Below are 40,508 nucleotides of genomic sequence, written 5' to 3'. Positions count from 1 at the left end.
GGGGTGCTCATCGAAAATATTGATGCCCGTGAAATCATTCACAGCGATAGTGGGAGAACAGGCAGGCTGAAGAAATAGCGATGAAAAAAAAGCGGAATCTGTCGTGAAATTTTTCTATCCAGGATTATTCTCTATTAAAAGAACAACCATAATGCTCTGCTCTCAAAATGCAACTTCCTTTTTTATTACTCTCTCCAGGGTGATAGCCGTAAATCTGATGACAAATTTATTAATAAATAATATAAATAATTGCTGTATAGATAGACCATCTTTAAGCATAAGGTTTGAAATGAAGATAAGTGAACTTCTTGCATTCGTGACAGTCGTGGAGACAGGGAACATAACCCAGGCAGCAGAGCGCCTTAATCGAGTGCAGTCAAGTATTTCCCACCGGATCAGGAGCCTGGAAGATAATCTGGACGTAACCTTACTGGATCGAAAAGCCGATGGCTGCACCCTGACACCACAGGGTCAGATACTTTATGACTATGCGCTTAAAATACTGAACCTGGCAGAAGATTGTAAAAACAACATCACCTGTTCGAAAAACAGCCAGTTAAATATAAGAATTGGTATAATAGAGTGTCTGCCGCCCTATATCGTGAGTTCATTAATTGACCTGGGCCATGACCTCGGATGGAATATCGATATCTCGATCGGAAATACTATAAGTCTGCTCAATGCGTTCAACCATAATGAGTTTGACGCCGTCATCGTAGGCGCGGGATTTTCAAACACTCAACATCCCTGCTCTACGCTCCTTTCGAGTGAGCTTGTTATTATTACTGAGAAGAGCTATCCGGATGTTAACGATCTTTCGATTCTGCATGGAGAGGTTTTTTTACTGAGCAGTAAAAAATGTGCGACCACGACGCGGAACTATAATTACCTGTTTAAAGAAGGGCACATTACACCTAAACGTATTGTTGAATGCGGATCTTATCCCGTTTTGTTTTCCAGCATAGCAGCGGGTAAAGGTGTGTCACTTGTATTACGTTGTTCGATCAGTAGCGAAGTAAAAAATAAAATAAAAATTCATGAACTTAACGGTCAGTTCAAGGACTTCAAAATAGAACTGGTTTATCGTACAGAATCTATGCAAATGGATGGCGCTAAATTCAGAGGGATAATCGGCTCCGTTTTTCAGGATCCGCGGCTAAAGACTCCCGGCTACTGAATTTTTATCAGCTTTTCTGTAACCCCTATTTCGCTGAAAAGCCTGTTTCGGCAATACATAAAAACTGGCAGGATAGCAGTTATTTACCAGTGCATTGCCGTTCAGGAAATAACCATCCAGCACAAAAATCAGATTAGGACTATTCGTTAATTACAATTCGATATCCCGCCCCATGCTTCTCGATATAACCAAAACCCTGTTCGCCAAAATGCATGCCGCCGATAAGAATCTTATCGGAACTCACTGCACTCAGTATTCGGGATCGTGTTTCAGCAGCCATATGAGGATCGTAATCAAAGGCTATCGCCACCTCCGGCCTGGCGAGTTGAATATAAGGGAAATGAACAATGTCTCCCCAAATCATTAGACTCTCTCGTTCTCCTTCTATCCGATAGCCCGTATGACCAGGCGTATGCCCCTTCAACGGTATTGCAAAAATGCCAGGAAACGCCTCGCCCTTATCGATCAGACGAAGTTTTTTCTGATACTTTTTAAATATACTTCGGGCCAGAAGAAAATTACCTTTTATACGGTCACTGACTGATGCGAAATTTTCATCGCTTTCAAGATAATTAAATTCGTCACTGCTTAAAATCAACTCAGCATTTTCAAAGACAGCCTCGCCTTCAGAGTTTAACAATCCGCCAATATGATCAGGATGAGCGTGAGTAAGAAGAACCGCATCAATGTCTGCTGGCTGGATATCAAGCCGGCTAAGATTCGCAACCAGCCTGCCGCCCCAGCCCTTTACTCCACCTGCACCGCTATCAATAAGGATATTCTTACCATCACAGCGCACTAAAAAAGCATTAATATGAACAGCATTCAGTTCATTAATTTTTGCGTCGCGTTGAATTCTTTCACACTCTTTGTCATCAACATTCGACAGCATGTTAAAGCCGACTTCAAGGTATCCATCGCTGAGGGCTATCACCTGGATATTACCCAACTCTTTTGCAGGAAAAATGTCATTCATAAAATGCTCCTTAGTTTTTTCCATAAATATTACTTGCGTCAAAAGAAAAACAGCGAATCCTCGCCGAAACGCCTGTCCTTTCCTTAATTAACAAATCAACCTGATGTGTAAATTCTTCCATCAGGGATGCCGTTCTGAAGATCTCCTGTCTTAACCTTGCTTCGAAATAGATTGGCGTGCCAAAACTTATTTCCGCGGTGACATAGCTGATGTGAATATTGTTCTCTTTCGCTTTAAGTATCTCTCGGGCAAGACCAGCTAAAGCGGTTGAGAATGTTGCAAAGGATTCTGCCTCAAAGCGATGGTTTTCAGACGCATAAAGAGTAATGCTGGGCATCCTGTATCGTTTCTCCGTATGATTAGCAGGTGCTTAAGATGGCTTTAAACTGCACTGGCTTACGCTAATATTAAGCGCTTTATTTTTTCTGGATTAGCTACCGCCCCCGTTTCGTGCTCACCATAGCGAAGTTGCTCCACGAACTGCATGCCATCTGCGACTTTCCCAAAAACTGTATATTTCTGATCTAAATATTTCGCTCTTGAAGTCGTGATAAAAAACTGGTGAGTGGCACTATTGGGATGCTTTGAACGCGCCATGCCAACCGTACCCCGTTCAAACGGCAGACTGCTGAATTCTGCATCCAGTACAGGCAAGCGCCAGTGGCCGGCTCGGGAAACTTTTACCGGGTCACCCGTCTGTACCATAAAATCCTTCATGACTCGCGCAAAAGGCATACCTTCGTAAAAACCCGCCTGTACCAGTGCCTTAATACGCTCAACATGCCGTGGTGCTAAATCGGAAAACAGTTGAATAGTCACTGTTCCGCTTTCAAGTTCCATTTTCAGAACATCGCTATGATTCATTACTCCTCTCAGCATACCGGGGAGTAAAAACGAGCCTGCGCACAGGCCCAATCCGCCGCTAATAAACGTTCGTCTATTCATTTTTTCCCATCTCTGATTAAGACTTTTTATCGCCTGCCATGCCGATGGCATTTATCAACACAGTGCAGATAAATTTTTTCACAAACCGATCAGGCTGGATAATTCAGAGTCATTTGTTGGCCTCTATGAATGAAATAATCTCACTGGTTAGCGCGTCAGGCTTTTCAAAATTAGGCAGATGGGCTGCACCGGGTATGGTATGCAACTGTGCATTTCGCTTTTTGGCCAGACGTTGTGCAAAGTCCGGAGGCGTCAGCTGATCCTCGCTTCCCCTGATTACAACAGCCCTCACTCCGGGAATGCTCATATTGGTTAAATCAGTATTGGCAATTGCATATGAACAACCTGCGAATGCTTCGACTGACGTCCGACGCAGCATTTGTTTCATACCATCCGCATAGGGAGAATCAATAAATTCAGGTGTCACCCATTTACTTAAGATTCCCATTTCGAGATGTTCAATACCGTGCTGAAAAACATCTTCAGCACGAGCTCTCCAGAGTGCTGGCGGTGCAGCGTTTACCAGAGCCGTATCCACGATAATCATTCCCTGAACGCGTTCGGGTATCCTGAAACCAATCCACTGCGCAATCGTTCCACCAATTGACACTCCGGCAACATAAAACCTGTCAATGTTAAGGTGATCCAGAACGGCTATGACATCATCTGCTAAATCTGACATTGAAAATTCCGCAGAATCGACGGCGCTCAATCCATGGCCCCGGATATCAAGACGAATAACGCGATAATGTTCGCTCAGGCGTGGCATTTGCAAATCCCAAAGATGCAAATCTGTACCCAGCGAGTGAAGAAGTACCAGCGTTGTCGCATTGGCTGGCCCCTGCACATCGACGTGCTGGGTTAATTTGAGTGGCCGAATAAACATTGGCTATGCCTTATCCCTGTTCTTTATTTATTACGTCGGCTTGCCCAGACAGAGCCCATCAACCGACGACCTGACTCGATGTAAACGTTCAATCCTTCGCTACTAAACATTGCGTTGTCCGCTTAATCCTCTCCTGAGACAGCCTGAAATCAAAGACTCTTAGCTTTAATATTCAACCCTCTGGCGACACCATTAATATAATGATTCGGCCCTGCTCTCTAGCGAATAATTTCGATGCCGCTATCGAATTTATTAATACTGTAATAAATTAAAGGTTTAAATCCTGCTTTAATATATCTGTATTGTGTCAAGCCGCTATGCCTGTCATTGCGAAAAATTGATGCTTCACAATGAAAAAAAATCTTTCTCGCTCATAACTATTCACAGAAAAAAATGCAGGGACTTTGCTGAGCGGGCAGAAGCCCGCAATGCGATAACCGATTTTTCAGGCTTACAGATGTTTCGGACCAGGGTTGACCTTCCATATTCCAGCGCGCCGATCCCATGACATCAAAAACATGCTGGTCACTAAACTCTGGAAATCTGGCGTTTTTAGCCGCCTCTTTAAGCGCATTACAGTACGCCTTGTCTCCGCCCTTGATGATAAAATGCTCCAGCGTGCCATCTTTCCTGAAATCAAGATGAGCATTACAGCGTTTTCCATTCCAGGCGTGCGGTTGTGATAACGCGGCACCCAGTGCTTTTTTGATGCCAGATGCCTGCTTACCATAAATGTCATTGTCTCCCACCTTACCTGAACGATTATAACGGCAGGAATCAAGAGCACTGCTTTTATCACACTCATGTGGTTTAAGAGGCGTACAGCTCACAATAGCGGCAGAAAGCAATATCAGAATAATCTTTTTCATATAAGTCCTTTTGGAATGATATCCGGCTGAATTATTTGAAAGCGGCGCGCGGTTAAATCAGGTTGCAGGTAACTGAATTAACTCGCATGACTATCGAGAGTGGCTATTTCTTACGCCAGAAAATAAAGGTTACGACTGCTGTTAAAATACCAATAAGCGGCATCGCACCAGCACCTGCCAGAAAGTTATGTCGATCAATATTATTTTTCTTTGTGATATCAGCAAAGCGTTCAGTGGCCTGGCGTTCACTGGCTGCATGTACTTCCTCAAACTCTTTGCAATAACCCTTAGCTAAAAGATCACAGGCTCGTTTTACCTCTGATTTTCTCAGAGCAACGCTCTTTTTCCCCAGGGGGTAGATACAGTAATCAGGCATGGCCTTGCTCCTCGTCAGAATCCAGCTTGTACTCTATAAGATCCTGCCCAGAGTGGATAACATTTATTACATAGCACTTTTATACGTAACGTCACTTACCCTCCGACAACATTATGATTAAGCCTGTACAACGTCATGGAGAGTGTAAGAATGCTGTCTAACAAGCCACTCTTTCTTCTTCGTCTTTATCATCAGAGACAGCCGGGACCGCAGACACATAAAATTATTTTAGCACCCATTCGCTAACACTATAATTTTTCTGGACATTTCAGCGTTTCAAAATCATTAACCTGAACAACTGTTTGCCGTCTGTTGTCAGGTCAGCATTGGCCTTCGTTAATCTGGCCAGATAAATTTATTAATTTGATTAAGATCAATAATTATTATCATAATCGCCTCCGGCACAGCAAAAACAGCCATTTATAGCGGATTACTCACTGAAAGTTAGGCCTCATATAGTTATTGAAATAATCATATCTGTTCGATTAGTTAGCTATATATCGAATCATAAATACTATTAAAGCTTCACCCCACCCTGACGATAAGAAGAAGATGACAGAGATTATTTAATCGCCTCTCTCCCGCTTCAGAAACCTCATTAAAGGTGAAACTTATGGGCCTTGCTCAACACATCTCCGGTATTAAAATTGGGAAAAAACTGGGTGCCGGTTTTATCATCGTCATCGCCGCCTCTCTGGCTATTACCTGGCTCGCTTTCGATTGCTTCAGCCGTATCAAAGATAACTCGGCACGACGCACCATCACCGTTCAGATGGTAAACACCTTAAGTAATGCACGCCTTAACCGCACGCTCTACCAGTACACCAAAGACCCGGAATTTGCCGCCCGTAACGTGCAGGCGCTGAAGGAGTTAGATACGCTGTATCAACGCCTCAGTGGCTTTCAGTGGGACGAACTCGGTCAGCAGAAAGTCGCGCTGATGGGGCAGTTGCTTAACGATTATCAGAAGCAGCGACAGAAATTTGTCACCGCCGCACAGACCACATCCCACGCCTTTGATGCCATTAAACCGGACGCCCTGATTGCCCTTGCGCATCAGTCGGAGTCGCTGGATCTGGCACTGACCCCTGATGCCGGATTACCGGTCATGCGTCTGGCCGCCGCGCTGTTTGATGCCGCAAACATTGAACAGGTATTTCTGGATAAACCTTCCCAGGCCAGCAGAGCGTCGGTTGTTGAGGAGTTCACGGCGATCACCACGCTGAGTGAGCAGCTGGACAGCTTTGCACAGCCTGCAATTAACGAGGTGTCCCGCACGGTTCTCAGCACCCTTGCGCAGCAGCGCGAGGCGTTAACGCGCTATGTCGATGCTGCAGAAAAAGAGAAAAGTGAGTCGGCGGGTCTGACCACCAGCGCCGAGCGTCTTAATGCGGCGGTTTCCGATACATTCGCTTTCCAGTCACAGCTCTCTGCGGAATTTATCAAACAGGCAGAGTGGCGCATTGCTTTTGCCGCACTGATTTGCGTGGTACTGAGTCTGCTGATCGCCTGGCGGATCACCCGCAGCATTACCCAGCCTCTGAAAGAGACGCTGAGCGCCGCGCAGCGTATTGCCGGGGGAGATTTAACCACCTCGCTGACCACAACACGTGGCGATGAATTCGGCCAACTGATGCTGGCGGTCGATGCCATGAACAGCAGCCTGCAGAACATCATCACCAACGTGCGTGACGGCGTCAGCAGCGTGGCACGTGCCTCAGCGGAAATCGCAGCAGGCAATACCGATCTCTCCTCCCGTACAGAACAGCAGTCTGCGGCCGTGGTCCAGACCGCAGCCAGTATGGAAGAGCTGTCGTCGACGGTTAAACAGAATGCGGAAAATGCGCATCATGCGAGTCAGCTGGCGACAGAGGCGTCAGTGAATGCCGGTCGCGGTGGCGAGATCATCCGTGATGTGACGGTGACAATGAACAGCATCAGCCAGAGTTCGGGCAAAATTGGTGAAATCATTCACGTCATCAACAGCATCTCCTTCCAGACCAATATCCTGGCGCTCAACGCCGCGGTCGAAGCCGCACGTGCCGGTGAACAGGGACGCGGGTTTGCGGTGGTCGCGGGTGAAGTGAGAAATCTGGCACAGCGCAGCGCGCTGGCGGCCAAAGAGATTGAGACGCTGATCCGTGAGTCACTGGACCGGGTCAGTGAAGGGTCCGGATTTGTCGAACGCGCAGGGTCCACCATGGATGATATCGTCCGCTCCGTCAGTCAGGTGAAAGATATCATGGGCGAAATCGCTGCGGCCTCGGACGAGCAGAACCGGGGGATCTCCCAGATTGCCGTGGCGATGGCCGAGATGGACACGACGACCCAGCAGAACGCCGCACTGGTTGAGGAGTCCTCTGCCGCAGCGAGTTCACTGGAAGCACAGGCAGAGGAGCTGGAAAAAACGGTAGCGGTGTTCCGCCTCTCTGGTGCTCAGCACGCCGTCAGCCGCCCCGCGCCGGCTTCAGCGCCTCGCCTTGTTCCGGCCGTGCCGCTTAAGGCTTCTGCAGAGAGCAGCTGGGAAAGTTTTTAACAGGGTATCGTCTGGCCAGTCCTGATCATCAGGGCTGGCTGCGCGAGGATCGTTCAGGCTGTGGGGAGATAAAGAGGAGCTGGCGAGAGGAGTGTCGTCCATGACAGTTTCTCCGGCCGGTATACGCTTTCGCGCAACCTGTGAGGTTATTCGCTTCGTCGTTTTCCGGCCGGAGCCGGACTACGTCCACTGGTGTCAGTTCAGTTACAGCTAGTTCAGTTCGTCGTTCAGGCCTGTAAGTGTCTGCAGATACGGCACCTGTTGCTGGGCAATCGCCGGAGACGTAAAACTGCTCAGCCAGCTTCTGGCCTCGGAGATTTGCGTCAGCCGGTCGGGGTTGCTCTCGGATTTCGCCATGTATCCCAGTTGAGTAAAGAGTGATGCGATACTGATTTCTTTCTCACCCAGGGCAAGGCTCAGTGCCGCTTCGCCAATAATTACGTGGCCTTTCTCGTCGTTTTGAATTAACACAGAAAATCCTCCATTGGTACGAATTGAAAACAACCTCACCAGAGACTGTAGTCGTAAAAGGGAGAACTGCCCGAATTTTTCACTAAAAATTGCGCAAGCTGCTGAACAAAATACTAAATGTTTTTTTGGTATCCCTTCAGTTTATCTCTGCCCTGCCAGGCCGGGAGTCGTCACTCAACACGCAATCGGTTATGATCCTCTGCCCTTCATCGTCCGGTTTCACTATGTCTGCCATTGTCGATACGTTTATTGCTCCGCCCTGCCATGACGTGATAACCCTTCTGTTTCAGGATGATCATCTGCTGGTGGTGAATAAACCCAGCGGGCTGCTCAGCCTTTCCGGTAAGAATCCGCAAAACCTCGATTCAGTGCATCACCGGCTGGTCAGACTGTTTCCGGGCTGTACGCTGGTGCACCGGCTCGATTTTGGCACTTCGGGACTGATGGTCGTCGCGCTGAATAAAGCGATCAACGCGGCGCTCAGTCGGCAGTTCAGCCAGCGCAGCGTGAGCAAAACGTATCAGGCGCTGCTGTGCGGCCATCTGGCTGAGGATGAAGGTGTGATTGATGCCGCCATCGCGAAAGATCCGGCGCAGTTTCCCCGCATGACAATCTGCCCGCTTCAGGGCAAACCTGCGCGATCGCGCTTCCGGGTTATCGCGCGCGGCCACTGGCAGGGACGAGAAGGAATGGAGGTGGCGGCTACACGGGTTGAGCTGACGCCGGAAACGGGGCGTACCCATCAGCTGCGCATTCACTGTCAGCAGCTGGGGCACCCGATTCTGGGCTGTGATCTCTATGGCGGGCAGGTGCTGCCGGGCGCTGAGCAGGCGGAGAGGCTGATGCTGCACGCCAGTGGATTAGCGTTTACACATCCGGTCAGCGGTGAGCCTCTACACTTCTCAGCCGCCAGCCCCTTCTGACTGCCTCAGTCCGCGGTTACCACATTAAGTCGTCCGGCACTTTGAAATCGGCATAGGGATCATCTTCGTCCTGCACGTCTTCGCTCAGTGCGCTGTTCAGGACGATAGCACTGGCATCACGCTGGGCAATTTTATCCGCCACGCTGGCCGGGATAATGGCGTACTGGCTTTCGCCATTTTTGTCAGCAGTCAGGCGGGCAATGGCGAGACGGCCATTAATCAGCTGGGTCTGCGTCAGTTTATCCACCACGATTTTTTTAATCAGGTTGTTGTCGGTAAAGTTAAAGCTGATTTCGCCTTTTGCCACCTCGATTTTGTTCATTTCGATCAGCTGTTTGACCTGTGCTTTGTACTCTTTCGACAGGGCGGCCAGTTTCTGCTGCTCGTTAAGTTGCTTATCACGCTCAAGCTGCGCTTTTTTGTTGTCTTCGACCGCTGCTCTGGCTTCACGCGCCTGAACCCGGGATTTCTTCGCTGTGCGCTGAACCTTATCCATTTTTTTGCTGGATACCAGGCCTGCTTTCAGCATCTGTTCTTGTAAGGTGAGTTTTGTCATTGTCGTCTCTGAATCTGTTAAATATTGTTCAGGATTATACCTGTAATCTTTCGGGCTATGCCAGGCGGACGCCGCGATTGCAGGCTACGCCTCAACACTGTGCTACCATTCCCCGGTCAGAATCACCTTATTGAGCACCATGTCCGAAATTACGAAACGCAAAAATGACCCGGAAGGGCTGAAAAAACGCATCATCGCAGGCGCACTGAAAACCTTCGCAGAGTTTGGTATGCAGGGTGCCAGACTGGAGCAGATCGCCGAACACGCTCAGACCACCAAACGTATGGTGGTCTATCACTTCGGCAGCAAGGAGCAGCTCTACATCGAAGTGCTGGAGCAGGTCTATCAGCAGATACGCGCGCATGAAACCGACCTGAACCTGGCCGCACTGACGCCGGAGCTGGCCATGACCCGCCTGGTGGAAGCGAGCTTCGATTACCACGTTGCCCATCCCGACTTTATGCGGCTGGTCTGCAGTGAGAACCTGCTGCGCGGTCGCTACATCACGCAGTCACCGCAGATTAAAGCGCTTAACCGCAGCGCGCTGGATCTGCTGGACGACATCCTGGCCCGCGGTCAGCAGGAGGGCGTGTTTATCGCCGATGTGCAGACCATCGACGTTCATCGTCTGATCAGCAGTATCTGTGTTCATCACGTCTCAAACCGCTACACCTTCAATGCCCTCTTCAGTCCGGATAACAGCGAAGAAGAGAGTATCCGGCGCAATCGTCAGCTCGCTGTCACCGCCACACTGCGCTATATCCGCAAATAATTGCTCACCGCTCTGGCTCCGCTTACTCATGGTCTACGCTTAGTAAACATTCGTCATTAAATTGCCATAAAAGGAACGCTGTTGTGAGCAGAGACGCACGCCTCTATCCGCTTCGCCAGACTCATGTTGAACCCGATGATGATGCGCTCTGGAACTGGGCGCAGAACGCTAAAATCGGCAGCCGTCATCAGGTTCAGCGCCCTGCCAGCGAAGCGGAATTACAGACGCTTATCCGGGAGTCACGCGGCCAGATTCGGGTCATCGGCAGCAAGCTCTCCCCCGGACGGATGCTGCACGTCAGTCAAGATGATTTACTGCTCGACCTCAGCGCGCTCAGCGGTCAGCTCGCCAGCGATGAGGATAGCGTGACCTTCGGGGGTGCCACCCCGCTGGAACAGGTTTATCGCACCCTGACCCGCATGAACCGCATGCTGGCGTCGTCGCCGGGTGTGATTGCCATTCAGACCCTGGCAGGGGCGATGGCCACCGGCACGCACGGCCAGGGATTGCAGCAGAGTTCGATTGCCGATGAAGCACTGGCCATCCGCATGGTGCTGGCCGACGGCAGCGTGCGCGAGTTTGTCCGGGGCGACGCGGATTTCCCGGCAGCTCAGGTCTCTCTGGGGGCGCTGGGTATTGTCACCGCCGTGACGCTGCGTACCGGGCCATACCGCATCTTCACCTGCCATAAGAACGCGGTCTCTGCTGATACGCTGGAAGAGGATCTGCTGCGCTGGAACAACGACTACCCTCTCAGCAAAGCCTGGTGGTTCGTTGACGACAATCTGATGCATGTCTGGAACGCCCATGAAGCCAGCGAGGAGGAGCGCCAGCGCTATGAGCAGCAGGGGCGCAAAGTGGTCGAGCATGAGGGCGAAGCGGATGACAGTCTGAACGAGACTATCGATCAGACCCTGGCGCACATGCACCGCGATACCCAGATTCAGGGGAAAGGCGGCAAGCAGTTTCGCACCGTGACCCGTTTTCGCGACTTCACGGATGTTACCGGTGACATCTATCAGCTCTTCTGCCGGGGCATTGCGGTGCCACAGATCAACGTGGAGATCGGCGTCCCGCTGGCAAAAACGCCAGCCATCATCCGCCGGATAAAGCAGTGGTATGCAGAGAACCGGCCGCATATGCACTACCCGATTATCCTGCGCTGCACCGGCGCCTCCTCGGCCTGGCTCAGTCCGGCCGCCGATCAGCCCACCTGCTTTTTCGGCTTTGTCGTCTATTACGCCGACGATGGTTCGCTGTCGCAGGAGGGACTGCACTTCCTGACGGAAGTGGAGAAACTGCTGGCCGAAGAGGGAGGACGCCCGCACTGGGGCAAATATTACGATGAAGAACGCTACAACTGGCGTGAGATCTATCCGCAATGGGACGCCTTCCGCGCCCTGCGCAGCCAGCTCGATCCACAGGGACGACTGGGTAACGACTACATCACGCCACTTTTTGACTGAGGAAAGCCATGTTTGCCTGGGTAACGCTGTTAACACAACCCGATTATCTGGTGGGCGTACAAGCGCTGCACCGTTCGCTGCAACAGAGCCACAGCCAGTGGCCACTGGTGGTGATGACGACTCCCGCCATTTCTGAAGCGGACTGTCAGCGTCTGCAGGATGCAGGCTGCGTGATTGAGCCGGTTGAGCCACTCTATCCGCGTGAAGATCTGGATCAGCACTACGCCTCGGCGCAGTTCGGCGAGGTCTGGACCAAGCTGCGCGCCTGGCAACTGACGGACTATGAGCGCGTCGTTTTTCTGGATGCGGACATGCTCGTGCTGCAGAACATGGATGAGCTGTTTACCCTGGATCTGGGTGATAATCTGCTGGCGGCCTGCCACGCCTGCCGCTGCAATCCCAACCAGATCGCCTCCTATCCGCCGGAATGGCAGCCGGAGCAGTGCCACTACACCTGGCAGGCACGCGGTGAGACAGCACCACAGAGTGTGGATCTCTACCTCAACGGCGGTTTTCTGGTGCTGAAGCCCGATAATGCGGTGTTTGAGGCGATGGAAAAACGTATCGCCGCCATTGATGACCTGAGCGCCTATCCTTTCTCGGAGCAGGACCTGCTGAATGAAATCTTTGCCGACCGCTGGAAGCCGCTCTCTTATATCTACAATGCGCTGAAAACGCTGCCGTTTCAGCACCGCGGGCTCTGGCAGGACGATGAGGTGAAAAACCTGCACTACATATTGGCCAAGCCGTGGAAGCGCGATCTTAACCAGCCTGAGAGCCAGCGCGATCGCTTCTATGCGCTGGATAAGCTGTGGTGGGAGAAAAGCGGCCTGATCTGATTTTAAAGGGCGGGAAGCTCTCTTCCCGCCCTGTCCCCTTCTTATCTGACACCCTTCCTGATCTGCCGTTACACTTCCACCCAGCGTCGCTGCTCAGCAGAGTGCGCTATCGCTTCCAGCACCTTCTGCACCTGTAACCCCTCGGCAAAATCGGGCCACATGCGGTCGTCCGCCGCGATACCGTTAATCAGATCGCGGACCTCTACCGTTTTCTGGTCGTTAAAGCCGATGCCATGTCCGGCTGAAACACAGAAGTTCGCATAGTCAGGATGGGCGGGTCCTGTCAGGATCGTTTTAAATCCCTGTCGCCCGGCGGGCTCGTCATGCAGATAAAGCTCAAGTTCAGCCATGCGCTCCTGGGTGTAACGCAGCGTGCCTTTGGTTCCGGTCACAACATAGGTCAGGCCCATTTTCGCGCCGCAGGCGATACGCGAGGTTTCAATGACGCCGTGCGCGCCATTGCGGAAGCGAAGCAGCGCACTGGCCTGATCTTCGTTTTCCACCGGTAACTGACGTCCGGGCGCTTTCGGGTCGGGTCGTGCGGTGATGACCGTCATCATGTCACCGCTGACTTCGGCAATATCACCGACCAGATAGTGCGCCATGTTGACGATATGCGCCGCCAGATCGCCCAGCGCACCCAGCCCTGCCAGCGCTTTCTGACAGTGCCAGTCGAGCGGTGTCTCCGGTCTGGCAAGATAATCCTCGTTATGCGTGCCGTAAAAATGGATCACCTCACCAATTTCTCCGCGGGCAATGATCTCTTTCGCCAGCTGGCTGGTCGGGTTCTTCATGTAGTTAAAGCCGACCAGCGTTTTCACCCCTGCCGCCTGCGCAGCGCTTACCATCTCCTGCGCATCCGCCACGCTTAAGGACAACGGTTTTTCTGAGTAGACATGCTTGCCGTGGCGTATCGCCGCCAGCGCCATCTCTTTGTGCAGAAAGTTGGGCGCGCAGATATCCACCACATCAATGGCGGGATCGCTGACCAGCTCGCGCCAGTCTCCCGTGGAACGCGCAAAGCCAAAGGTGGCTGCCTGACGGGCCGCCAGCTCTGGATTTACCTCGGCCAGCATCTCCCGCACGATCTCACCTTTCAGCGCAAACACGGTCGGGGCCTGAGCATAAGCAATCGCATGGCAGCGCCCGATATAACCACTGCCGATCATGCCGATTCGGACTTGTTTCATTTCAGCTCCGGATATTCATTTCAGGGTTGAAATGAAATCTACGTTTCGTTTTATCTGCTGACAAAGGCGTAATGAAAACTTTGTGACGGCAGTAAAAAACTATCCGGGCAAACCACGCCTCGTGCCGCCTGGCAAGGGAGGCAGAACGGTAAAACACCTCATAAATACCTCAGTCTGCCGCACGGGCTGTTACACCCCTTTTCAGCGTCTGACGGACTTCTTCTGGTGTATTAAACGCCGTACTGGCGACTATTTCAGCAGTCGCGCAGATTTATGAAAAAGAGCTTTGACATGGCTCAGCGTGGCCGTTACTATGCGCCCCGTTCAAACGATTCCTCTGTAGTTCAGTCGGTAGAACGGCGGACTGTTAATCCGTATGTCACTGGTTCGAGTCCAGTCAGAGGAGCCAGATTAGAAAAAGCAGATATCTTCGGATATCTGCTTTTTTGCTTTATAACGATCGCACCCACCTTCCTCTCAAAGTCACCGCTGTTAAACCATGCCAGGCTACCTCTTTAACGGATAAAAGTGATCCTGACCTGACCCGGCTTACCTGTTCTCATCAGCTGCCTGACAAAAAACGTTGTCGGAATTGCTGACAGGACGGACTTCAGTAATCATAATGCTGACGATGCGCCGACCATTCCGCGATGCCATAAAGCCGACGCACAGTCGCTTACAAAATCTGATGCCACAGGCTGCATATGACGTTCGTCAGAAACACCTGTAGCAGGACTTCTGCCGGGTCAGACTCAGAGTAAGGTTTTATGGTTACGTCAGGTTTTTAATAATTGAGACAATACGATCTTCCCCACGCAAACCCATAGATTTTATTAAGGCTTTATTTATTCTCTCACTAACAAGGAAGTAGAGCATTTCCATATTATTATAGAGAACCGTATAAAGTGCTGGGGATATTATTTTTAAATTCCTTGCTGCCAATGCAGCCACCTGAACCTTTCCATAAAGAGACGCCACAGTAACGATGAGCAATGCATAGTTATTTAACTGAGTCATTACTTCAGCCTTGAAATTAAAGGAATTGACTATGACTATTGATAGTGAATTTGCAATTGCAATTTTAGTTGCTTTTCCACCATAATAGTCAGCTATCTTTTTTGTCAGCACCATATCAAGAGACTGTATCTGGCTATTACTTATATTTTTTAGCTCCTCGTTAAAATACATTTTCATCATGTCACGAATGATGTCTTGTCTTTTGTATATTTCAAATATATTTTTCAGAAACCGTTTGTCTTCTTCTTTAAGAATAGCGCACTCGCCCGCGTACTTATCAAAAAGGCATGAGCTGTACCACGACGCTCTCTCAACCCCTGATTTAACATCCTGCAACACGCTTTTATTATTCTGCGCTACCCCATACATGGCCCGCTCGAGCGCTTCGGCTGCACTCCTGTCATTATTCATTCTGAACTTCACTATTGATGATACAGACATTGTAGGCTTTCCTTTCCTGTGGTAAAAAGTACATGATAGTTTGCATACTATATCATGAGGATTTTACTTTGAAGAAATGGACTTTTACTGCTCTTACTTTTATTTTTTCTTTTATTATTTTAGTTGTGCTGCTCTTTGAATTTGTATTCCGCTTATTGACTGCTGACTTTGTTATCAGTTTAATGGATAAGTTAAGCTTCCTGAGTCTTAATGCCTCTCTGGAAACCCTTGTTGCGCTGTTGGTTTTATTTTCAGCTTTGGTTGCTCTTATTATTTCTGGCTTGATTTATTCAAAATTTAGAAGGTGAAATGATGAGGTTTTTTTCAGCATTCATCAGGGGCCAGCTTGGCTACATCAGTGCGCATGTCATCGCTATATGCCTTTTCCTGTTCTACTATTTTGTCATTCCTGATTACTGGTTTTTATGTACGTTGCTTACAATAGTGACAGGTGGAGCGATTAGTATCTACAGGGCCACTAAAAATAAAAAAAAGCACTGAAGTGGATTTCTGCGTCCAGAGTTCTGTAAATTAAAAATTAATTTGAGTAAAGCCGGATTGTACAGTTTCTGAAATTCCACTCAAGCCCCCGCACCGGGATCCAACGCCACCGGCGGGAATTTTCCACTCTCCTTTTACCGGAACATCCTGACCAGCCTGAGATGAGAGGCAAAAAAAACTGCACCCTACTGAGTCGGGTCTCCGACCTTTGAGGTGCAGTTACGTTTCAGCTTTTAGAGCTATCAGAGTTCAAAGCGATCCAGATTCATCACTTTGGTCCAGGCGGCCACAAAGTCTTTGACGAATTTTTCACGGGCGTCGCTGCTGGCGTAAACTTCCGCCGAGGCGCGTAACACCGCGTTGGAGCCGAACACCAGATCGGCGCGGGTCGCGGTGTAGCGGGTTTCACCGCTGACGCGATCGCGTCCGATGAAGGACTCGTTGCTCGCATCGGCAGCCTTCCACTCGGTGCGCATATCCAGCAGATTGACAAAGAAGTCCGTGTTCAGCGAACCCACTTTGTCCGTGAAGATGCCGTGCTGGCTGCCATCGAAGTTAGCGCCCAGAGCACGCATCCCGCCCACCAGTACCGTTAACTCCGGCACGGTCAGGGTCAGCTGCTGCGCCTTGTCGATCAGCAGGTTTTCGGTGGTGGTTTTGCCGAAGCCGGTGCCATAGTTACGGAAACCATCGGCACGCGGTTTCAGCAGGTTGAACGACTCAATGTCGGTCTGATCCTGACGCGCATCGACACGTCCTGGCGTAAAGGGCACATCGACGGTCACGCCTGCCGCTTTCGCCGCCTGCTCAACCCCGACCACACCAGCCAGCACAATCACATCCGCCAGCGAAGCCTTGTTCACTTCACGCTGAACCGCTTCCAGTGTTGGCAGCACGCGCGCGGCAACGGCGTTCACGTCCCACTCACGCTGCGGCAGCAGTGCCAGTCGGGCACCGTTGGCACCACCCCGTTTGTCGCCACCGCGGAAGGTTGACGCAGAGGCCCAAGCAACGGAAACCAGCTCGCTGACGCTGAGGCCGGATGCGGCAATCTTCTCTTTCAGCTGCGCGATATCCGCGACGGTCGGATGATAAACCGGTGCAGGCAGCGGATCCTGCCAGATCAGATCTTCCTGTGGTACTTCAGGTCCGATGTAGCGCGCTTTCGGCCCCATATCACGGTGCGTCAGCTTAAACCATGCACGGGCAAACGCTTCGTTGAACGCCTGCGGGTCGTTGAGGAAGCGACGCGAAATTTTTTCAAATTCCGGATCAAAACGCAGCGTCAGGTCGGTCACCAGCATGGTCGGCTTGTGTTTTTTCGCCGTGTCAAAGGCATCCGGGATAATTTCCGGCGCATTGACCGCTTCAAACTGGATAGCGCCTGCCGGGCTGCGCGTCTGCACCCACTCATATTTGAACAGGTTCTCGAAGAAATAGTTGCTCCACTGGGTAGGCGTCTGCGACCAGATCACTTCCAGGCCAGAGGTAATCGCATCGGCACCTACGCCGCTGCCGTGGCTGTTGACCCAGCCCAGACCCTGCGCTTCAATCGGGGCGGTTTCCGGATCGACACCGACATGGCTGGCCGGAGCGGCACCATGAGTTTTACCCAGCGTATGGCCACCCGCAATCAGTGCCACGATCTCTTCGTCGTTCATGCCCATGTTGCCAAAGGTGGCACGAATAGCCGGGGCGGCAGAGGCGGGATCGCCACTGTGTTCCGGGCCTTCCGGGTTGACGTAGATCAGACCCATCTCGGTCGCGCCAAGCGGTGACTGCGCCAGCGATTCCGGATGACGATGTTCCAGCCAGGTCGCTTCTTCGCCCCAGTTCACATCCATATCCGGTTCCCAGACATCTTCACGTCCGGCACCAAAGCCGAAGGTGCGGAAGCCGGAATTTTCCAGCGCGACGTTACCCGCCAGGATGTAGAGGTCGGCCCAGGAGATCTTCTGACCATACTTCTGTTTTACCGGCCACAGCAGGCGGCGGGCTTTATCCAGGCTGACGTTGTCCGGCCAGGAGTTTAACGGAGCGAAACGTTGCTGACCACGACCTGAACCACCACGTCCGTCTACGGAGCGATAGGTTCCGGCGCTGTGCCAGGCCATACGAATAAAGAGACCGATATAGCTGCCCCAGTCAGCGGGCCACCAGGCCTGTGACTCCGTGAGCAACCCTTTGATGTCCGCTTTCAGCGCTGAGTAGTCTAGTTTTGCAAATTCTTTGCGGTAATCGAAGGATTCATCAAGGGGGTTTGAACGGGATGAGTGCTGATTCAGCAGGTCAACGCGCAGCTGATTAGGCCACCAGTCACGGTTCGTTGTTCCGCCGCCCGGCGCCTGATTTGGCTGCGCTGACTTCCCTGCATGAAAGGGACATTTGCCCGCTGGTGCTTCGCGGTCAGCTTCACGGTCGGCTTCGACGATTGGCTTTGCATCTTTTGCATCTTCATCAATGGAATTGCTCATGGTCACACCTCTTTTTGTATTTTCATCGCTACTCTATAGAGGATTTTCAGGCAGGCACACCTGTCTTATCCTATATGATTGATAGCTTATCCCTTTGAATAAGTCCTTGTTTAACAGCTCCCAACGATGGCAAACGGCTGTTATCCGCGTCACCTTCAGCGAAACGACACCGTTCTTCATCAGACTATTCTGACAAACCGCGTTTAACAACCGGCTGGTGAAAGAGTTGCTGACCGGTAACGCAATCCGGTTCATAAAGCGTGCGTGATCTGTTGCCAGAACAGCCTGGAAAAGGCGTGGGGATACAGAGAAAAAAGAACAGGCAGAGCGGAAGAGAAAAGAGGTGGGGCTGACGAGGGGATCGGATCAGGAATAAAACCGCAGCGCCCTCCGCAGGAGAGCGCTGCCGGTCATTAACGCCAGCCCAGCTCCGGGGCGACGTACTTCAGAATCGCTTCAATCACATGGGCGTTATAAGCCACACCCAGCTGATTTGGCACGGTAAGCAGCAGCGTATCGGCTTCAGCAATCGCCTCATCCTGCGCCAGTTGCTTAATCAATACCTCTGGCTCAGCGGCATAGCTGCGGCCAAAGATGGCGCGGGTTTTCTCATCTAGAAAACCGACAGAGTCACGGTCGTTGCCGCTACGGCCAAAGTAAGCGCGGTCCATGTCGTTGACCAGCGCAAAGATGCTGCGGCTGACAGAGACACGAGGGGTATGCTGATGCCCCGCCGCTTTCCAGGCTTCACGGTAGGCGCGGATCTGCTTCGCCTGCTGAATGTGGAACGGCTCGCCCGTTTCATCATCTTTCAGCGTCGAACTCTGCAGGTTCATGCCCATTTTCGCCGCCCACTCCGCCGTTGCGTTGGAGCCGGAGCCCCACCAGATACGGTCGCGTAACCCTTCAGACAGCGGCTCCGGGCGCAGCAGACCTGGCGGGTTCGGGAACATTGGCTGAGGGTTCGGCTTAGCAAAGCCTTCTCCGCGCAGCACCTCCAGAAACTCCTCGGTGTGACGACGGCCCATATCGGCATCGCTTTCCCCTGGTTTAGGTTCAAAACCAAAGTAGCGCCAGCCATCAATCACCTGCTCCGGTGAGCCGCGGCTCAGACCGAGCTGCAGACGACCGTTGGAGATCAGATCGGCCGCGCTGGCATCTTCCACCATATAGAGCGGGTTTTCGTAACGCATGTCGATTACGCCAGTGCCGATCTCAATCCGGCTGGTGCGTGCCGCGACCGCCGCCAGCAGCGGAAACGGTGAGCTGAGCTGACGGGCAAAGTGGTGGACACGGAAGTAAGCGCCATCGGCACCCAGCTCTTCCGCGGCAACCGCTAAGTCGATCGACTGCAGTAATACATCCTGCGCCGTGCGGGTGGCAGACTGTGAAGAGGGGGTCCAGTGACCAAAAGATAAGAAGCCGATATTTTTCATCTGTCATTCTCCTGACGGGGTAAACGCCCGTGGATGTAAGGCAATTTCTGATAGGCAAAGGTTACGCCCTCCGCGCTGCAACTGATAGTCAATATCTTTCAGCGCTATATTCAGGAATTTCGACATAGCCCGGCTGATTATCTGCTTTGCTTATTTATCCCCTGATGCAGCCCGATCTTCGCGCGGGGGGACTACCCTATCCTGACCGGGAGAAACCTGATGACTAACCGGCTCGCGCTGCCCATGTATGCGATTCACCCGCCCACCACCCGGGCGCTGATGCAGGCCATTAAGACGCTGCTGGCGCGGCGTGGCATAGAAGCGCAGCCGGTCTGGCCTGACGACCTGCAGGCACACTGGCAGGATGCGCATCTGCTGCTGAGTCAGACCTGTGGCTATCCACTGGTCACCCGGCTTACCGCGGTCCAGCCTGTCGGCACCTTTCACTATCGGGCGCCCGGCTGCAGCGGTCGCGACTATCGCAGCTGGCTGGTGGCGCGGGATAAACAGGCGACGCTGGCCGATTTCACTGACCAGCGGGCGGTGGCGAACAGCCTGGACTCTCACTCCGGCTATAACGCACTGCGGTTTGTCGCGGCGCGTCAGGGCGTCACCTTTTCTCAGCTCATCCTGAGCGGGGGGCATCGCCGGTCGCTGGCTGCGTTGCAGCAAGGCGATGCCGATATTGCTGCAATCGACTGCGTCAGCTGGGCGCTGCTGGCGCGTTATGAACCGGAAGCACTGGAGGGCCTGCATATTATCGGTGAAACACCCCTGGCACCCGGACTGCCGCTGATCACGGCAGCGTCAACCTCCTCCACCCGGCTGGCACATCTCCGGCTGGCGCTGCACCAGCTGGTGCAGGAGACGGCCTGGCGTGGCGTCTGCGACGACAATCTGATCGGCGGATTCAGCCCGGCAGAGCGGGACGATTATCAGATTGTGCTGGACTGGGAGCATGACGCGGCTGCGAAGGGCCTCCCCCGGCTTTAACGTTTTATACCCTTCCGGCCCGCCGCTCCGTCAGCGGAAGCCCTGCTCTGCCCGTTGGTGACGACCCGCATCGATCCTTTTCTGCTGACGTCAGCACTGGTAAGCCCGCTCACACCGCTTTAAGGTAGAGGTTTTCAGCAACGGGAGATGCAGATGCGCATTCTGATGGCAGGAGCCGGCGCGACCGGCGGATATTTTGGTGCCCGACTGGCTCAGGCGGGTCAGGACGTCACGTTTCTGGTGCGCGAACGCCGTTTTCAGCAGCTACAGATGAATGGACTGGTGTTACAGACGCCGCAGGGAACGGAAAAGCTGGAGCCGCAGCTGATCCAGGCCCGCTCGCTGAGCGGCCACTATGACCTGATCATAATTACCGTAAAGAGTTTTGCGCTTGAACAGCTCATGGAGGATATCGCGCCTGCGGTCGGCCCTGACACGCTGATCATGCCGATTCTCAACGGGATGCGACACATCGCGACACTGCAGCAGCGTTTCGGTGACAATAAGGTGATAGGCGGCCTGTGCAAAATCAACGCCACGCTGGGTGAGAGCGGTGAAGTGATCCAGATGACACCGCTGCATCAGCTTTACTACGGTGCGCTGGATGGCAATAACGATGCGCGCCTGCAGCGGGTTGACGCCGCCCTGCGCACCAGTCAGGTCGATAACCGCTTCAGCGATAACATTATGGATGAGCTGTGGGAGAAGTGGCTGCTGCTGAGTACGCTCGGGGCGGTCTGCTGCCTGGCGCGTGGCGATACGCAGCAGATACTGACCACCCGCGGGGGCGAAGCGCTGCTGCAGGGGATCTTCAGCGAGATTCTGGCGGTGATTTCCGCCGAAGGGTATCAGCCGCGTCCGGCCGTCACCGCCCGCATTTTTGAACTGCTGAATAACCCGGAGACCCCGATGACCTCCTCGATGTATCGTGACCTGACTCAGGGATTTGATATCGAAGCCGATCAGGTGATCGGTGACCTGCTGCTACGGGCAAAACGAAAAGGTCTGATGACTCCGCTGCTTAACGCGGTCGATGTGAATCTGCAGGTCTATCTGCAGCAGCGCTAAGCCGGATAGCGATAATCCGTTCTGACCGGGGCCGCATGGGTCCCGGCTGGCAAAAGAGTGAATGTGTAATGAGCAGCAGCAGTGTGGCAGGAAATTTTGTTACACTCGGCGCTTCATCTTTTGGAGAGTGCAATGACTTCCCGCTCCGTGACCCTTGATGATGTCGCGCAACTGGCCGGCGTCTCATACCAAACCGTTTCACGTGTTTTAAACCGTTCTGAACAGGTGTCAGCCCGCACGCGGGAAAGGGTTGAGGCGGCGATGCAGCAGCTCAATTATGTGCCTAATCGCGTGGCACAGCAGCTGGCAGGCAAGGCGACGCGCACGCTGGGTCTGGCTACCAGCGACCTGGCGCTGATGGCACCGGCTCAGATCGCCTCGGCGATCCAGCAACGGGCCGCCGCCGCGGGGTATCATCTGGTGATTGCGATGGAGAGCGGTCATGATGCGGCCGCTACCGTGAATGAACTGCTGGCGCAGCGGGTCGACGGACTGCTGATCAACCTGCCACTGGCGGCGGATGAGGCGCAGCAGATTCAGCTGTTGTGTGGCAGTAAGCCGGTGCTGTTTCTGGATGTCGAACCGCGTGCCGCGGTGGCGCAGTGTCAGTATCCGAACACCTCCGGCGCGCGTGCCGCGGTTGAACATCTGGTGGCGCTGGGTCATCGCCGGATTGGCCTGCTCAACGGGCCGCTGCGGTCGGTCTCGGCGCGTCAGCGTGAAGCGGCCTGGCTTCAGGCGCTGGCAGACCATCAGCTCACCCCGCACTGCTCTCTGCGCGGCGACTGGAGCGCGCAGTCGGGCTATCAGGCGCTGATGTCGCAGCTGCCGGACGCCCTGCCCCAGGCACTGCTGGTGGCGAACGATCAGATGGCGCTGGGTGCCATGCGGGCGTTGCATCAGTATGGCGTGGCGATTCCGGGCGAGATCTCGGTGATTGGTTATGATGATACCGCGGAAAGTGCCTGGTATCAGCCGCCGCTGACCACGGTGCGCCAGGATTTGCATTATCTGGGCGCGCAGAGCGTTGAGCGGATGCTGGCCCGGCTGCGCGGCGAAGAGGTTTCTGACGCTGCGCTGGAAACCACGCTGGTTATCCGGGAAACCACCGCCCCGCCGGCCGATAACTCGCTCGATTTAGCTGCGCTGTCCCAGCAGCTTCAGGCGATCGCCCGTCGGCTGTCCGGCCAGTAGCACCAGGCTTTCCCGCTGCCATAAAAAAACCCGCGCCACCGGGGTGGATGCGGGTCATCTTCAGTAACCGGAGCCGCTGCGCTCCGTTATCGGCTATCAGGCTTTAGGATGTTCACCCACGCCCATAGCTTTGATCTTTTTCGACAGCTCGCGACGCTCTTTCGAGAGGTCGGCGTTTTTGATGATGTACTCATCCACGCGATCTTCATAATCCACGCGCATGCTGGCAATGATCTCCTGAATAGCCTCAACGCTCATGCCCGGCTTGATGTATTCGCTCAGGTTGTCGAGCAGCAGAACGCGCTTCTGGTTGTCACGAATTTTCTTCTCGTTGTCGACAATTTCACGCTGCAGTTTGTTTTTGCGGCGGAACATACGCACGAACTCCAGTACGTCCTGAAATGACTGCTTGGCATTTTCCATGATGGCACCTTTCTTTAAGCCTGCTGACGCAGGGAGAGAGTCAAAACGATCAGCTTAGCGGCTAGCCCGCCAGGTAAGCAATTTTCACAGCTAAATTCAGACTGGCTCTTATCTTAGCGCAAAGAAACCCCGTTTCACATTAAGTCATTGTCTGAGGTGATTATTTGCGCAGCGCCATCCGCATCAGATCGGTCATCCGCTCCAGCTGTTTCGCCAGTTCCAGCGTCAGCCAGACGTAGCCGTAGATCGGCGTCTCCTCCAGCGCGTCGCTGCCCGCCTCCGCAATCAGACGCCGCAGTTCATCACTGATTTCGGTGAGTTCATGACTGTTGGCGACCACCTCTTCCGTTTCCCCCTCGATTGCCATGACGGAAAGCGCCCGCAGGGTGTTCTCGGTCATCTGCTGGGTGCGGCGTAAGGCGGGTGCGTTGAGCATAATCAGGTGGCTTTCACGCGACGCCCACCAGGCATTAATCTGCATCTCAATGGTGTAAACCATATTACGGTTAATGGTCTGAATGGCTTCAAGCACCGACTTCGGGATGCGCGTCTCTTTGCTGGACGGCTCCAGCAGCGACCGCATTTTGATGACGCTGCTCAGCAATTTGCCCAGCGGCTTGTTAAGGCGCGGCTTTTCGACCAGATTGGGTGAGAAACCGGCGTGGTAAATTTTTGCCATCTCCGCCAGCGTGTCAGAGAGCTGGATGCGCCAGTGGGTATAGGCGCGCTGCGCCCAGATAGCGGTGAACAGCAGCGCCATCAGCGACCCCAGAATCACATCCCCGCCGCGCCACAGCGCCATCGTGAAGTCACCGGTCGGTGCACCGACGACGACGCTGAGCGTAATCCCGATCAGCAACGCCATATAAGGGTGCTTGCCCAGCGTCAGGAAGCCACTGATGAACATGATCATGCCGCACCAGGCCAGCATCATCGGCATGGAGATCAGCTCCAGCTTCAGCGCAATCAGACCGGAAATCGAGCCGGCTACGGTGCCGCTGATGCGCTGCAGGGCGCGTGGAAAGACGTTTCCCCAGGTAGAGATGGGCCCCATCACCACCACCAGCGTAATCAGGGGCCAGGTGCCTTCAGGGATATGAGTGGCCCGGACAAAGATAAAGCAGAGCAAAAAGGCGATGGCAATGCGCACGCCATGGACGGCGCGATAGTGACGGTAAAACCAGAATTCCAGTTTTGAGATGGGTTTATCAGAACGCAAAGTGACTTTCCGGTTGCGGGATTATATTGTCGCTATCTTAACCCCGAACGGGGTTCAGGCTTAGCCTGCGCCCGCTATTTCCAGACCATTTTGACGTTATCTTACAAATATCAACATCCAGCTCACATTGCCGTCCGTAAATTAAAAACAATTTATTACTGCTCGTTAACCTTAACCGGCGCCGGATCAGACGGGAAGCGGCCCCCTTGTAAAAACGGGCAGCTCAGAGGCTGCCCGTTTCAGTGGTGAACCATTGACCGATCAGAACTTCTGTTTGAGATAGTCGGTCAGGCGGGTAATGACACCGGCGGGTTCAACCGCACTCAGCGCCACCAGCGGATAGTGGGCGATCTCCTGATCTTTATCCATCACCTGAATTTCACCAATCACCTCATTGGCTTTCAGCGGCGCCTCCAGATCTTTGCGGTCGATGACATATTTCGCTTTCACGTTCTGCACTTCACTGCGCGGCAGCGACAGATAGATATCCTCTGCAGTGCCGACCTCGACCTGATGTGGATTGCCGTACCAGACGTTTTCGCTGCCAATCTTCTTACCGGCGTGGAACAGCTGAACGGTATCGAAGGTGTTCTGGCCCCAGACCAGCAGTTTACGCGCCTGCTCTTCACGCCCTTTCGCGCTTTTCCCGCCCATCACGACAGCAATCAGGCGATGCTTACCCACCACGTTGGAGGCGATGATGTTAAACCCGGCCGTTTCCGTGTGGCCGGTTTTCAGCCCGTCGACATGGAGGTTATTGTCCCACAACAGACCATTACGGTTGTTCTGGGTGATGCCATTCCAGGTCAGGGTCTTCTCACTGTACATCGCGTAGAAGTCAGGCTCACCGTCAATAATCGCGCGGGAGAGTTTCGCCATATCCAGTGCGCTGGAGTACTGACCCGGCGCATCCAGACCGTGAACCGTTTCAAAATGGGTATTCTGCAGGCCGAGTTTCTCAACGTAGTGGTTCATCATGCCGACGAAATTCGCTTCGCTGCCTGCGACATAATCGGCCAGGGCCACACAGGCGTCATTCCCGGAATCAATGATGACCCCGCGGCTTAAATCCCGGACGCTCAGCTTATCGCCGGGCTTCAGGAACATCAGCGAGGAGCCTTTGAACACCGGATTTCCGGCCGCCCACGCATCTTTTCCCACCGTAACCATGTCGTCACGGCTGATTTTCTTCTGGTCAATGGCGCGGTCGACCACATAGCCGGTCATCAGTTTGGTCAGGCTGGCGGGATTGCGGCGCTCATCGGGATTACCGGCAGTCAGAACCTGCCCGGTCATGGCATCCATCAGCACCCAGGAAGCGGCATCAATCGCCGGCGGCGTCACAGGAAACGGGATCGCATCGGCCTGTGCCAGCGAGGCCCAAAAAACAGTAGCGGTAACGGTGAACAGCAGACGCCTTTTCAACACTTCATCCTTAATTACACGGGAGAGAAAATTTCTAAAACGAAACGGAAACAGCCGCACGTTTTACGGCAAAAGCGTTGTGAAGGTTTGAATAAATTGAAAAAAAGTATGAACCGGCGTGCCTCTGCGTTCTTGAGAAGAGCCCTTAACTTCAGGCGCGTAAGAATATGGTTTACCATAGAGACAGGCCCGGAACCGCTATAGCGGTTCGGTCACGCTGAATCATTAAGGCGTGTAACAGACAACCATCTTCACTCACCCTGCTGCGTGCAGAGGCGCAGAGAGCAGGTTTATCGCTTTCTGTTTTTTCACCCAGTGAACGCAATGAACGGATATGAAATTTGAAAAACGACCCCGGACAACCTACCTTCCTCTTTCACGATTACGAGACCTTCGGCACCAGCCCGTCGCGCGACCGGCCTGCTCAGTTTGCCGGGCTGCGCACTGACAGTGACTTTAATCCGGTGGGTGAACCCGAAGTCTTCTACTGCCGTCTGCCTGATGACTATCTGCCGCAGCCCGAAGCGGTGATGATTACCGGTATCACGCCTCAGGTGGCGATGACGCGCGGCGTGAATGAAGCGGAGTTTGCTGAACGTATCCATTCCCTGTTTACCACGGAACAAACCTGTGTGGTGGGCTACAACAACGTGCGCTTCGACGACGAAGTCACGCGCAATATCTTCTATCGCAACTTTTACGATCCCTATGGCTGGAGCTGGCAGAATGGCAATTCCCGCTGGGACCTGCTCGACGTGATGCGTGCCTGCTATGCGCTGCGGCCGGATGGCATCAACTGGCCAGAGAATGAGGAAGGCTTTCCCAGCTTCCGGCTGGAGCATCTGACCAAAGCCAACGGTGTGGCGCATGAAAATGCGCATGATGCGATGTCCGATGTGTACGCCACGCTGGCGATGGCGAAGCTGGTGAAAGAGAAACAGCCAAAGCTGTTTGAATTTTTGTTCACCCATCGTAACAAGAACAAGCTGATGACGCTGATCGATATCCCGCAGATGAAGCCGCTGGTGCATGTCTCAGGTATGTTCGGTGCCGCGCGAGGGAATACCAGCTGGATTGTGCCGCTGGCCTGGCATCCCGATAACCGGAATGCGCTGATCGTGGTGGATCTGGCGGGTGATATGTCACCGCTGCTGGAACTGGATGCCGCTGTACTGCGTGAGCGTCTCTATACGCCGAAAAACGATCTCGGCGATCTGCCCGCCGTGCCGGTTAAACTGGTGCATATCAATAAGTGTCCGGTTCTGGCCCCGGCCAGCACGCTGCGCCCGGAAGATGCTGCCCGGCTGGGCATCGATCGTCAGCACTGTCTGGCGAATCTGGCCCTGCTGCGCCAGCAGCCCGACGTGCGGGAGAAACTGGTGACGCTGTTTGCCGAAGCCGAGCCGTTTACGCCATCAGACGACGTGGACACGCAACTCTATGATGGCTTCTTCAGTGATGCGGATCGCGCGGGGATGAACATCATCCGCCAGACCGCCCCGGCGAATCTGCCTGCGCTGGACCTGACCTTCGAGAGTGCGCGGGTGACGAAACTGCTGTTCCGCTACCGGGCGCGTAACTTCCCCGGCACGCTGGATGATGCCGAGCAGCAGCGCTGGCTGCAGCATCGGCGTGAAGTGCTCAACAGCGATCGGGTGCAGGCGTTTATGCAGGAGCTGGAGTCGCTCGCCAGTCTGCATGAAGCCGATCCGGAAAAACTCGGACAGCTGAAAGCGCTCTATCTCTACGCGCAGGATCTGGTCTCCTGAATCCTGAATGCCGCCCGGCATCCTCAGCCGGGTCCGGCACCGGGCTGTGTCGTGGATTACAGCAGTGTCCACGCCAGCCAGGTCAGGGCAAAGCCGCTCAGCCCCATTAAGGTGGTCAGTACCGTCCAGGTGCGCAGACCGTCAGCCACTGACAGCCCAAGATAGCGCGTCACCACCCAGAAACCTGCGTCATTGACATGTGACAGTCCCAGCCCGCCAAAGCAGGCCGCCAGCGTCACCAGTACCCGCTGCATGTCCGATACGCCGGTCACCGCCTGCGTCAGCAATCCGCTGGTCGTCAGGATCGCCACGGTGGCGGAGCCCTGTGACGCACGCAGCGCCAGCGACAGGATAAACGCCGCAGGCACCAGCGGCAGATGCAGCGTCTCAAGCGTGACCGCCAGCGCTTTGCCGACGCCCGACTCCACCAGCACTTTGCCGAAAGCGCCACCGGCACCCGCCACCAGTATCACACTGGCGGAGGTGGGGATCGCCCGGCCGGTCAGGTCTTCCAGCTTATCTTTGCTCCAGCCACGGCGTACCCCCAGCAGCCAGGCCGCCAGCCCCAGAGCAATCAGCAGAGCAATGGGCGGGGTACCGATGACGGTCATCACGCTCCGCAGCAGATTGCCCTCATCCATCAGGGTGTGGGACAGCGTGCCCAGCACGATCAGGACAATCGGCACCACAATCAGCCCGCTGATGGTCAGCGCGCCAGGCGGTGCGGGTTCATTCTTCTTTTCCTGGCCCTCGGGTTTTGCCATCTGCAGCTGTTCGAGCACGTCCACTGACAGATGATAGTGGCGACGGTTCATCACCTTCGCCACGTAGTAGCCGATGATCCCGACCGGAATCGAAATGGCGATACCCAGCATCATCAGCCAGCCCATGTCGGTGTGCAGGATCCCCGCGGCGGCGGCGGCACCGGGATGGGTCGGCAGCGCCACGTGCACCGTCAGCATCACGCCCGCCATCGGCAGGCCAAACTTCAGGGGTGAGACCCGCGCCACTTTGGTAAATCCATAGATCAGCGGGATAACAATGATGAAGCCCACTTCAAAAAAGACCGGGATTCCGAGGATAAAAGCCGCCATGGTCAGGGCCGCCACGGTCCGTTTTAACCCCAGCGTTTTACTGAAACGCTGCGCCAGCGACTCGGCGCCCCCAGAGGCTTCGATGATCGCGCCGAGCATGGCACCGAGAACGATAATAATGGTGATGTGACCGAGCAGCCCGCCCATACCGGTAACAATCGTCTCCATGATTTTTTCGGCCGGGATGCCCGTGGCGATCGCCACCAGCAGACTGACAATTAACAGGGCGACAAACGGATGGACTTTAGCTTTGATCACCAGCAGCAGCAGGATCACAATGCTGGCGGTCGCTATCGCTAACAGCAGTGCGGTGGACATAGTAAGCCTCAGAAATGTTTATATTTTTTAGGTTATCGGGGTACAGGGAGAGCAGGTGCAGGGCCGGAAAAAGGGCAAGCCGCTCCCTGCCGGTGCCGGAACACCGGTTTTTTACAGCGCGTTAAATCAGGCTTTTATCTTCCAGGGCGCAAACCAGCCCAGCCCCTCGGTAGTGCGACCGCGCGGGATATACTCGCAGCCCACCCAGCCGCTATAGCCGACTTTATCCAGCAGCGAGAAGAGATACGGATAATAGATTTCACCCTCATCCGGCTCATGACGGTCCGGTGCTGAGGCAATCTGCACGTGGGCATAGCGCCCGGCATAGTGACGAATCAGGTGCGTGAGATTGCCATCCACACGTTGTGCGTGGAAAAGGTCGAGCTGAGTAAAGACATTAGGGCGATCGATCTGTTCTGCCATCTCCAGCGTCTGATACTGGCTGGCGTAGAGATAACCCGGTTTGGTGGTCGGATTCAGGGCTTCAATCAGCAGATTGATGCCGTGCGGCGCGAAGCGCTCCGCGGCATAACGCATGTTGTGAATGAAGGTGTCGGCATAGCGCTGACGGTCAGCACCCGGCGGCACGGTGGCCGCCATGACATGCACCTGCGGGCAGTTCAGCGCCAGCGCATAGCTCAGGGCGCGATCGATGTCTGCCCTGGCATCCGCTTCCCGGCCAGGAATGGCGGTGACGCCCCACTCACCCGCTGCGACGTTGCCGGGGGCGGTATTAAAGAGCACGAGCTGTAGCTGATGCTCATCCAGCCACGTTTTGATCTGGCTGGCGGGATAGTCATAGGGAAACATAAACTCTACGGCGCGGAAGCCCGCATCAGCCGCCGCCGCGAAGCGCTCCGCGAACGGCAGTTCCGTAAACAGGGTGGTCAGGTTAGCAGCAAACTTTGGCATTATCGGCTCCTTAATTCCGCCACTTCGGCAGCATTGAGATAACGAATGGGCCGGTCACCCAGCGTAAAGATTAACCGGGCCGTTTCTTCCAGTTCTTCTGTGTTATCGGCGGCTTCCTGCAGTGATTTTCCCACCACTACCGGGCCATGATTCGCCAGCAAAAAGGCGCGATAGCGGGGGGCCAGCCGCGCCAGATCCTCCGCCAGTCGCCCATCGCCGGGCTTATAGTAGGGCACGACCGGCACATCCCCGACACGCATCACCACATAGGGGGTGAACGGCCGGATACAGTTGTCCGTGTCCAGCCCCTGCAGACAGGAGAGCGCCGTCAGGTAGTGGCTGTGCAGATGCACCACCGCCCGGCAGTCGGAATTATTCAGGTAGAGCGCGCGGTGGAAAGCGATCTCTTTGGAGGGTTTGTCGCCAGAGAGCCACTCCCCCTCCGGCGTCACTTTTGCCAGCCGATCAGCCTGTAACTCGCCGAGGCACGAGCCGGTCGGCGTCGCCAGCAGATTACCGTCTTCAAGCAGCAGGGAGAGGTTGCCCGCCGAACCGGTGGCATAGCCGCGCTGAAAAAATGAGGCCCCCAGCCGCACCATCTCATCACGCGCCTGCTGCTCAGTTAAAGAGAAAGATTCAGTCATAGGTAAACTCCGTTTGCGCGCGGCGGAAAAAGTCTTCGTCGCCAAAATTCCCCGACTTCAGTGCCAGAGAGAGCGGCTGGTGGATATCACGCACCCAGGGCACGCCCGGCGAAATTGTCGGGCCGATGTGAAAGGCGGTCACGCCCAGGCTCTGCGCGACCACACCGGAGGTTTCTCCCCCGGCCACAATAAAGCGCTGCCAGCCGCGCCGTTTCAGCTCCCGCGTCACGGCGGCAAACAGCTGCTCAACGGCCTCACTGCTGCGCTGCGCACCATAGCGCTGCTGGATCGCCTGCAGCTGCTGTGCGTCGGTGGTGGCATAAAGCAGCGGAGCCAGAGAGTGCTGGCTGTTGGCTTCTGTCCAGTCACAGAGCTGGCGGGCATACTCATCCACACTCTGCAGGCAGGCTTCGACCTGCACTTCGCAGGCCGGTGCCTGCTGGCGATAGAGGCTGACCTGCCGGCAGGTCATCTGCGAACAGGAGCCGGACAGCACCACGGCGCGCCCACCCTGCGGACGCCCTGCCTGCTCTGCCTGAGCATCCGCCCCGGCTCTCGCCCACTGCCGCGCCAGACCGATAGCCAGCCCGGAACCGCCGGTCACCAGCCGCAGATCGCTGAGGGCCGCGCCCAGCGTCAGCAGATGCTGGTGATGCAGCGTGTCGATCACCACGTAGCTGACGCCCTGCTCTGCCAGCTGATGCATCGCCTGCCGGACGGAGTCGGCGCCCTGGTCGACCTGTGCGGCCGCGATCAGTCCGGCTTTGCCCGTCGCCTGTGACGTCATCAGACGCAGCAGGTTGCTCTCGCGCATGGGCGTAACCGGATGATGGCGCATCCCCGACTCCGACAGCAGCTGGTCACCAACAAACAGATGGCCCTGATAGACCGTGCGGCCATTGACCGGCAGAGCCGGACAGATAACGGTCTGCGTCTCACCCAGCGCCTTCATCAGGGCTTCGGTCACCGGACCAATATTGCCCTGGGCGGTGCTGTCGAAGGTGGAGCAATATTTAAAATAGAAGCGCTGGCAGCCCTGCTGCTGTAACCATGCCAGCGCAGCCAGCGACTGAGCAACCGCCTGCTCTGCCGGACAGGAGCGACTCTTCAGGCTGATCACCATCGCCTGGGCATCGGTGGCGATTTCACCGCCGGGAATGCCGTTGAACTGAATGGTGCTCAGCCCGTTCTGCACCAGAAAGCTGGCGATGTCGGTGGCACCGGTAAAATCATCTGCGATTACACCAAGACGCATCATCCCTCCTCCTTCGCCTGCGGCAGCGTTATGCCGCTGAAGATCTTGATCACGGCGCTGTCATCCTCACGACCATAACCGGCGTTGCTGGCTTCGGTGAACATAGTAAGCGCGGTGGAGGCCAGCGGCAGCGGAAAATGCAGTGCTTTGGCGGTGTCGGCCACCAGGTTAAGATCTTTCACAAAGATATCGACAGCCGATTTCGGGCTGTAGTCACCGTCTACCACATGCTTCATACGGTTCTCGAACATCCATGAATTACCCGCAGCGTTGGTGACCACTTCATACATCGTTTCCAGCGGAATGCCTGCCCGTGCCGCCAGCGCCATCGCTTCTGCCCCCACCGCGATGTGAACGCCCGCCAGCAGCTGATGGATGATTTTGACGGTGGAGCCCGCCCCGATCTCACTGCCCACGCGATAGACTTTGGCCGCGACCGCATCCAGTACCGGTTGCAGCTGGCTAAACGCCGCCTCACTGCCGGACGCCATGACCGTCATCTCACCGCTGGCCGCTTTGGCAGCCCCGCCGGAGACCGGTGCATCGAGCATCAGCAGCTGATATTGCGCCAGCTGCTGCTCAATCTGCTGCGCGTCGCTGGCTGACAGCGTGGATGAGACCATCACCACGGTCCCCGGACGCAGCTTTGCCGCCAGGCCATTTTCACCAAACAGAACCGCGTTCACCTGCTGTGCATTGACCACCAGCAGCAAAACAGCATCGAGCTGGTCAGCAAAGGCAGATGCCGAGGGCTGCGCATCGCGCGCACCTGCCCGTCGCAACGTCTCAAGTGCGGCCGGATTTAAATCGACGCCCCAGGTGTTGAGACCGGCGCGCAGGCAGGATTGTGCAGCCCCCATGCCCATGGATCCTAACCCGATAACACAGATGTTCTTCGCTGGCACGTTACGCCCCCTGTTAAATTAAGTGATTATTTGTTTGTTACTGTTAATCGTGCCAGCATCCGGCGGCTGAAAATGTGTCACGTCTCACAAAAAACATCACAGCTTCGTCAGAGAACAATTTTTAACACGGTCGGGCTTCCGTGTTCTGTCTGGGAATCTGAACATACTCTCAGCCCTGACCCTGTGATTATCTGTTCTGATAAACCATGAAATACTCTACAATGTGAAAAAATGGTAAATAGCAGGAGCAGGTATGATTCCGGTTGAACGTCATCAACAGATCCTTGCCTTGGTGGCCGATCGTGGTGTGGTGAGCATCGCCGAGCTGACGGAGCGGCTGGGGGTCTCACACATGACGATACGTCGTGATGTGCAGAAACTGGAGGAACAGGGTGCGGTGCTGTCAGTCTCCGGCGGCGTACGCACTGCCGATCGGCTGGCGGCTGAGCCTTCACATCTCACCAAAAGTACCCTCTTTAACGATGAGAAATATGCGATTGGCCGCGCCGCCGCCCGGCACATTCCCCGCAATAGCTGCATCTATCTGGATGCCGGCACCACCATGCTGGCCCTGGCGAGAGAGGTAGTGGATCGTGATGATTTACTGGTGGTGACCAACGATTTCATGGTCGCGAATCTGTTAATGGAGGGCAGTCAGTGCAGAGTGATCCACACCGGCGGAACGGTCTGCCGGGAAAACCGCTCCTGCGTCGGCGAATCGGCAGCAAGAAGCCTGCGTCATCTGGCGATTGATATCGCGTTTATCTCCGCCTCCTGCTGGGGACCGCGAGGCCTGTTTACGCCCGATGAAGATAAGGTCACCGTGAAGCAGGCGGTCAGCGAGGTGAGCAGTAAGCGCGTGCTGCTCAGTGACAGTTCGAAGTACAGCCGGATAGCGACGTTTCTGGCGTTGCCGCTGGAGAGGTTTGATCAGATCATTACCGACAAAAAGTTGAGTGAAGCGGCGCTGGAACAGTTAAATGCGGGGAGCTGGGAGCTGGTACTGGCAGGTTAGGTTATTGCCGCCTTCCCGGAAGAGCCGGAAAGGCGGCAACGCCGTCGCGATTAAATCTCTTCGCTGAACTGCGGCACCGGATTACGGAAGCTGCGGGTCACGAAGGCCAGGTAGATAATCCCGATGGCGGCCCAGATCAGGCCCAGCACCATAGAACTCTCTTCCAGGTTCACCCACAGCGCACCGACCGTCAGCGCACCGAGCAGCGGCAGCAGCAGATACTGAACGTGATCTTTCAGCGTGCGGTTACGCTTCTCACGGATCCAGAACTGCGCGATCACCGACAGGTTCACAAAGGTAAACGCCACCAGCGCACCGAAGTTGATCAGCGCCGTCGCCGTGACCAGGTCGAAGTTAATCGCCATCAGCGCAATCGCGCCCACCAGCAGCACGTTGAGCGACGGGGTACGCCATTTTGGATGGATGTAACCGAAGAAACGCTCCGGGAACACGCCATCACGACCCATGACATACATCAGGCGCGAAACGCCCGCATGCGCCGCCATACCGGATGCCAGCACCGTGACCACCGAGAAGATCAGGATGCCGACCTGCAGCGCTTTACCCGCGACGAACAGCATGATTTCAGGCTGTGACGAGTCCGGGTCCTGGAAACGGCTGATGTCCGGGAAGTAGAGCTGCAGGAAATAGGATGCCGCGATAAAGATCACACCACCGATCAGCGCCGTCAGGAAAATCGCGCGCGGGATGGTGCGTTCTGCATCTTTGGTCTCTTCCGACAGCGAACTGATGCCGTCAAAGCCGAGGAATGAGAAGCAGAGGATCGTCGCACCGGTAATCATCGGCACCACATGCGCATTCTCAGACCAGAACGGTCTGCTGCTCACCAGCGTGCCTGAACCCACGCCGCTTGCCACACCGTAGATCACCATACCGGTGATACCGAGCATAACAACAACCTGCAGCACCACAATGACGCTGTTGAAGTTGGCGACCGTTTTGATGCCCTTGAGGTTAGAGAGCGTCATGAAACCGACCAGCAGTACCACAAAAATCCACGACGGGATGCCGGGCACCAGCGACTCAAAGTAGTTTTTTGCCAGCAGGATGTTGATCATCGGCATGAACAGGTAGTCCAGCAGGGATGACCAGCCAACCATAAAGCCGACGTGCGGACTGATTGCCTTCTGAGCGTAGGTATAAGCGGAGCCCGCAGAGGGGAAGCGGCGTACCAGCTTACCGTAGCTCACGGCAGTGAACAGAATCGCAATCAGCGCGAAAGCATAAGCAGTGGCAACGTGACCATCGGTCAGACCAGAAACAATACCAAAGGTATCGAACAGGGTCATAGGCTGCATGTAGGCTAAGCCCATCATGACGACCGGGAGTAACGTTAGCGTTTTTTTGAGTTGCGCACGCTGCGGTGCGGCGGAGGTATTAAGCGACATGCTTCAGTCCCCCATGTGCGACAACCTGGCTGGGCTGGGTCACAGGGCAACTGCGCATTAAGCGACAGGGAGTAGGGTTAGCGGTTAACGCGGCGCCGTAATCATCACGAAAACGCGTGCCAGCATTGACTGGCAGTGTGGTAAACATCCCCATCTTTGTAATCCTCAATCTCACGCGTGTGCGTGTTTTCAGTGTTTATCTATCCGGGTGCGTGCCCGGCCTCGGTTAAGTCAGCAAAAATGCTCTGTTAAAACTGAATGCAAAAAAATAACCGGCGCTTAAAGCGTCGGTTATCGTCTGATTTTGCAGGCCGCGTATTCTGCCCAACCACGGGCAGAAATTCAAGCCGTCGGGGCATCATAAGCAAAAAAAGCAATTCAGATTAGCGATTAACGCCCCGGTCAGGCATTTTTCAGCATCCAGTCAATTTCCGTGGCGGTGATCAGCCGTTCAAACTGCATCAGCTCATGGTGTTTGCAGCTGTGCCAGACGCTGGCAAAGCGTTCGCCGAGTAACTTCTGCAGCGGATAGCTGCTGTCAAATTCATACAGGGCATCGCTCTGCCGGATCGGCAGGGCCAGGCCTTCCGCATGATGCCCGTTGCCGGTCACCGGCTGCGGCAGCGGCAGTTGCGTATCCAGTCCGTGCAGCATACCGGCAAGAATAGCAGAAACCACCAGATAGGGGTTGGCATCCGCCCCCGCCACCCGATACTCAATGCGATGGTTATCGATATCTCCGCACGGCACACGCAGCGCGACGGTGCGATTGTTATGGCCCCAAGAGGCCTGTAACGGCACATACGCATCCGGCACAAAGCGGCGATAGGCATTCACGTTGGGCGCCAGCAGTGCCATCGACGCCGGCATCAGGTCGATCATGCCAGCCAGCGCCCGCTTCATCAGCGGCGAATCACTGCCGTCGTCACAGGCGAAGGCGTTATGATCGGCGGCATCCAGCATGCTGATGTGCACATGCATCCCGCTGCCCGCGTACTCTTCATAGGGCTTAGCCATAAAGGTGGCGGTCATACCGTGGTTCTCCGCCACCTGCCGGATCAGCCGCTTAAGCTGCACCGCATGGTCGCAGGCGCGCAGCACGTCGCGGGTATGATGCAGGTTGATTTCAAACTGTCCGGGCGAGGCTTCCGCCAGTGCGCCATCGGCCGGTATCCCCTGCTGACGCGCCAGATCGTCAATATCACGCAGCACATCCGCAAAGTGGTCGAGATTATCGACCGAATAAACCTGGCTCTGCATGTTGCGTTCATCACTGCCCGGCGCACAGGGCGGCTGGATGAACCCTTCAGCATCGCGCTTTTTGTCAACCAGATAGAACTCCAGCTCTACCGCTACCACCGGAAAAAGGCCTCGGTTGCGCAGCTGTTGCCACAGCCGGTTGAGGACATTTCGGGGTTCAACGTCAAAGGGAGTACCATCTTGGTTGCACATGGTTAACAGCAGCTGCGCAATGTGTTGAGGATCGGAGGCGGAGGGAACTAAGGTGCCGCTGACCGGCAGGCAGAGATTGTCGGGTTCGCCCAGTGACTGGCCAAGTCCCGCTTCTTCCACCGTATTGCCGAGGATATCCATGGCGAATACCGAGGCGGGGAAATAACACCCTTTTTCCAGCTTGGGCAGCGCGGAGACCGGAATGCGCTTGCCGCGAAACACACCATTTAAATCATTTAACAGGATGTCGACATACTGCGTTTCAGGATGGCGCTCCAGCCAGGTTTTCACCTCAAGCTGGAACGCGCTGGTTCGTTTCTCTTCACTGTGAAGCGTGAAGTCTTCCACTTCTACCAGGTTAGTCATGATCTCACCCGCCCCTATAAGGTTTGCGTAATGCTCAAAATAACGGCCACACCACTAACATAGCGCCAACATAAAAAGTGTGCAAATGTAACAAATCTGTTTGAAGAACAAACAGCAGATTGCTAGATTGAAAAAATATTGAACACTTAACCGCCAGACGTGCCCTTTCGGTAGATATTTCGAACAGCGAAGCGAGGACGTGAGATGGGCATTATTTTTGACAAGCCGTTGATTGGCGTAGTGATGTGCCAGAAGGATACCGGCGGTCATCCGACTCAGACGGTGCATAACAAATATTGCGATGCACTCGTTCAGGCAGGAGGCGTACCGCTCGCCCTGCCCCACAGTCTGATTAACGCCCCTCATCTATTAGAAAACGCTATGGCTGTGCTGGATGGTCTGCTGCTGACCGGCAGTCCCAGCAATATCGAACCCTGGCACTATGGCGAGGCCGGTGAGGAGCCGCACGCCGATCCGGTTCGTGACCGCCTCGCCTTTCAGCTGATCACCTGGGCCACCAGCAACAAAATGCCGATGTTTGGCATCTGCCGGGGAATGCAGGAGCTGGTGGTGGCGAATGGCGGCAGCCTGTGGCGGGATCTCAGCGCCCGGCCTGACGTTCAGCGTCATCATGAAGATGAGACGCGCCCCCTGGCTGAGCAGTATGCGCCGGTGCATCAGGTGACCGTCGAACCGGACGGCGTGCTGGCGACGCTGTTTGCCGACAGCACCCTGGAGGTCAATTCTCTGCATCATCAGGGCATCCGCGAGCCGGGACCGCAGCTGCGCATCGAAGCACGCGCAGCCGATGGTCTGGTCGAAGCCGTGAGCCTGCGTCATCACCCTTTCGCCCTGGCGGTGCAGTGGCATCCCGAGTGGCAGCCGGAAACGACGCCGGGATCGCACGCGCTGTTCAGCGGATTTATTCAGGCTGCCATTGATTATCACAGGGGAAAAGACGATGAGTGATGCCACGCTGGCACCGGGACGGCGGCTGGCGGAGATCCGGCAGACGCTGGGGCTGTCGCAGCGCCGCGTGGCTGAGCTGGCCGGATTGACCCACAGCGCAATCAGCACCATCGAACAGGATAAGGTCAGCCCGGCGGTCAGCACCCTGCAGAAACTGCTGAAGGTCTATGGTCTCTCCCTGTCGGAGTTTTTCTCCGATCCCAGGCCGGATGCAGAGCCGAAAATTATCGTCCGGCCCGGCGAACTGCTGGAGATTGGCAGTCAGGGGGTCTCGCTGAAACTGATCGACAACGGTAAAGCCCAGCGATCGCTCGGGATGCTGCTGGAAACTTACCAGCCCGGTGCCAGTACCGGTGAGAAGCTGCGTCATCCTGGTGAAGAGACCGGTACGCTGCTGGAGGGGGAAATTATCCTGATGATCAACGGGCAGCGCTTTCATCTCTCCGCCGGAGAGAGTTATGTGATTGATACCGGCTTACCGCACAGCTTTACCAACAGTGCCGATATCCCCTGTCGCATCGTCAGTGCCCACACGCCCGCTAACTTTTAGGCGCATTCAGGAGGTTGTTATGAATTATGTGGAGAGTTATTACGCGGCAACTGCCAATGCCCATGAACCCTGGCCGACGTTACAGGAGAGCATCCAGTGCGACGTCTGCATTATTGGCGGCGGCTTTACCGGCCTCTCTGCGGCGCTGCATCTGACCGAAGTTGGCTATGACGTGGTCGTGCTAGAAGCCGCACGCATCGGCTTTGGTGCCAGCGGACGTAACGGCGGCCAGGTGGTCAACTCCTACAGCCGCGACGTGGATGTGATTGAGCAGCGCTACGGCAAAGAGAGCGCCCGCATGCTGGGCAGCATGATGTTTGAAGGCGCAGCGATCATCCGCGATCGCATTGATCGTTACGCGATTGACTGCGATTACCGGCCCGGCGGCATCTTTGCCGCCCTGAACGCACGCCAGATGGCACATCTGCAGAAACAGAAAACCCTGTGGCAGCAGTATGGCAATCACGATCTGGAGCTGCTCGATGAACGGGGGATCCGCCGCGAAGTGGCGACCGAACGTTATGTCGGCGGGCTGCTGGACCGGCGCGGCGGCCATCTGCATCCCCTGAACCTGGCGCTGGGCGAAGCGGAAGCGATACGGCGACATGGCGGACGTATCTACGAACAGTCTGCGGCCCTGAAGGTGATTTATGGCTCACCGAATCGGGTAAAAACCGCCCAGGGTGAGGTCAGCGCCACCTTTGTCATCTTCGCCGGTAATGCCTATCTCTCGCCGCAGCTTGAGCCGCGACTGAGCAGGAAAAGCATGCCGTGTGGTTCACAGATTGTGGTTACCGAGCCGCTTTCACCCGATCAGGCGTTGTCGCTGCTGCCTAACAACTACTGCGTGGAAGATTGTAACTACCTGCTGGATTATTTTCGTCTGACCGCGGATAACCGGCTGCTCTATGGCGGCGGCGTGGTCTATGGGGCACGGGAACCGGCAGATATTGAAGCGTTGATCCGCCCCAAACTGCGCCGCACCTTCCCCCAGTTGCAGAACGTCAGGCTGGACTTTAGCTGGAGCGGCAATTTCCTGCTGACGCTCTCGCGCATGCCGCAGTTTGGCCGGCTGGAGAACAATGTTTATTTCATGCAGGGTGACAGCGGTCATGGCGTGACCTGCACCCATCTCTCCGGCAAGCTGATCAGTGAAGTTTTACGCGGCGATGCTGAGCGTTTTGACGCCTTTGCCCGCCTGCCGCATCTGCCCTTTCCCGGCGGCAGACGCTTTAAGGTGCCGCTGACGGCGATGGGCGCGGTGTGGTATGCGCTGCGGGATCGGCTGGGGGTATAAGGTAATTTGTTGCCCCACCCTCACTAAGACCTAATCATGCGGTGTTGCTATTGATACCTGGATATTTAAACGCCCGGAGAGGCAGGAAATGTGTAACGCAGAGTAGATTGCCCCACTGAATCAAATACGCTTTGCGCGCAGTTTCACTTACGGCCAGGCGTGACTGAGTCGCCAGGCGTTAATTTTTCACATGAACGTGCCTGGATGTTTTTCAACCGGTAGCAGGCTCATCTTTTTTTCTGCTTAAGCGGAATACCTATTGCATGCCTGAAAAGCGCAGTCTTCGCACATCCAAATCCTGCTCCAGATGCACATAACCCCTCTCTGCATGAACTGGGAAAATGGCCTTAACAATTTCTTGATCCTGGCGCTGCCAGGTG

The 40,508-nt window shown here is 55.0% G+C and carries 36 protein-coding genes, 1 tRNA gene and 1 pseudogene; 16 read left to right on the top strand and 22 right to left on the bottom strand.

Going from position 1 to position 40,508, the window contains the following annotated elements; all coding sequences use genetic code 11:
* Positions 1 to 289 precede the first annotated feature (289 nt).
* The gene (locus CKF42_RS15955) at positions 290 to 1,177 is read left to right on the top strand and encodes a LysR family transcriptional regulator (protein WP_111208619.1); all 888 of its coding nucleotides are present in this window, start codon (positions 290 to 292) and stop codon (positions 1,175 to 1,177) included.
* 139 nt (positions 1,178 to 1,316) lie between these two features.
* Here the strand turns inward: CKF42_RS15955 and CKF42_RS15950 are convergent, their stop codons facing one another.
* The 6 genes and pseudogenes from CKF42_RS15950 to CKF42_RS15925 all read right to left on the bottom strand — a co-directional run bounded on the left by CKF42_RS15950 (position 1,317) and on the right by CKF42_RS15925 (position 5,229).
* A complete protein-coding gene (locus tag CKF42_RS15950) occupies positions 1,317 to 2,153 on the bottom strand; it encodes an MBL fold metallo-hydrolase (RefSeq protein ID WP_111208618.1) in 837 nt (278 codons plus the stop codon).
* A gap of 10 nt (positions 2,154 to 2,163) precedes the next feature.
* Positions 2,164 to 2,490 (bottom strand): hypothetical protein, encoded by a 327-nt coding sequence (locus CKF42_RS15945; RefSeq protein WP_111208617.1) that lies wholly within the window; start codon positions 2,488 to 2,490, stop codon positions 2,164 to 2,166.
* A gap of 59 nt (positions 2,491 to 2,549) precedes the next feature.
* Positions 2,550 to 3,017, bottom strand: coding sequence for a peptidylprolyl isomerase (locus CKF42_RS15940; protein WP_233501049.1), 468 nt, complete (start codon positions 3,015 to 3,017; stop codon positions 2,550 to 2,552).
* Between the two features lie 190 nt (positions 3,018 to 3,207).
* Positions 3,208 to 3,984: an alpha/beta fold hydrolase gene (locus tag CKF42_RS15935; RefSeq protein ID WP_111208615.1), complete on the bottom strand. Its 777-nt coding sequence runs from the start codon at positions 3,982 to 3,984 to the stop codon at positions 3,208 to 3,210.
* A 470-nt stretch (positions 3,985 to 4,454) separates the two neighbouring features.
* Positions 4,455 to 4,853, bottom strand: a pseudogene (locus tag CKF42_RS15930) (cell envelope integrity TolA C-terminal domain-containing protein); the annotation flags it as partial.
* Positions 4,854 to 4,956: 103 nt separating this feature from the next.
* Entirely contained in the window at positions 4,957 to 5,229 is a 273-nt protein-coding gene (locus CKF42_RS15925) for a hypothetical protein (protein WP_111208613.1), read from the bottom strand.
* Positions 5,230 to 5,842: 613 nt separating this feature from the next.
* Between CKF42_RS15925 and CKF42_RS15920 the strand changes: the two genes are divergently transcribed.
* Positions 5,843 to 7,765 (top strand): methyl-accepting chemotaxis protein, encoded by a 1,923-nt coding sequence (locus tag CKF42_RS15920; protein WP_111208612.1) that lies wholly within the window; start codon positions 5,843 to 5,845, stop codon positions 7,763 to 7,765.
* 210 nt (positions 7,766 to 7,975) lie between these two features.
* Here CKF42_RS15920 and CKF42_RS15915 read toward each other — a convergent pair whose 3' ends face one another.
* A complete protein-coding gene (locus CKF42_RS15915) occupies positions 7,976 to 8,236 on the bottom strand; it encodes a hypothetical protein (RefSeq protein ID WP_009089378.1) in 261 nt (86 codons plus the stop codon).
* Between the two features lie 224 nt (positions 8,237 to 8,460).
* Here CKF42_RS15915 and CKF42_RS15910 point away from each other — a divergent pair, with 224 nt between their 5' ends.
* Complete coding sequence (locus CKF42_RS15910; RefSeq protein WP_111208611.1) at positions 8,461 to 9,159, top strand: RluA family pseudouridine synthase; 699 nt, start codon at positions 8,461 to 8,463, stop codon at positions 9,157 to 9,159.
* A gap of 16 nt (positions 9,160 to 9,175) precedes the next feature.
* On the opposite strand, the gene CKF42_RS15905 is transcribed toward CKF42_RS15910, so the two are convergent.
* On the bottom strand, positions 9,176 to 9,715 hold the full coding sequence (locus CKF42_RS15905; RefSeq protein ID WP_111208610.1) for a DUF2058 domain-containing protein: 540 nt from the start codon (positions 9,713 to 9,715) through the stop codon (positions 9,176 to 9,178).
* A gap of 139 nt (positions 9,716 to 9,854) precedes the next feature.
* Between CKF42_RS15905 and CKF42_RS15900 the strand changes: the two genes are divergently transcribed.
* From CKF42_RS15900 to CKF42_RS15890, 3 genes are all read left to right on the top strand, one after another.
* The gene (locus CKF42_RS15900) at positions 9,855 to 10,487 is read left to right on the top strand and encodes a TetR family transcriptional regulator (protein ID WP_046102260.1); all 633 of its coding nucleotides are present in this window, start codon (positions 9,855 to 9,857) and stop codon (positions 10,485 to 10,487) included.
* Between the two features lie 83 nt (positions 10,488 to 10,570).
* Complete coding sequence (locus CKF42_RS15895) at positions 10,571 to 11,953, top strand: D-arabinono-1,4-lactone oxidase (protein WP_111208609.1); 1,383 nt, start codon at positions 10,571 to 10,573, stop codon at positions 11,951 to 11,953.
* 8 nt (positions 11,954 to 11,961) lie between these two features.
* Entirely contained in the window at positions 11,962 to 12,792 is an 831-nt protein-coding gene (locus CKF42_RS15890) for a glycosyltransferase family 8 protein (RefSeq protein WP_009089371.1), read from the top strand.
* Between the two features lie 68 nt (positions 12,793 to 12,860).
* On the opposite strand, the gene CKF42_RS15885 is transcribed toward CKF42_RS15890, so the two are convergent.
* A complete protein-coding gene (locus tag CKF42_RS15885) occupies positions 12,861 to 13,982 on the bottom strand; it encodes a Gfo/Idh/MocA family protein (protein WP_111208608.1) in 1,122 nt (373 codons plus the stop codon).
* A 333-nt stretch (positions 13,983 to 14,315) separates the two neighbouring features.
* Here CKF42_RS15885 and CKF42_RS15880 point away from each other — a divergent pair.
* Positions 14,316 to 14,391, top strand: a tRNA-Asn gene (locus tag CKF42_RS15880).
* 362 nt (positions 14,392 to 14,753) lie between these two features.
* Here CKF42_RS15880 and CKF42_RS15875 read toward each other — a convergent pair.
* Positions 14,754 to 15,440, bottom strand: coding sequence for a hypothetical protein (locus CKF42_RS15875; protein ID WP_111208607.1), 687 nt, complete (start codon positions 15,438 to 15,440; stop codon positions 14,754 to 14,756).
* Between the two features lie 68 nt (positions 15,441 to 15,508).
* Here CKF42_RS15875 and CKF42_RS15870 point away from each other — a divergent pair, with 68 nt between their 5' ends.
* Positions 15,509 to 15,748 carry a hypothetical protein gene (locus CKF42_RS15870; protein WP_146239948.1) on the top strand — a complete coding sequence of 80 codons (240 nt, stop codon included), beginning with the start codon at positions 15,509 to 15,511 and terminating at the stop codon, positions 15,746 to 15,748.
* 435 nt (positions 15,749 to 16,183) lie between these two features.
* Here CKF42_RS15870 and katG read toward each other — a convergent pair whose 3' ends face one another.
* Together katG and CKF42_RS15855 are read right to left on the bottom strand one after the other, a co-directional pair.
* On the bottom strand, positions 16,184 to 18,415 hold the full coding sequence (katG, locus tag CKF42_RS15860; RefSeq protein ID WP_111208604.1) for a catalase/peroxidase HPI: 2,232 nt from the start codon (positions 18,413 to 18,415) through the stop codon (positions 16,184 to 16,186).
* A gap of 413 nt (positions 18,416 to 18,828) precedes the next feature.
* Positions 18,829 to 19,851, bottom strand: a complete 1,023-nt coding sequence (locus tag CKF42_RS15855; RefSeq protein WP_046102167.1) for an LLM class flavin-dependent oxidoreductase — start codon at positions 19,849 to 19,851, stop codon at positions 18,829 to 18,831.
* Positions 19,852 to 20,070: 219 nt separating this feature from the next.
* Between CKF42_RS15855 and CKF42_RS15850 the strand changes: the two genes are divergently transcribed.
* The 3 genes from CKF42_RS15850 (at position 20,071) to CKF42_RS15840 (ending at position 23,106) form a co-directional block, all read left to right on the top strand.
* The gene (locus tag CKF42_RS15850) at positions 20,071 to 20,844 is read left to right on the top strand and encodes a phosphate/phosphite/phosphonate ABC transporter substrate-binding protein (RefSeq protein WP_111208603.1); all 774 of its coding nucleotides are present in this window, start codon (positions 20,071 to 20,073) and stop codon (positions 20,842 to 20,844) included.
* A 153-nt stretch (positions 20,845 to 20,997) separates the two neighbouring features.
* On the top strand, positions 20,998 to 21,912 hold the full coding sequence (locus tag CKF42_RS15845) for a ketopantoate reductase family protein (RefSeq protein WP_111208622.1): 915 nt from the start codon (positions 20,998 to 21,000) through the stop codon (positions 21,910 to 21,912).
* Between the two features lie 132 nt (positions 21,913 to 22,044).
* A complete protein-coding gene (locus CKF42_RS15840) occupies positions 22,045 to 23,106 on the top strand; it encodes a LacI family DNA-binding transcriptional regulator (RefSeq protein WP_111208621.1) in 1,062 nt (353 codons plus the stop codon).
* Positions 23,107 to 23,202: 96 nt separating this feature from the next.
* Here the strand turns inward: CKF42_RS15840 and tmaR are convergent, their stop codons facing one another.
* From tmaR to dacD, 3 genes are all read right to left on the bottom strand, one after another.
* Complete coding sequence (tmaR, locus tag CKF42_RS15835) at positions 23,203 to 23,529, bottom strand: PTS system regulator TmaR (RefSeq protein WP_004571340.1); 327 nt, start codon at positions 23,527 to 23,529, stop codon at positions 23,203 to 23,205.
* A gap of 160 nt (positions 23,530 to 23,689) precedes the next feature.
* Positions 23,690 to 24,748 carry an FUSC family protein gene (locus tag CKF42_RS15830; RefSeq protein WP_058956660.1) on the bottom strand — a complete coding sequence of 353 codons (1,059 nt, stop codon included), beginning with the start codon at positions 24,746 to 24,748 and terminating at the stop codon, positions 23,690 to 23,692.
* A gap of 261 nt (positions 24,749 to 25,009) precedes the next feature.
* Positions 25,010 to 26,173, bottom strand: coding sequence for a serine-type D-Ala-D-Ala carboxypeptidase DacD (gene dacD / locus CKF42_RS15825; protein WP_009089351.1), 1,164 nt, complete (start codon positions 26,171 to 26,173; stop codon positions 25,010 to 25,012).
* 341 nt (positions 26,174 to 26,514) lie between these two features.
* Between dacD and sbcB the strand changes: the two genes are divergently transcribed.
* Entirely contained in the window at positions 26,515 to 27,942 is a 1,428-nt protein-coding gene (gene sbcB / locus CKF42_RS15820) for an exodeoxyribonuclease I (protein WP_111208602.1), read from the top strand.
* Between the two features lie 56 nt (positions 27,943 to 27,998).
* Here sbcB and CKF42_RS15815 read toward each other — a convergent pair whose 3' ends face one another.
* The 5 genes from CKF42_RS15815 to ltnD form a co-directional block, all read right to left on the bottom strand.
* Positions 27,999 to 29,354, bottom strand: a complete 1,356-nt coding sequence (locus CKF42_RS15815; RefSeq protein ID WP_111208601.1) for a GntP family transporter — start codon at positions 29,352 to 29,354, stop codon at positions 27,999 to 28,001.
* Between the two features lie 126 nt (positions 29,355 to 29,480).
* The gene (locus CKF42_RS15810) at positions 29,481 to 30,266 is read right to left on the bottom strand and encodes an HPr family phosphocarrier protein (protein ID WP_111208600.1); all 786 of its coding nucleotides are present in this window, start codon (positions 30,264 to 30,266) and stop codon (positions 29,481 to 29,483) included.
* Positions 30,266 to 30,910, bottom strand: a complete 645-nt coding sequence (locus tag CKF42_RS15805; protein WP_111208599.1) for an aldolase — start codon at positions 30,908 to 30,910, stop codon at positions 30,266 to 30,268. Before CKF42_RS15805 ends, CKF42_RS15810 begins: the two co-directional genes overlap by 1 nt.
* Positions 30,903 to 32,165 (bottom strand): 3-oxo-tetronate kinase, encoded by a 1,263-nt coding sequence (otnK, locus tag CKF42_RS15800; RefSeq protein WP_111208620.1) that lies wholly within the window; start codon positions 32,163 to 32,165, stop codon positions 30,903 to 30,905. The genes CKF42_RS15805 and otnK overlap by 8 nt, the downstream gene beginning before the upstream one ends.
* A complete protein-coding gene (ltnD, locus tag CKF42_RS15795) occupies positions 32,165 to 33,070 on the bottom strand; it encodes an L-threonate dehydrogenase (RefSeq protein ID WP_111208598.1) in 906 nt (301 codons plus the stop codon). The genes otnK and ltnD overlap by 1 nt, the downstream gene beginning before the upstream one ends.
* Positions 33,071 to 33,323: 253 nt before the next feature.
* Here ltnD and ygbI point away from each other — a divergent pair, with 253 nt between their 5' ends.
* Positions 33,324 to 34,085 carry a DNA-binding transcriptional repressor YgbI gene (gene ygbI, locus CKF42_RS15790; protein WP_046102172.1) on the top strand — a complete coding sequence of 254 codons (762 nt, stop codon included), beginning with the start codon at positions 33,324 to 33,326 and terminating at the stop codon, positions 34,083 to 34,085.
* Between the two features lie 50 nt (positions 34,086 to 34,135).
* Here ygbI and CKF42_RS15785 read toward each other — a convergent pair whose 3' ends face one another.
* Both CKF42_RS15785 and CKF42_RS15780 read right to left on the bottom strand, forming a co-directional pair.
* A complete protein-coding gene (locus CKF42_RS15785; RefSeq protein ID WP_009089331.1) occupies positions 34,136 to 35,494 on the bottom strand; it encodes an APC family permease in 1,359 nt (452 codons plus the stop codon).
* A 402-nt stretch (positions 35,495 to 35,896) separates the two neighbouring features.
* Entirely contained in the window at positions 35,897 to 37,315 is a 1,419-nt protein-coding gene (locus CKF42_RS15780; RefSeq protein ID WP_181161925.1) for a glutamine synthetase family protein, read from the bottom strand.
* A gap of 201 nt (positions 37,316 to 37,516) precedes the next feature.
* Between CKF42_RS15780 and puuD the strand changes: the two genes are divergently transcribed.
* The 3 genes from puuD to CKF42_RS15765 are packed head-to-tail and all read left to right on the top strand — an operon-like array spanning position 37,517 to position 40,128.
* A complete protein-coding gene (puuD, locus tag CKF42_RS15775) occupies positions 37,517 to 38,281 on the top strand; it encodes a gamma-glutamyl-gamma-aminobutyrate hydrolase (protein WP_111208597.1) in 765 nt (254 codons plus the stop codon).
* On the top strand, positions 38,274 to 38,831 hold the full coding sequence (gene puuR / locus CKF42_RS15770; protein ID WP_009089325.1) for an HTH-type transcriptional regulator PuuR: 558 nt from the start codon (positions 38,274 to 38,276) through the stop codon (positions 38,829 to 38,831). Before puuD ends, puuR begins: the two co-directional genes overlap by 8 nt.
* A gap of 19 nt (positions 38,832 to 38,850) precedes the next feature.
* On the top strand, positions 38,851 to 40,128 hold the full coding sequence (locus tag CKF42_RS15765) for an FAD-binding oxidoreductase (RefSeq protein WP_111208596.1): 1,278 nt from the start codon (positions 38,851 to 38,853) through the stop codon (positions 40,126 to 40,128).
* The last annotated feature ends 380 nt before the right edge of the window (positions 40,129 to 40,508 follow it).

The organism is Pantoea sp. ARC270, from assembly GCF_003236725.1.
Lineage (GTDB): Bacteria > Pseudomonadota > Gammaproteobacteria > Enterobacterales > Enterobacteriaceae > Pantoea > Pantoea anthophila.
Note: the sequence above shows the minus strand (reverse complement) of the source record. Positions and strands in the feature narration are given on the sequence as shown.

Bases quoted from the DNA above. Each gene is read 5' to 3' on its own strand.
- CKF42_RS15805 (WP_111208599.1), bottom strand. From the start codon at position 30,910: ATGACTGAATCTTTCTCTTTAACTGAGCAGCAGGCGCGTGATGAGATG.
- CKF42_RS15815 (WP_111208601.1), bottom strand. From the start codon at position 29,354: ATGTCCACCGCACTGCTGTTAGCGATAGCGACCGCCAGCATTGTGATC.
- CKF42_RS15785 (WP_009089331.1), bottom strand. From the start codon at position 35,494: ATGTCGCTTAATACCTCCGCCGCACCGCAGCGTGCGCAACTCAAAAAA.
- puuR (WP_009089325.1), top strand. From the start codon at position 38,274: ATGAGTGATGCCACGCTGGCACCGGGACGGCGGCTGGCGGAGATCCGG.
- CKF42_RS15955 (WP_111208619.1), top strand. From the start codon at position 290: ATGAAGATAAGTGAACTTCTTGCATTCGTGACAGTCGTGGAGACAGGG.
- CKF42_RS15840 (WP_111208621.1), top strand. From the start codon at position 22,045: ATGACTTCCCGCTCCGTGACCCTTGATGATGTCGCGCAACTGGCCGGC.
- CKF42_RS15885 (WP_111208608.1), bottom strand. From the start codon at position 13,982: ATGAAACAAGTCCGAATCGGCATGATCGGCAGTGGTTATATCGGGCGC.
- CKF42_RS15935 (WP_111208615.1), bottom strand. From the start codon at position 3,984: ATGTTTATTCGGCCACTCAAATTAACCCAGCACGTCGATGTGCAGGGG.
- CKF42_RS15925 (WP_111208613.1), bottom strand. From the start codon at position 5,229: ATGCCTGATTACTGTATCTACCCCCTGGGGAAAAAGAGCGTTGCTCTG.
- CKF42_RS15765 (WP_111208596.1), top strand. From the start codon at position 38,851: ATGAATTATGTGGAGAGTTATTACGCGGCAACTGCCAATGCCCATGAA.
- CKF42_RS15920 (WP_111208612.1), top strand. From the start codon at position 5,843: ATGGGCCTTGCTCAACACATCTCCGGTATTAAAATTGGGAAAAAACTG.
- CKF42_RS15910 (WP_111208611.1), top strand. From the start codon at position 8,461: ATGTCTGCCATTGTCGATACGTTTATTGCTCCGCCCTGCCATGACGTG.
- CKF42_RS15905 (WP_111208610.1), bottom strand. From the start codon at position 9,715: ATGACAAAACTCACCTTACAAGAACAGATGCTGAAAGCAGGCCTGGTA.
- CKF42_RS15945 (WP_111208617.1), bottom strand. From the start codon at position 2,490: ATGCCCAGCATTACTCTTTATGCGTCTGAAAACCATCGCTTTGAGGCA.
- CKF42_RS15810 (WP_111208600.1), bottom strand. From the start codon at position 30,266: ATGCCAAAGTTTGCTGCTAACCTGACCACCCTGTTTACGGAACTGCCG.
- CKF42_RS15845 (WP_111208622.1), top strand. From the start codon at position 20,998: ATGCGCATTCTGATGGCAGGAGCCGGCGCGACCGGCGGATATTTTGGT.
- tmaR (WP_004571340.1), bottom strand. From the start codon at position 23,529: ATGGAAAATGCCAAGCAGTCATTTCAGGACGTACTGGAGTTCGTGCGT.
- CKF42_RS15855 (WP_046102167.1), bottom strand. From the start codon at position 19,851: ATGAAAAATATCGGCTTCTTATCTTTTGGTCACTGGACCCCCTCTTCA.
- CKF42_RS15940 (WP_233501049.1), bottom strand. From the start codon at position 3,017: ATGAATCATAGCGATGTTCTGAAAATGGAACTTGAAAGCGGAACAGTG.
- CKF42_RS15900 (WP_046102260.1), top strand. From the start codon at position 9,855: ATGTCCGAAATTACGAAACGCAAAAATGACCCGGAAGGGCTGAAAAAA.
- CKF42_RS15890 (WP_009089371.1), top strand. From the start codon at position 11,962: ATGTTTGCCTGGGTAACGCTGTTAACACAACCCGATTATCTGGTGGGC.
- CKF42_RS15950 (WP_111208618.1), bottom strand. From the start codon at position 2,153: ATGAATGACATTTTTCCTGCAAAAGAGTTGGGTAATATCCAGGTGATA.
- ygbI (WP_046102172.1), top strand. From the start codon at position 33,324: ATGATTCCGGTTGAACGTCATCAACAGATCCTTGCCTTGGTGGCCGAT.
- CKF42_RS15875 (WP_111208607.1), bottom strand. From the start codon at position 15,440: ATGTCTGTATCATCAATAGTGAAGTTCAGAATGAATAATGACAGGAGT.
- CKF42_RS15850 (WP_111208603.1), top strand. From the start codon at position 20,071: ATGACTAACCGGCTCGCGCTGCCCATGTATGCGATTCACCCGCCCACC.
- katG (WP_111208604.1), bottom strand. From the start codon at position 18,415: ATGAGCAATTCCATTGATGAAGATGCAAAAGATGCAAAGCCAATCGTC.
- puuD (WP_111208597.1), top strand. From the start codon at position 37,517: ATGGGCATTATTTTTGACAAGCCGTTGATTGGCGTAGTGATGTGCCAG.
- otnK (WP_111208620.1), bottom strand. From the start codon at position 32,165: ATGCGTCTTGGTGTAATCGCAGATGATTTTACCGGTGCCACCGACATC.